Below are 57,671 nucleotides of genomic sequence, written 5' to 3'. Positions count from 1 at the left end.
TATCTACAAAACTTGAATACTCTTCAGGGTTGGCGAATTTTTCCGAATCCACAAAAGGATTTAGATCATCCGGTGAACTCTTGTTACAAGATTGAAAAGTGACCCCAAAGCCTAATAGCATCAATATGGCTAATAGCTTAGGGTTGAGACTAAAGTGTATTGTGCGCTTGTTTCCCATAGACGTGTCTTGATAGAATCTTATAAAAAACGTCTAATTATACGAAAAGCAACACTGGTCTTGTCCTTTCGGATAATCTCTAGTGAAGAATTAATTGATTATGGTTTGTGTCCTATCAGGGCCAACAGAAACGATCTTGATCGGTACACCTGTAGCTTCTTCGATATACTTGATATATGAAGAAAGTGCTACTGGCATGTCATCCATGCTTCTTACACCTGTGATGTCATCCTTCCATCCCGGAAGAGTATCATATATAGGTTCCACTTCTTCATCTAACAATTGGAATGGCATCTCTTCGGTAATTGTTCCATCGGAGAGTTTATATGCAGTACATACTTTAATCTCATCAAGAATTGAGAGCACGTCAGCCTTCATCATGAATAGCTGGGTTACACCATTAATCATAATGGCGTATTTCAATGCTGGTAAATCTAACCATCCGCACCTTCTCGCTCTACCGGTTGTTGCACCAAACTCGTTACCTTCTTTTTGAATGGCTTCACCAGTAGCATCAAACAGCTCGGTTGGGAATGGACCACCTCCAACTCTCGTGCAATAGGCCTTGAAGATGCCGAACACCTCACCAATATTTTGTGGGGCAACTCCCAAACCAGTACAAGCACCTGCCGTCATGGTATTTGAACTTGTCACATAAGGATAACTGCCAAAATCAATATCCAGTAGTGAGCCCTGAGCTCCTTCCGCTAAAACCGTGTCCTCAGAGTTTATACTCTTGTTAATCAAATATTCTGAATTGACCAGATTGAATCCTCTTACGAAATCAATGGCATCAAAGAAGGGCGCTTCGGCTTCAGCCAAGTCATATTCGAATTCATAATGCTTTAAAGTACGCTCGTGCTTGTTCACCAGATTACGATATCTCTCCTCGAACCCAGGTGCAAGAATATCTCCAACCCTCAAACCATTCCTAGCAATCTTATCCTGATAAGAAGGACCTATTCCTTTGAGAGTCGATCCAATTTTATCTTTCCCCTTTGACTTCTCATACGCTGCATCTAACAACTTGTGTGTTGGTAAGATGAGCTGAGTCTTCTTAGAGATGAAGAGGTTTGCTTTTAGGTTAATCTCAAACTTGGCTAAGCCTTCAATTTCTTTTTTGAAAACCACGGGATCAAGCACAACGCCATTACCAATAATATTCTTGATATTCTCTCTAAAAATCCCAGATGGTATTTGGTGTAACACGTGTTTGTGTCCATCAAACTCTAAAGTATGACCAGCGTTTGGTCCTCCCTGAAATCTTGCAACAACATTATATTTTGGAGCCAGGTAATCGACAACTTTTCCTTTGCCCTCATCACCCCATTGTAAACCTAAGAGTACGTCTACTTTCATCTATGATTTCTATTTACGTGCAAGCACGTGGATTATGATTTAAGTTCTTTGATTGCCTCCTCTACAGAGTCGGCTATTTTGAATATGGCTGTTAGCTTAGTGATGATCAAAAGCTTATTCACATGTTCTGAAGGTTTGACAATTACTACCTCCCCTTCATGATTTCTAAACTTGGTAAGTAGGGTAATCAAGACTCCGATTCCGCTACTGTTAATGTATTTGACATTTTCGATATCAATTAAGCACAAAACCAAGCCCTTGTTGATCGCTTCATTGGCTGTCTCCAAAATCCCGGAGCCCACTTCCTCTCCAATGAGATTCCCGTTCAAGGTGAGCACAAAAACTCCATCCTGATCTTTTGAGGTAAAATCCATGTCAGTCTATTTTGTCCTTTTTGTTAGCATTTCCTGTCCTTTTCTTTGCAAAAAGGTAAAGTGTATGGTGCATGATATCTATATCGAACATCTCTTCGAGTGTATTCTTTATATTTTGAATCCTTGGATCACAAAACTCAATTACCTCAGATGAATCAACCATTAGGATATGATCATGCTGCTTATAGCCATACGACTTCTCGTACTGAGCCATATTTTTTCCAAACTGATGTTTTGTAACCAGATCACATTCAACCAAAAGATCAAGCGTATTGTAAACCGTTGCTCTGGAGACACGATAATTCTTATTCTTCATGCTGATATAGAGTGATTCTACATCAAAATGACCATCTCTAGAATAAATCTCTTCAAGAATTGCAAAACGCTCAGGAGTCTTTCTCAGGGCTTTATTTTCTAAATAAGCCTTGAAAATCTCCTTTACTTCATCAAATACCTTTGTATTGAGCGACATGCATATTAGTTAGGCTGCAAATATAAGACTCTTTGCCATTAAAGGAATCAAGAATCGCCTTTCTCCTCGACCGATTCAAAACGAGTTACGCGCATGACACCTTGAACTTTTTCGAGCTTGGCAATGAGTTCATCTAAATGACTGGTGTTGTTGATGTAAACACGGATTTGGCCATCAAAAATACCGGTCTCTGTATCGATGATAATGGACCGCATATTTACCTTAAGTTCACTGGATATAATATCTGTAACATCACGCATTAGTCCCACTCGATCGGTCCCAATAATTCTAAGTCCAGCCAAGAAAGCATTTTGCTGCTCGGACTGCCATTTTGCCTTGACAATACGGTTTCCATGGTTGGATAAAAGTTTGGGAGCATTGGGGCAAGTCGTCCTGTGAATTTTGATTCCTTCATTCACGGTAACAAAACCAAATACATCGTCTCCAGGAATAGGGCTACAGCACTTTGCAAACTTATAATCCAAAATATCCAAGTCATCACCGATCAGCAGGATGTCAGTATCTGAAGATTTCATCTTAGAGAAATCATCAGAATACTCGAATGACTTGGTCTTGGCTCTGGTGGACTTCTGCTTTTCCGTTTTGAAATCTTTGAAATTCTTAATCCTTGATGGATCAATTATCCCCTTGCCTACCTTATAGTAAAAATCGGTCACCGTCTTTTCATCGAAATAGGCTCGTAATTGGTTAGCCACATCTCCATCAAAAGGAATCTTCATCTGCTTCAGCTTACGCTGAATGATTTCTTTTCCATCAAGGGCAGCCCGCTTTTTAGCCTCTTTTAAGGTGTCTTTTATCTTGGACTTTGCCTTGGAGGTAACGACAAAGCGGAGCCAGTCTTCATTTGGTCTTTGTTTGGAAGAAGTGAGAATTTCAATCTGATCTCCATTTCTTAACTCATAGTTGAGTGGAACCAGTCGATTATTAACCTTGGCGCCTAAACATTTGGCACCTACTTCAGTATGAATATCAAAAGCAAAGTCTAGCGATGTCGATCCACTTGGTAATATCTTCAAATCTCCTTTAGGCGTGAACACGAATACCTCTTCATTAAAAAGGTTAGCTCTGAAGTCATCGACAAACTCAATAGCATTAGTATCGTTTCCTTCTAGCATTTCACGGACTTTCTCCACCCATTGTTCTAAGCCCGATTCATGTGAGTCAGCCATACCATCCTTATACTTCCAATGGGCCGCATAGCCCTTCTCAGCAATCTCGTCCATTCGCTTGGTGCGTATCTGAACTTCTACCCATTTACCCTTGCGGCTCATGACGGTGGTATGAAGGGACTCATAGCCATTGGCTTTTGGCGTACTTACCCAATCTCTCAGTCGGTCAGGATTAGGCGTATAAAAGTCAGTTACAATGGAGTATACTTGCCAACAGGCCGCCTTCTCGTGATCATATGGTGTATCTACGATAATTCTTACTGCAAAAAGATCATACACCTCTTCAAAGGGTATGTCTTGCTTTTTCATCTTATTCCAGATGGAGTGGATGGACTTTGGCCTACCCTTGACTTCGAATTTGAGACCCGTCTTGATTACCTCATCCAAAATGGGGCTCATAAAACTTTTGATGAATCGTGTTCTTGAAGCTTTATTCTCTGCAATCTTGGAGACGATTTCCTGATAGATTTCAGGCTCCGAATATTTTAACCAAAGATCTTCCAGTTCAGACTTTATGGCATATAGACCGAGACGGTGAGCCAGTGGAGCATAAAGATATATGGTCTCAGAAATAATTTTGAGCTGCTTATGGCGGGGCATGCTACCGAGTGTGCGCATGTTATGCAAGCGATCGGCAAGTTTTACCAGAATTACTCGTACATCTTCCGACAGGGTAAGCAGCATCTTACGGAAGTTTTCGGCCTGTTGAGAACTTCCATGGTCGAAAACACCCGAGATTTTTGTAAGGCCGTCAATAATCTTGGCAACCTTTGGCCCGAAATCTTCCTCAATTTGATCAAGCTCTATATCTGTATCCTCTACTACGTCATGTAGGAGTGCCGCCACAATGGATGTGGTACCCAAACCAATTTCCTCCACACAAATTTGAGCCACAGCAAGCGGATGATAGATATAAGGTTCACCTGACTTCCTGCGCATTTCCTTATGCGCTTCAACGGAAGTATTAAATGCCTTCTTTATGAGCTTGGCATCATCATCTTTTAAGAACGGTTTGGCCTTTCTCAAAAGCCTTCGATATCTCCTAATAATCTCCTTTCTTTCTTCTTCTATATCGACCGCAATCATGTTGTAAAGTTATGGAGGAATTTGAGTGAATTTTTCAAAAATTTTTAGCGATTGTTGTGTTGATTTAAAAAGTAAATCATTTACCTTTGCAGTCCATTTTCAAAGTGCCTGCGGATGTGGCGAAATTGGTAGACGCACTAGACTTAGGATCTAGCGCCTCAGGGCATGGGGGTTCGAGTCCCTCCATCCGCACCGAAAGAACCCTCAGTCGAAAGATTTGAGGGTTTTTATTTATGTTGACATAAAACTGTAAAACATTGGATATCACGTTAGACAAAAAGGATTCGAATTTAGCCTCTATTAAAGTTAAATTAAACGAGGGTGATTATCAATCGAAAGTAGACGAAAAAATCAAAGATTACAGCAAGAAGGCTCAGATCAAAGGTTTCAGACCAGGTAAGGTGCCTCAAGGCGTAATACAGAAGATGTATGGCAAGTCTATCTTGATAGAGGAAATTAACCACATTGTTGGTCATGCCATTCAAGACTATATCAGAGACAATGAGTTGAAGATATTAGGCGAGCCTCTTCCTAACCAACAAAACATCGATTCGACTGATTGGGAAAATCAGGCTGAGTTTGAGTTTGAGTATAACATTGGCTTAGTAGATGACTTTAGCGTAGCCCTAGATAAGAAGGTAAAAGTGACTTCTTACGAGATTCAAGTGGACGACAAAGTTGTTGCAGAGACAATGGAGAATGTAAGAACTCAGTTTGGCAAAATGACCAACCCTGAAGTAAGTGAGGCTGGAGATATTCTATTTGGCACTTTTACTCAGGCTGATAGTGATTTCTCTCATGACACTACACTGGACCCTAGCGAATTGACAGCCGCAAATGCAAAGAAATTTGTAGGTAAGAAAAAGGGAGATTCAATTAAGGTTGACCTCGGAAAGCTATACAAAGACACTTCAAAACAGGCTGCTCAGTTGGGTAAGACTGCTGACGAAATTGAAGGCATGGACCTGAAATTCGACTTTGAGGTGAAAAACGTCAATAGAAAAGAGCTCGCAGATATTGATCAGGAGTTATTCGACAAGACTTTTGGACCTGACGTAGTTAAATCTGAAGATGAGTTCAAGGCAAAGATTATTGAGACTGTAAGTCAAAACTATGTAAGGGAGACTGACGCATGGTTAAATAAGACGATCCAGGATGAATTGATCAAAAAGACAAAAATCAGTCTTCCAGATGAGTTTTTGAAAGATTGGCTCAAGCTTTCAGGTGAAGGCAAGGTAACCGATGCGGATATCGCTAAGGAGTATGACATTTATGCCGATCAGCTAAGATGGAACCTTATTTCTGGTCAAGTAGCTAAGGATAATGAAATCAAGCCTGAGCATGACGATATTAAAGCAGCTACTCAGAAGATGATTGAAGCTCAATTCATGGGCTCAGGTCTTGGCCAATTTGGTGATCAAATGGACTCATTCGTTGAGAACTACCTACAAGGTGAAAACGGTCAGAATTACATGAAAATGGCTGAGCAAGTTCAACAAGAAAAAGTCTTAGATTTTGTAAAAGAAAACATCGAAATCAAGTCTAAAAAAGTAAGCCTTGACAAGTTCAAGGAAATAGTTGGGGCATAGCTCGAACTTCTATCCTATTTAATCTGTTAACAAAAAGTCCTTTCTCAAGAGGGCTTTTTTTTTAATTTTGTTGGATTAAGGTTTAAAAAACTAATGATTGACGGTAAAGAATTTAGAAAATATGCCATACACAACCAGGGGGTTAGTGGTTCGGCTATAGATGATTATACAAATCATATTGAAAACATGACGCGATCGGTGATCGAGGAAAGACCTACGCGTTTTGCGGAGATTGACGTATTTTCAAGATTGATTATGGACAGGATTATCTTCCTAGGAATGGGTGTTGACGATAATATCGCCAATATCATTACAGCGCAGCTGTTGTTCTTAGAATCAGTAGATCCTAATAGAGATATTGTAATGTACATCAACAGCCCAGGTGGGTCTGTTTACGCTGGTTTGGGTATGTATGATACCATGCAATTCGTAAAACCAGATGTGGCGACCATCTGTACTGGCATGGCTGCGTCCATGGGTGCTGTATTGCTTGCTGGAGGTGCGGCAAACAAAAGAGCTGCTTTAAAGCACTCTCGTATTATGATTCACCAACCAAGCGGTGGTATGCAGGGACAATCTCGAGATATGGAGATTACCTTAAAGCAGATGCAAGAGTTAAGGAAAGACCTTTATGAAATTCTTGCACACCATACTGGGCAGAAATATGATAAAATCGAAAATGATTCTGACCGGGATTATTGGATGAGATCTGCCGAGGCAAAGTCTTACGGTCTAATAGACGAAGTACTTGAAAGAAAATAAAACCAATATGGCCGAGGTGACTTGCTCATTTTGTGGGCGTAACAAGAAGGATGTAGATCTGATGATATCGGGTATACATGCTCATATATGCAATCACTGTATCACCCAGGCAAATCAGATTTTATCTGAAGAATTGAAGACTAAGACGTCAGAAGATTCTCCAAAATTCAACCTGATAAAGCCAATTGATATGAAAAAGTATCTTGACCAATATGTTGTTGGTCAGGATGAGGCCAAGAAAGTCATTTCGGTAGCAGTTTATAACCACTACAAGCGTCTGATTCAGAAGTCGGAGGCAGATGATATTGTGATTGAAAAGTCCAATATCATTATGGTAGGTGAAACAGGTACAGGTAAAACCTATATCGCTAAAACACTTGCCAAAATCTTGCAAATACCTTTCTGTATTGCTGATGCCACTGTACTTACAGAAGCCGGATATGTTGGTGAAGATGTAGAAAGTATTTTAACCAGATTACTCCAGGCAGCCAATTATGATGTTGAGTCAGCTGAAAGGGGAATAATCTATATCGATGAAATCGATAAGATTGCCAGAAAGTCAGACAACCCATCGATCACAAGAGACGTGAGTGGTGAGGGGGTTCAGCAGGCTTTATTGAAATTATTGGAAGGCACATCTGTGAATGTTCCGCCTCAAGGTGGAAGAAAGCATCCGGACCAGAAGATGATCTCAGTGAATACTGACAATATTCTTTTCATTTGTGGTGGTGCTTTTGACGGTATCGCTCGACACATCGCGAATAGGCTAAATACACAACCTCTTGGTTTTGCAGCCTCTAGTGATGAAGGACAAGATATCGACAGAGAAAATCTGCATCAGTATATCAACGCACAGGACTTGAAGGATTACGGTCTAATTCCAGAACTCATTGGCCGCTTGCCGATCGTTACGCACTTAAACCCTCTCAATACTGAAATCTTGAAGAGTATTCTTACTCAACCTAAGAATGCACTTACTAAACAGTATATCAAGTTATTTGAGATGGAGGAAAAGGAGTTAACCTTCAAAGATGATGCACTTGACTATATCGTTACTAAGGCGCTGGAGTTTAAGCTCGGAGCACGTGGACTTAGGTCAATTTGCGAAGCGATTATGACAGATGCTATGTTTGAGCTTCCGTCAGATGACGATACTAAGGTCTTGGAAATAGACGGGGCTTATGCCCAGGAAAAATTCGAGAAATCGAAATTCAAAAAATTAAAAGTGGCTTAAGCCACTTTTTTTATGTCTTTACTCTCCTAAATACTCAACAAAGTTTCTAGGTGTCTCATACAGTTTGAGTGAATGCAATTCACCATCATTGGCAAGCTCCTTTACTTTAGGGGCTAGGATTCTCCATATTTCCATCACCAATATCTCACAACTGGCCATTTTACCCTTCATGAAATCAACATCTAGGTTAAGGTTCTTATGGTCCAGTTTGTCGATCACTTCCTTGTTGATCAAAACTGACAATGCTTTTAAATCCACTACAAAACCTGTATCCGGATCGGGATTACCTTTCACTGTGGTGATCAGTTCAAAATTGTGACCATGCCAGTTCACATTTGCACACGGTCCAAATACTTCCTGATTCTTTTCTAAAGACCAGTTGGGATTGTACAGTTTATGTGCTGCGTTAAAATGTTCCTTTCTACTGACGTAAACCATGCCTGTTGACAATTAGGCTGCAAATATATTAAAATCTCAAACGCGTTGATCCAGAGATCGGCTAGAAATAATCATAGTTTAACTATTCAATACTACCAAGGCAGTTGAATATCTTCTTTACTAAAGGTCTTATTCCTTTTATCAAAGGCTGAACTGCTCTCGGTACTTGCTTTGAAGTTAGGGTTTGCTCCAAATAGTTTCTTCAACCAAGCAATCGGTGTAACTACAAGTATATAGACCAAGGTCAAAAGTATTGCTCCATTGATCTTCCCTAAAAGAAGCCCAAACTTCATCCAAACCAATGCTAGGTAATAAGCCACTTTTCCAAAAAGAGCAGATAGGACAGCAATACTCATTGTGGCAATTAGCAATCCGTCAGCATCCTTCTCTTTATAGACACTCAGGTAGAAATAAATGACAAGTAGGCCAGTAACTAAACCTAGGACTATGGCTTGCGATTTCTTCGTATCTAGCTTTTTAGTCATACCTCGGACGATTTAAGCATTAAATTATCTTCCATTACCAAGGCATCCATGTTAGTATTCATAAAACAATCGTATGCCTCTTGATGTGTACATACTATGGGTTGGTCCTTTACATTAAAACTGGTGTTAATAAGCAGGGAATACCCAGTTTTTGCCTTATACGTTTTTAAGAGCCTCCAAAGCCTATTGTTAGTCTTTTCATCCACTGTCTGAATGCGACAGGAATAATCAACATGGCTAATACCGGGAAAATCAGAGTTAATCCAATCACATTTTTCACGGATCGAAAGTGCTTCGAAATTTTCAGGCTTTGGTTTTTTGAGGCTTGGTATAATCTCACTGATAATGGCCATGTAAGGAGACGGCTCTTCCAGACAGAAGAACTCTTGTAAATCTTCCTCCAAAAGAATAACCGCAAAGGGTCTGAAGGATTCCCTGAACTTAATTTTCTGATTGATCACTCGCTGAATGTCAGGCTTTCTAGGGTCACCTAGAATACTGCGTGCACCCAGAGCTCGCGCCCCAAATTCCATTCTTCCCTGCATCCATCCTACCACTGCCCCATCAGTCAAGAGGTCGCATGTTTGGTAACAAAGAGCTTCAAAAGCTTCGAACGTCTGATAAGATTGGGCATTGGCATCAAGATATGCTCGAATTTGATGGTTTTGAGACTGAGGACCCAAAAAGGAAATATCGTTTTTCAGTTCCATGTTGCCCTTTTCAAAAGAATCGTTTTCAAGTGCATTTGTCAGCAAGGCCGCTCCCACCGCACTACCGGAATCTCCAACAGCCGGAGGGATATGGATATTCTTGAAGGTTGACTCCTTGATAAGCACACCATTTGCTGCACAATTGTACCCGACTCCTCCAGCTATACACAAATTGTCAAGACCAGTGACTTTCTTTGCTTCTTTTGCCAAAAGAAGAATCACATGTTCGGTAAAGTCCTGTGCGGCCAAGGCAAAATCGCAATGACTTTGGGTTAGCTCATCCCGCTCCCAACGTTGCGGCATTCCAAAAAGATCATTCCACAATTTGGAAGCTGTCATGCGCTTTCCCTCTAGGAATCTGAAATACTTAAGATTCAGACGAATCGACCCATCTTCAAATACTTTGACAAGAGTGGATTCGATCTTTTCTCTAGCATTCTTATAAATCTCTGATTCTCGATTACCGTAAGGTGCCAAACCCATCATTTTGTACTCACCATCATTGACTCTAAAGCCCAGAAATTGAGTGAAGGCCGAATATAGAAGACCTAGAGAGTGAGGATAACTCTGTTCTTGAATTGACTCGATTGATTTGCCATTGGCCCTATAAATCGCTGTTGTGGTCCACTCACCGACTCCATCAATGGTCAGAATAGCGCTTTCCTTAAATGGTGATGTAAAGTAGGCCCACGCAGCATGTGATAAATGGTGTTCGCTAAACGTGACTTTTAGATGATTGGTTTCGCCTAGGTCCAATGCCTTCAACTGATCATTAAGGTGCTTTCGAAAAAATACCTTTTCCTTGATCCAAGCTGGCATATACTTTACAAAAGCCGGAATCCCTTTCGGGGCAATGGCTAGAAAATTTTCGAGCACCCTCTCAAATTTCAGTAGTGGCTTCTCATAAAAAGCCACCTTACTGACCTGATTGAGATCTATCTGTGCATAATCAAGGCAGTACTGAATGGCCTTTGTGGGAAAAGAAGAATCATGCTTCTTCCGGCTAAACCTCTCTTCTTGAGCGGCTGCGATAATCTCACCATTCAAAAGAATGCAAGCTGCCGAATCATGGTAGAATGCTGAAATCCCAAGAATATACTGATTACTCATGAGCAGCCTAGAACATGCTATAGATAAATGGTGCAATTGCCGAACCCTCAACAAAAACGATTAGCACTCCTAATAACAGAAGGATGATAATGATTGGGGCCAGCCAGAGACGTTTTCTAGCGGCCATAAATCTTAATAGTTCTCTAAGGTTATTCATGCCTTCAAAGTGCAAAGTTCTTGTTGATAGCCTTAAGTTGCTCATTTTGAGGGATTAACTCAAGTAAAACTGTGTTTAGCTTTTTAGCTGACTCTAAGTTTCTGATGTATAGAAACGCTCCCAACGCACTGATGTACTTATCCGGCTCCGACTGGATGTCTTGACGGTCCAAATTATCTAAGTCGACCTTTGATATATCCGTAAGCGCTCTGACTGTAAACTCATTTTGGGGAAGCCTTTCTTGAGCAAAGATCTCTTGAGCCAATTGAATTCCAAGCTCATAATCACCCCAACTGATCAAATTACTCAGTCTCTTCTTTTTTAAATCTATAGTGACTTTTTCTTTTGGTAGCGATGATAAAAAAGCCTCCGTCTCAGCCCGATTTCCCAGTCTTAGATAGGCGTCAGCAACCATCACTATTGGTTGATCTTGATGAGGATATTCTTGGGCAAGGACTTTGGCAGTCTTAAGCGCCTCAGCTGGGTCTGTATTAAGCTGTCTAACGTAAGCCTGATTCATGGCTTGTACCCATGGAATCTGCCCATTGACAAGAAAATCAATCTCTGTTGGGTTTTCAACCTGCTCTGCAGTAACAACTTGATCCGTAAATGGCCAATTGTTCATTAATTTTTTGACAAGTTTGGTTCCAAAAAGGCTATCTACCTCGGAGATGACATAATCAAATTCTTCATCCGAATTTGGAGACGAAACCCATCCCTTCTGATCTAAATATACTTTTAGGGCCTCATAGAAAGTATCAGCAAATAGTCGAGCCCCCGAAAGGTTCACATGGACATGCTCAAGCAATAAGTCATTTCCAATAATCCCAAATTTACTCTCTGATTCAAATTTCTTTCGAGAATCGACTAGTACTGCACCATGTTCTTGGGCTAACTGACCGATTAGGTCCTCAACTCCAGATGGGGCTCTAAACTTAAGTAAGTCATTGTCTCTGGCTTCTATAAGCTTCGCTTTTGCTTCCGAAATATCTCCAGCTTCCAAGGCTTTTCTTCCTGCTTTAAATAGCCCAGAAGCATACTCGCTCTCGAATGGTTCAAAGTCCTTTAGATTACTCACCAGACTACTAATGAATACCGGGATACCTGCCTCCTTATACTTGGCAAGAACGCGAGATATATTAAACTCGTACTGGTCTAAGCCTGCCTGGTAGGCCTCAGAACCAAGTTCTATACTTGTATTCTGTACCATTTTAGCCATGAGTGATTGCTTATTGGGATCTTCAGAAGGAATATATGCTTTCCTAACCCAGTTTCTTATTAACTGAACTAGCCTCACATTTTTGAGCTTCAAGTAGGTGTTTGTGACTGCTGCCGTCTTGCCAATTGACTGACTAGATCCTACTCCAAGAGCTCCATAATATTCATTGTGTCCACTATATATAATAATGACGTCAGGTTTCTGCTCGATAATCTCATCTACAAAATCCAATATCGTGAAGCTATTGGTGGCTGCTAAGCTGGTATTTATTATCTCAATATGATAATCCGGATAGCTGTATTGAAGACGTTGTTCAAGGAGCCTAGGGAAAGAGCCACCGTGCTGATAAGGAAAGCCAGCAGATGTAGAAGCCCCTTGTACCACTACCCTTAGTGTTTTCTCAGGTTTCTCTTTCAAGAAGAGGTCATATTGACCTTTGGTGGCAAATTCTTCTACCGGAAAATATCTTTTTGATACTTCTGGGTTTAGTATTAGGTAGTTGCTATCAACTGTATCATCAATGAAGAGAGGGTATTCTTCCCCATAGTTCGCCAACCTCAGTACCAACTCTAATAGAACAAAGAAGAGTATTGGTACAAGAAGGGAGATAAATGTAAATACTCTCTTCTTTGATTTGCTCATTAATTCGACTTGGTGGCTTTGCTGATTTGAGCTTTATAATTTGAGCTGGTAGAAACTCTGATTGGCTTTCCATCCGTCCTTACAATTCTCATTTTACCCTGTGCCATCTGATAAAGATTAGTCTCATTCTTGTATGGCAATTGGAGAGAAGCTCCATCGATTTTGGCAAAATCATTCATCGCTGATAACAAATTCTGCGTCAGATCTCCTGGGCTGATTTGTGTCTCAGTAAACTGACCTTCGTCTACACAAACGTAATACCTAGTGCTAGGTAGAAAAAAGTGATCGTCAGAAGTATTTGCTTCGTTAACGGCTACATAATCATGAAAATATTCTAAGTCACACTCCCCATTAGTGGTGTCATTCTTTGCGTGAACAAGTCTCAGCCCGTCAATTTCTATCCATTCTCCTGGGTCAATATCTCCCCAAACTTGAATCTCAATTACATCTGACTCGATATACTTGGTTCTTTGACCACAGGCAGTAATCAAAAATAGTGAAGCAAAAAATGCAATTAATAAGTTCTTATTCATATCGTGTTTCCTTTTTTAAGGCTTTTTCACCACCTGGTTTGGTGAATATAAAATTCAGAAGGTTATATACATTACCCTTATTTTGAGAGAGAAACTTATCTAAATCAGACTTTAGCTGTCTCAAATCTCCATTAGCCTCTAATATATTTGTTCTATTGTTAATCTTTGCACTAAGTGTGGGATCACCCAATTCTTTCTGAGCAAATTTCACAAACCTGAGTCTGTTGCTTGCATTGAGTTTAAAGAGCTCTTGTTTAATGCCCTTTTTTGGTAGAGATACTGAATCAATTGGTGAAACTACATTAAGTCCGCCTCTCATCTTTAAGCTAGCATAAAAAAAGACCACACTATCTGCCTCTGCCTCTTTATTACTTTGTGCCTGAACAAGTGTCATTGAACATAGCAACAAAAGTGTCAATAATACTCTCATCTCTTAATACTTTAAATTTTCCTGTAGGTAGTTTCCAACATAATCCTCAATACCCTCTTCGAGGGATGTAAACTCACGATTATAACCAATCGATTTTAGTTTACTCATGTCTGCCTCTGTAAAGTATTGATACTTCTCTCTAATGTCTTCCGGTGTATCAATAAAGTCGATATCCTCTTTCACATCCAAGGCTTTAAATACGGCCTTGGTCAAATCTAAGAATGTTCTCGCCTTCCCGCTCCCTAGATTATAAATACCTGAATTCCTTCTGTTATGCATCAAAAAACAACAGACTTCAACGACATCTTTAACGTAAACAAAATCACGCATTTGTTCACCATTCTTGAAATCTGGATTATGAGATCTAAACAATCTCATGCCATTTGTCTTTTTTATCTGATTGTAAGCATGAAACACCACAGAAGCCATTCTTCCCTTATGATATTCATTTGGACCATAGACATTAAAGAACTTTAATCCTGCCCAGAATAAGGGTTGGGTTTCCTGTTTCAAGGCCCATTTATCAAACTCATTTTTTGAAACACCATATGGGTTTAGTGGTTCTAGCTGAAATGGCTGATCATGTGAATCATTATAACCATGGGCTCCATCACCATAAGTAGCTGCTGACGATGCATAAACCAATGGTATTTGGTGTGTAATACACTTCTTCCAAACGTTCTTGGTATAGTCAGTATTAAGGCGGTCTAAAAGCTCAGTATCGAACTCAGCAGTGTCAGTTCTAGCTCCTAGGTGGAAAATGAACTCAACTTTGGAACCATTCTCATCCAACCAATCAATGAAAGACTCACGACTGATATTATGAAGAAGTTTCTTCCCAGTTAAATTCTTGTTTTTTTCCTGATTCTCGAATAGATCAACAGCAACAATATCATTGAAGCCCTCAGCATTCAGCTTCTCGATAAGGCAACTTCCAATAAAGCCAACAGCACCAGTTACAACAATCATTTCTTTAATGGATTAGACAGCAAATATAATCTATTGAATCAAAAAGGTCTGTTTTAAGAGTCAAAAGGTCTGCAGCTATTATTTCGTTTCAGGCAAAGTTCCTTGTGCATTTAAGGCAAATGAAAGTGCCTTATCATTATTCCTAAACACGAACAAATGAGGGACACCTCTATAGTCAAAAGCCTCAAGGGATGTCACATCACCCTGAAAGAGTAAACCGGACTCTACTTCATCAACTACTTCAAAATCGGCATTCCCCTTTCCTAAAAGTAAAACGGATGCCTGGGCGTCCTGATTACCCGAAAAAACTTCTGGAGCCGATGAATTGCCACCTAAAATAATGTCTAGAATACCATCTTCATTCACATCTAAAACCTGAATAGCGTGCACTGATGAGAATTGGGCTTGATAAGGCAGTTCTTTCAATTGAAAGTTCCCATTTCCATCATTTAAAAAGAGTGAAGTCTCAAAGTGTTTAGCTCGTAGGGTATAGGCCTGATCATAAGCTGACTGATCAAAAACATCCTTTTTCTCCGCCTCGGCATAACTGATATTAGAAGTAAACTTCTTCCTTATCAGGCTGACTTGTTGTGCCAGGGTGGTCAAATCATGAATGAGATATTCCTTACCATTGACAAAGTAGCCTATTACCGGGTCTAACCTTCCGTTCTGATCATAATCATAAGCATAGACTGTTAACGGCTCGTCAGCACTCGCCTTGTAGCGACTGTTTAAGCCCAAGTTTCCAGCAATGATATCCAGATCGCCATCATCATCAACATCTGCAACTTCCACACTATTCCACCAACCTGAATAATCTGCTAATCCATTCAGGCCATTCATAGACTTTAACTCACCCTGTTTCCATTCAAAAACTTCAATAGAAAGGTACTCTCCTGTTACAATTAGCTCTTTTTGACCATCACCATTTAAGTCAGCCCAAGTAGCGTCTTTAAGCATGCCTAGTTTCTGAAGTTCCGGGGCTTTCTCACCAATAACGTCTTTGAATTGCCCATTCTCATTTTCAAGTAATTGACCAGTACCTGGCATGGGGTAACGACTAGGTGTGAGCCTGCCGGCTATGAAAAGGTCAATATCTCCATCGTTATCGTAATCATTGGCGGCAACTTTCGCAGTGCTGAAACGTGCTTCAGGTAACCTGCTTAAGTCTAACTTAAAGTTGCCGTTTCCTGAGTTAATGTAAAGTCGGTCTTGATAGCGCGAATCACCATCGGGAAATTCGTTGCTTCCACTGGCAATGTAAAGGTCTTGATCTCCGTCATTGTCGATATCAAAGAATAAGGCATCAGTGTCCTCTGGTACAGTGCTGCCTTCTAGTTCAACCTGTTCAAAGCCTCCCGTTCGAGTTTGAATAAACATTAATGAAGGTGAACCGGCTGATCCAGTTATTAGCAGGTCTGTTCTCCCATCATTATTGACATCGCTTGACGCAGTAGCAGGTCCTTCTGTAGAAAGTTTGTGTGGAAGTAAAGCCTCCCTTTTGAAGTCAACAAAGCCGGACTCGACATGTTTATACTGAATTTCTCGCTGTTCAAAAAGTGCCGTATTACTCTTAGGGGTTGAATTCAATACTAAGCTTTCGGCTTTATCGATATCGAGCGTTTGATTCACCTCAATGTTAGTGAATGATTCGGTAGTATTATCAGGCCATATGACTTTGAGTGTATCCACTAATGAAACTTTCCCCAGACCAAAGTGAGCAACTGGCTCTATAGATGACTGAAAGCCTCGGGTTACACTAATCTCTGAAGCAAAAGATTGATCAGCTACTTTGAGCTCTACTCTGGCCCCAACAGCCCTCGTAGTATTCCCATCAACCGTAAGTCTTACCCTCAAGAAAGAAGTACTATCCATCTGAATAGTCCTGTTCTCATAAAGGAACGACTCTTGATTGAGGTTACTCGTAATAATGTCTAAGTCTCCGTCATTATCAAGATCCGCATAAGCGGCACCCGTAGAGAAACTCGGTTGGCTTAGCCCCCAATCCGAAGTAATGTTCTCAAATTTCAGCTCACCTCTATTCAGAAAAGCGTAGTTTGGAGTCATCTCACCTTCTAGCTTCTCCAAGGCAGTCGCCACTATCTCTGACTGAGACTTTCCTTGTCCTTTTTGTGTCTCGCTGACTATATAGTCTCTAAAGTCAATGTCTGTTACATCTTTGACGTAACCGTTGGTGATGAAGACGTCTTTCAAACCATCATTATCAAAGTCTGCCGCCAGAGGGCTCCAGCTCCAATCAGTTGTATGAATACCGGCATAGGTGCCAATTTCTTTGAACCTTCCTGACTGGCTATTCAATTGAAGTGAGTTCCTCATGTATTGAGAAGTATAACCTCTCTCAATAAGAATTTGCTGCCTATCATAGTTTAAGCCACTGAGTAATTTCTTTTGCCTTCGATTGTCCTCGGGCAACATATCTACCTGTACGATGTCAGGAAGTGCGTCATTGTTAAGGTCTGCCATGTCGATACCCATACCAAAATTACTGGTATGTGCAAAGTAAGCTGAGAGTTGGTCCGTAAAAGTACCGTCTTGGTTGTTGATGTAAAGGTTATCATCGAAGACAAAGTCGTTGCTCACGTATACATCTAACCAACCATCTTCATTAAAGTCAGCAATGTTAATACCCAAGCCATAACCCTCATAAACTATCCCTGCTTCATTAGTGACGTCAATAAACTTACCATTCTCATTTTTGTATAGCCTGTCATTGCTCTTCGATTTACCACCAGAAGTTTTCGGACGAATTACATTTGGATCCTTATCAGGATTATTCTCATAATTGATCATGAAAACATCCAGGTCTCCGTCATTATCGTAATCAAAGAAGCTACTATGTGTTGTTAAACTTGGGTCGTCCAGACCATACTCAACTGAAGACTCGGTAAAACTGAGATCCCCATTGTTTATATAAAGCTTATTCCTTGTATCTCTGTCTTTCTCCAAGCCACCAATACTCAAGTAGATATCCTCGAAACCATCGTCATTTATATCCACTATGGTCACGCCATGTATCCAAGCTTTGGTATCTATACCTGATTTATACGTGATATCGGTAAAGTCAAAACTTCCCTGATTCAGAAAGAGCTTACTTGGCACCATGTTGCCAGCCATAAAGATATCCTGAAGCCCATCACCATTAAAATCACCTATACCGACTCCTGATCCATTGTAGATATATAAGAAGTGATATGCATTTAACTCATTGCTTTCTGATATAATGTTTTCAAAAGAGAAGCCAGAGTTTCTATTAACTAATTGAAAACGTGTATCGATTGATGATTTTTCTTCGCACGTAGTGCAGAAAAGTAGTAATAGAAGAAAAATTGGGAGATGTAGTCTATTCATAATTCAACTTGAATTCCAAAATTGACCAAATAGTCTAAAAAAAGAAAACCGTCCCTTTCGGGACGGTTTTAAAACTATATTATATGATTTCTATTGTTCTGGCTGGTTACCACCGAACGTATAGAAAGGTAATCCGAAGATTGAAAGCTCATCTGCAGGCACTGGCATGTGTCTAGCAGTTGCTGGCTCTAGGTAGTAAAGGTTAGTCGCATCAGTGTTACCTGCTGGAGTTACCATTCTTCTAAAGAACCATACGTTACATGATCCATGCCAAGTAAACTCAACAATTCTCTCGTACGTAATCGCATTCAATAAATCAGCATCACTTTCCGCACCAGTAAGTGGAGCGAGTCCACCTCTAGTTACACGAGTATTATTGATAATATTCGCTGCATCAGTCTTGCTGCCACCTGTTCTGATAAGAGCCTCAGCACGCATCAAGTCGTTCTCAGAAGTAGTCAAGAAATCCATAGGATCAGTGAAACCAGCTCTGAAAGACTCATATCTACTGTAATCATAGTTTGAGAAGAAGTAATAACCTCTAGCTGCTGAGAAATCAACACTCGCACTATAAGTAAAGTCAGAAGTTACACGGTTGTCATCTGGTGTGGTAATTTCAGGGAAAGTGTTCACACCATCAGGCCATGGGTAAGGTACTTCAGCTTCAGGCTTAGTAGGGTTCATCAATTTGATAACCTTCTGGCTTACTCTCATCCATCCACCATCTTGGCCTTGGATAAGCATTCTGTGCCACCAGTTGTTACCAGCGTCACCGATTGGAGATAACCCAACATCTGCAGCAGTAGCATTAGTCAAAACTCTGTTCCAATCAACAGAAGCAGCCTCACCAGAGTTTCTAGCTTGAGCCATTTCGAACTTAGCAATAAAACCTCTTAAGATATCAGCAGCATCGTCACCAGTAAAGCTCAAACCGAACCATCCGTCCATTACAAAGCTAGATCCAGAGAACAATGCAACAGCCTCTTCTAGCTTAGCGATAGCCGCATCATTAACATCTCCATAAGCGCTAAATGTTAGAGCAGATGGATCTGAGTTCTCATCTACGATATACGCCTGGTCAAACAATAGAGATAAATAACCTAACGCTAAACCTTGAACAGCCTTAGCATTCGCTATTGTCTGTTGCGTAACGTCATTACCAGTTCCATCAGGAACCACAATAGTAGGATCATCCGCAAGGATAGACAAAATACTATTGACAGGACCCAAAGTTGCATAAAGGTTGTTCCAAGGATTTCTCCAAGTACCTCTGTTACCATAAGTCAAGTTGTTCTGTAGAGCAGCTCTTGGGATAGTACCCATATCTCTAGCTCCCCAGTTACCCCAAGACATTGAAGGTCCCTGTGCCATTACACTTATTGGCATGTTTGGCTGACTCAGCTGAATTGCACGCCAGAACGATGTATAAGCACCGTTAATACTCGCAGGATACTCAGCAGGGTTCGCCAAAAGAGTCGCCCTATCAGGAGCATTGAGGTTTTGCACCTCCAAGTCTTCACAACCCATGATAAAGGTTGTGAAAGCTGCTGCTAGAATAAATAATTTATATTTTTTCATGTTTCTATTTTTTCTGTTTTGTAGTAAAACTTAGAAAGTCAAATCGATAGATCCAGTAAATGATCTCACTAGTGGATAACTGAAGTTATCAACTGGAGCCTGCAAGTTACCTACTTCAGGATCGAAGCCAGTGTAATCACTGAACAGTAATAAGTTTCTACCAATCACAGACAGTTTAGCTGACTTGAAGATATTACCTAAGCCCATTCTATCTAAAGCATTCTTATTGATAGTATAGTTAATAGCAAGCTCAGCAAGTCTTGTATTAGTAGCATCTTCTAAATAGAAGTCGTTAGATCTGTTAACGTTGTAGATAGACAAGTAGTATGCTGTAGTCTTCTTAGAACCATCAGCTACACCAGCCTGATCAAACATTGGGTGTAACAAATCACGAGATAACCACTGGTTACTTTGGTTGTAGATCAAACCACCGCTTTGGTGCGTCCACAACATATAAACACTAAGATCTTTGTATCTGAAAGTAGTGTTTAGACCTAAGTTGAAATCAGGAGTAGCGTTTCCTAACAAGATGTCATTCAACACAACGCCATTTTCATCAGTCTTTCTTAAAACAGACTCTTGAGCCGTTCCGATAGAAGCTGTGTGTACAACAAAGCCATCTGAATTAACAGAGTAATCAGCCAATACACCATCTTGTCTGAAAGGATCGTTCAGTACGAATCCGCTAGCATCAGTAGTGAGCTCTCCTAAAGTACGAGCATACTGCTCACCATAGATGTCACCAATTTTAGATCCCTCTCTCCAGATGTTCAAACCAACAACTTGGTCTCTTCTGTCGAACTCAGTGATCTCACCTTGGAATCTGTCAAATACTAACCCGAAAGTCAATCCTACTTTATCAGTCTTAATTGCCTCGTAATCCAAAGTCAACTCAATAGAGTTACCTTCAACAGTACCAGCATTTGCAATTTGGCTACTGAAGCCACCAGAAGCGGCACCAGAGATAGGCACAGTAAGGATTTGCTTTTCTGTTACCTGATTAGAGTAAGACAATAAAGCCGAGAATTTATCTAAGAAATCAGCTCTCAATGAGATTTCATACTCAGTAGTAATTGAGTTCTGCAAGTTTGAGTTACCCAAAGTACCATTTGCACTAATTGCACCAGCAGTTACATTGAAACGCTCATATTGGTCTGCAAAGTTAGGTCTGTTACCTGAAGTACCGTAAGAACCTCTTATAGAAAGCTCTTGGAAACCAGGAATATCTACATCTTCAGAAATTCTATAGTTGAAAGAACCTCTGAAGAATGTCTGCCATCTTTGGTCTGCACCAAATAGAGACACGCCTTCATATCTAACGATAAGGTCAGCAATGTACTTGTTTTGGTAATCACCTGAGATTGCACCTGCAAAGTTATGAGCAGTAATTTGAGACTCACTAGAAGTAAGCGGGTTAGTAGTCAAGAAGTTGTTATAAGTCCTGATACCACTAGCTTGCTGATCCTGAGCAGAAAGACCCCATCCTTCAGTTTGGTTGTCCTCATACTGATAGAACACTCTAGACCTTAAGTTCCAATCGCCAAAAGCTTTGACATACGAAAGTGTAGTTGTAGAGATAATAGCAGTTTGCTCGTTGAAAGAGTCAGATCTCTGACCCAAGCCTGGGTTGTTACCAGCAGAAATGTCTAAGTGACCCTTAGGAAGGTAAGTGAAAGTATGGTTATCACTTCTATCCATAGAGATCGCATACTCAGCATTTAAGCCATCCGCAATTTCATAATTCAATCTAATGTTAGCCAAGAATCTGTTTTGTCTGAAATCGTCAGTCAACCTACTTAAAGTATAAAGTGGGTTAGATTCTGAGTTAGAGAACTTGTTAACATTCCATCTGTAAGGAGTACCATCAAAGTTATCTTCAGTCAAGTCAGCAGAAGGATCCATCATGAAAAGGTTTCTTAAAGTACCTCTAGTACCTAATCCACCAGTGTAATTCAAATCTCTCTTTCTGATACCATATAATGTACTTACAGAAAGTTTTAATTTATCAGTAATGTTCTGATCAAGGTTAACTCTAATATTCTGACGCTGAGCACCATCATTCATTGGTACAACCCCACCAGTCAATGTGTTTTCAAAAGATACAGCAATGTTACCAGAACCGTAATTTGAAGTTAATTGAAGGTAAGAAGTCCAGAAACTAGTTCCTGTAAAGAATTGATCTAAGTGATCAACAGTACCGTTAGGGAAAGGGTTATCCTGAAGCAAATCTGGATCATCTTGTCCTAATGCAAAACCGTTAGGGTCACTTGCAGTAACAATAGAACCATCAGGGTTCATTTCGAAATGATGAGAACCTGTTTTCTCAGGAGCTCTTGAGTTATACAGTGACTCAGCACCAAACTCATTTCTGAACCTGAAGTTCATACCATTTACTTTATCACCTCTACGTGTTCTAATCGCAACTACACCATTTGCAGCACGTGAACCGTAAAGTGAAGCAGCAGAAGCACCTTTCAATACCTCGATACTCTCAACATCTTGCATATTGATATCAGAAAGAGCACCTTCAATTAAGATACCATCAACAACAATCAAAGGATTGTTTGAAGTTCTCAACTGGTTGGCACCTCTAATTTGGAAAGTAGGGTTAGAAAGTGGGGCACCACCTTGTCTTACCTTAACACCAGCAACCTTACCTCTTACGGCAGAACCAGCATTAGCTTGAGGAACCTGTTGGATAAGATCCTCTTTCACTTTACTCACAGAGAATGCAAGCTTTTTCTCTGGCGTTGCAGCAGCAACACCCGTTACAACCACCTCACCAAGTGAAGTAGCATCTGGTACTAGCGTTATATTAATCACAGATTGATTGCCAATTGCAACCTCTTGAGTAACATAACCTAGGAAACGGTACACTAGAGTACCACCACTGGAAGGAACACTTATAGAGTAAGTTCCGTCAGCATTTGTAGGTACACCTTGCGTAGTACCCTTCAAAAAGATAGATACCTGAGGAAGTGGCAGTCCATCATCTGAACCAGTCACTTTACCAGATACTGTCCTGTTCTGGGCTAGTGCTGAGGTTGTTAAAACCGCAAACACGAGCATGACAAGAGTCAGTAAAATTCTCTTCATTTTGCTTTCGTTTTAGTTTAATTGATGAATAATTAATTTGTTTAGAAAGTCAAACATAAAATAAAATGTCATCATTTAATAACAATTGCCAAATAAATTTGATGACATCAGAACACCTCTGAATGTCCTTTTTTATGTGTTTAAACGGTTTTTCTGCGTATTTAAGAATTTTGTTTGGTTGAGTAAGGGTAAACCAATTTTGAGGAAATCCGTAGTGTGAAATGCACGTCAAATACAAGCCTAACCCCAAACTTTTTTCGTACAAGCTCGTAAAAGGCCTATGTTACGTTAATATTAAGTCAGATGGTTGCATTATTTTTAGAATCTGATGACCTTAAATTCGATCCTTCTATTCTTTTGACTATCGATTGCGCCATTTTCATTCTTTAACGGACGTTCTTCTCCATATCCTTTAAAAACCAAATTTTCTTTGGCAACACCTTTTTTAAGTAAATAGAGATAAACCGCCTTAGCCCTTTCCACTGAAAGCGTCATATTGTCAATTCCTTCTCCAATTTTATCAGTATGTCCACCGATCTCAATGATTAACTGAGGGTTATTGAAAATAGTAGTTACAACGGCATCTAGAACCGCATGACTGGAAGTTTTGATTTGAGAACTTCCGAAGTCAAAATTGATCATTCCAAACTCTATCAATTCACCTTCATCTATCGGCTCCAGGGTTATCTTCCTGGCTGATGAATTCTTTAACTCTTTAAGATCAGTAATCTTAGTCAGGAAACCTTCTGCCCGGGTATTCAAGAAGACGGAGTCTTTTGAATCAAGAAACCTGAATACTCCATTGCCTACTTTTGAGATCAGAAACTCTTTTGCCCTTCCATCACTCAGGTTTCTATCCATAAAAACATTTGCATCAGGGATTGACTGACCAGTGACCTTATTAACCACCATAATTTCGATAATCTCCACCTGGTGGGAAGCTAGAACTTCTTCAGGGACTCGAAACCTATTTAATCTAATCTTACCACTCTGGTCTGATGAACTGTAATAGGCCCAGCCTTGTGGACTAATACTGTAACCCACCTGATCAAAAGCATCATTGATCGGGTAGCCTAAATTCTCTGGTTCACTCCAAGAGTTACCGTCATGATTGGAAACAAAGAGGTCCAAGCCACCCATACCAACTCTTCCCTTAGAGGCAAAAAACAAAGAACTATTATCCGCATATATATATGGGGATACATCATCGTAAACCGTATTGATTTTGGGCCCTAGATTCTCTGCCCTAGTCCAATCCTGGTCGATACGCTGGCTCATCCAAATATCAGACCCACCAATTCCACCCGCTCGTTTACTTACGAAATAGAGGGTAGTCCCATCTCTACTCAACGAAGGCTGCGAGTCCCAATCTCGACTATTTACTTCAGACCCGAGTATTTCTGGCGCTGCCCACTCCCCCTCCTCGAGGTAACTAATATATAAATCACAACTGCCTATATTACCCGGGACATTACATGCTGTAAAGACCAAGGTATTTCCATCCAATGAAATTGACGCTGCACCTTCGTTTCTATCTGTATTGATTCTTGAAGAAATTGACTTTGGTTTGGTCCACTTGCCATTAATAAAGGTGCTCGAGTAAAGATTCTCCCCTCCATTCCCTCTGTCTTCCCTAACTGTAAATACAAGTTGCTCGGCAAGTGTAATGGAGGGAAAGTATTGACGATCAAATTGATTCAGTGGTTGAGGCAACTCTTGAAAATCAATTGACATTGGGTCACTCACTTGACTCAACGAAAACTGGACAGACTCCTTCAATTTTGATATGACTGCAATCGGCAATCCATATACTTGTCCTTCAATGGACTCAATTAATGTTCGAGCCTTCTCATAATTCCCCAACTCATACTGGTAATTGGATTGATCGGAAAATATTCTATTAATGAATTCTTGATCTAGTTCAGACTGATATTTCTGCAATACTTCCTCTGACTTTGCAATTTTATCACGCCTTAGATATACCTGATGGAGTAACAATACAGCCTCATCAAAACTCTTATCCCTTTTTAGAGCGGAAAGCAACAATTGCTCGGACTCATACAGATTACCTATCGTACTAAGTTCCCTAGCGCGATTAAAGCTCTCAATGGCCTTCTTTTTTTTAGAATGTAGAGATTGAGCCGATAGGCTTTGAATAAAAAGAACTAAAACAAGGGCTATAACCGATCGCAACACTATGGAATATTCATAAACTTATGTGTTTGTAGCGAAATTTTCCACTGCGGGTTGTCTTTTACATAGTCTATTATCTGAGGGAGTATAACTTCCTGCTTATCCCACTCGGGTTGAAGGTAGAGTAAACAATCAGGGTTAACTCTTGCTGCGTGCTCCTCCGCCCATTCAAAATCACTCTTGTTGTATACCACTACCTTGAGCTCATCAGCCATTCGATAAAACTCATCCCGCGGTTTCATGAATTTCTTGGGAGAAAAACATATCCAATTCCAGTCACCACTTAAAGGGTGGGCGCCTGAAGTTTCAATATTAGTCTGTAGTCCTTGTACTTTTAGTTCATGGGTCAACTTGGCGAGGTCGTACATCAAGGGTTCACCACCTGTCACCACTGCCAACCTAGTTGGATATTCTTTGGCATTACTTACAATCTCATCAACAGATTGCTTCGGCCATTGAGAAGCGTCCCAAGAATCCTTAACATCGCACCAGACACATCCGACATCACAGCCTCCAAGTCTAATAAAGTAAGCGGAATTCCCTGAGAAGTGTCCTTCTCCCTGAATGGTATAGAATGCCTCCATCACCGGAAGGCCATTGGTTTCTTTTGTCATAGTCAATTTTTTAAAGCAGGTGTTGAAACTGCTATCGGTTTAAACCAACTTTTGATTGGCCAAGTATGTATTCCAAAGTAAAGAAGCTATGGTCATTGGACCAACTCCCCCGGGCACCGGAGTTATATGACTACACTTGGGTGCAACCTCATCAAATCTGACATCCCCTTTTAACTTAAAACCAGATTTAGTCTTATCAGAAGGAACTCTATGAATTCCCACATCAATTACGATTGCTCCTTCTTTCACCATATCTGCAGTGACAAATCCTTCGCGACCAATGGCCACAATAAGAATATCGGCAGACGCACAAATTTCTTTTAAGTTTTGAGTTCTACTGTGACAAAGGGTTACCGTTGCATTACCCGGATTGGAATTTCTCGACATCAAAACGCTGATAGGTGTTCCAACCGTGTGGCTTCTCCCTATCACAACACAATGCTTACCTGAAGTCTCAATTCCATTTCGCTCCATCAAGAGCATCATACCTTTTGGAGTAGCAGGCAAAAGCGTTGGTAAGTCCAGTAGCATCTTTCCGAGATTTGACGGATGAAAACCATCCACATCTTTCTCTGGTAAAATGGCTTCGACCACTTTATGCTCATCAATCTGCTTTGGCAATGGTACTTGCACGATGAAACCATCAATTTCAGGATCGTTATTCAACCGATCAACGGTCGCTAGTACCTCTTCCTCTGAAGTCTCTTCAGGTAAATGGATTAATGTAGAACCGAACCCTATTCTCTCACAAGCTTTAACCTTGGCATTTACATAGGTTCTACTAGCCCCGTCTTCGCCCACTAAAACTGCAGCAAGGTGAGGCACTCTACCACCTTGAGATTTGATTTCTTCAACCTTATCAGAAAGCTCATCCTTTATAGACTGAGCAGTAGCTTTTCCATCGAGTAATTGATATGCCATATTAGTCCAATTTTAACACTGCCATGAAGGCCTCCTGTGGTATCTCCACATTACCCACCTGGCGCATTCTTTTCTTACCTTTTTTCTGCTTTTCAAGCAACTTTCGCTTACGCGTGATATCACCTCCATAGCACTTGGCCAAAACATTCTTTCTGAGTGCTTTTACCGTCTCACGTGCTATGATTTTTGTGCCAATAGAGGCCTGAATAGCAATTTCGAACATCTGTCTAGGTAGAAGCTCTCTTAGTTTTTCACACAGTCTTTTACCCCAGTCATAGGCCTTATCACGGTGTACGATAGCCGATAATGCATCAACTTTTTCACCATTCAATTGGATGTCTAATTTGACCAAGTTTGACTGCCTAAATCCAATCAGTTCATAGTCTAAAGAAGCGTAACCTCTGGAGATAGTTTTTAGCTTATCAAAGAAATCAAAAACGATCTCGGCCAAAGGCATTTCGAAGGTCAATTCCACGCGATCAGATGTCAAGTAAACTTGATTAGAAATCTGACCTCTTTTATCAATACAAAGGCTGATTATTGGCCCCACATATTCGGCTTTAGAAATGATCTGGGCCCGTATAAATGGTTCCTCTAAATGCTGTGTAATATTGGCTTCCGGAAGCTCCGAAGGAGCATTCACCAATTGCAATGAACCATCAGTCATAATCGCATGAAACTGCACCGAAGGGACAGTTGTAATCACAGTCATATCGAACTCACGTTCTAGCCTCTCTTGCACAATTTCCAGGTGTAGCATTCCTAAGAACCCACATCTAAAACCAAAACCTAAAGCCGCTGAAGTTTCAGGTTCCCAAACGAGTGAAGCATCATTAAGCTGAAGCTTTTCCATGGAGGCCCGAAGTTCTTCAAATTCAGAGGTCTCAACAGGATAGATACCCGCAAAAACCATCGGTTTTACATCCTCAAAACCCTTGATTAATTCCTGAGTCGGGTTTTCTACATGGGTAATAGTATCACCCACTTTCACTTCTTTGGCTACCTTGATTCCAGAGATCAAGTAGCCTACATTACCAGCGCTAATCTCTTCTTGTGGGTCTTGGTTTAGCCTTAGAATGCCGATCTCATCGGCATTATATGTCTTGCCAGTATTAACAAACTTAATTCGGTCACCTTTTTTGATACTGCCATTAAAAACACGGAAAATAACCTCAATGCCACGATATGAATTAAATACTGAATCGAAAATCATGGCCTGCAATGGCTCATTTGGATCACCTTTAGGGGCTGGCACTTTCTCTATGATGGCTTCCAGAATGTCTTCTATACCAATCCCCTCTTTTCCACTGGCGTGAATCACGTCCTCTGGATCACAACCCAAAAGCTCAACCACTTGGTCAGTCATTTCTTCGGGCATAGCCCCAGGCAAGTCAATCTTGTTGAGCACTGGTATAATTTCCAAGTCATGCTCCAGTGCTAAATAAAGGTTCGAAATTGTCTGAGCTTCAACACCTTGAGAAGCATCAACAATCAGCAGGGCTCCTTCACAGGCTGCTATCGATCGGGATACTTCATAGGAAAAATCCACATGACCTGGAGTATCAATCAAGTTAAGTGTATACTCCTCTCCTTTGTATTTATAGTTCATCTGGATCGCGTGCGATTTGATCGTAATTCCACGCTCTCGCTCCAGGTCCATATCATCTAATAGCTGATTTTGCATATCGCGATCACTCACAGCACCAGTCTGTTGTAACAGCCTGTCTGCCAAGGTACTCTTGCCATGATCAATGTGTGCGATAATGCAGAAATTCCGTATTCTCTCCATGCTTTCTTAAAGAACTGCAAAAATAGAAAAAAGTGGATCATTTGCTTTGAAGGGATAACCTTTAATTTTGCGGCTATGTTATTGGCAGACAAGAAAAAGAAGGCAAACATTTCGGAGTACATCATCTACATGTATCAGACCGAACTCTTGGTTAGGAACTTTGAATTTGACATCGAAAAAATCAAGGTGCATGTTTTTGGCAATATCCCAGATGCGAAAATGAGCCAGGAAACAAAAATGGAGATTCTAGATTGGTACAGTCAGGTGATTGATGAAATGAGAGTAGAGGGACTTGAAAAAGAAGGCCACCTCTCTTATGTTCAAGATGAAGTTCAAAGACTGAGTGATTTAAGTCTTAAACTACTTGCCAATGATCATGACTACCAGGCACTTTTTAATGCCGCCAGACCTGCCATAAGAGAAAATATTCTCGCTTCTGAAGGACTCGTTTCAAGCCCTATTCAATCCTGTTTGAATGGTGTCTTTGGGCTTTTATTAGCACGAATGAAAGGTAGTCAGGTTGAGAAAGAACAGCTAGAATCGATAGAACATTTCGGTAATGTTTTATCGTATCTTAGTTATCAGTATGGAAATAAACAGTAGTTATTTCAGTTACCTATTTGCTTTTGGTTTTGGGCAGTCGCTCTTATTAACAGCTGCTCTTTTAAAGAGCAGTCAGCGAAGGTCTATAACTCGTATCTTCTTCCTGATGGTTCTGATCATCATGGCAGTAGAGATTCTATATGGGCTGCTTTATCAGACTCAAAGTATCTTTGACTTTCCGCACCTGTTAAGGATTAACACCTTTCTTGTAATGTCATTTGGGCCAGCTCTATACCTTGCCCTTTACTATTATTATAAGAGCGAGATTAATTTCGGCAGGCGAGACTTACTTCATTTTATACCTGCGTTAATCACTTTACTCTACTTCATTCCTCTCTTTTCAGCCAACAGTTCTACCAAAATTGACTACCTGAATATGATGTACGAAGGAGTTCATACAGATTCGCTAATATTTGGAGGCGCCAGACGTCTTCAACAAGGGGTCTATCTGTTCTTTGTGATTCGTTTACTCTGGATCAACAAGCAGGATTTTCAGGACAACCTTAAAAACAACTATTTCCGTCCCTTATTGGCCATGATACTCCTATTCGGGTTTATGTGGTTAGGTGATATCTATCGCTACTTTTTCAGGTTCGACTTGTACACGGGTATTATCAATACGATCTTGATGAGTGCCGTATTAGTTTATCTCACCATAAAGTTCATCTCTAGAGAATCTTTCTTTGATGGCAATAGCGATAGAAAATATGCCTCCTCTGGGCTCTCCAAAAGTCAGGAAAAGGAAATTCTGACTAAGGTTAAGCAAATCTTTCTTGATGAAAGTCTCTTCACAGACTCATCGCTTTCACTACAGTCTCTTTCTACAGCGCTACAGATTCCGGCTAATTATATTTCTCAATCCATCAACAATCAATTGGGTTTGAGCTACAGTGACTTCATTGGTCAATGGAGGGTAAATAAGGCAAAGGACCTTCTCCAAGACCAGAGCAACCATCGATTAACGTTAGAGTTCATCGGGAAACAAGCTGGGTTTAAATCCACTTCTGCCTTTAATGCTTCATTCCGAAAAAATACAGGAACAACTCCAAGCCAATACCGCAAACAATTCGAATAAGTTTTGCCCAAATTGTAATTCCGGTAAAACAGAAGCCAAAAAATCCATCTAGTTGTATTTCGACATAGTAAAATTGTGAAAGCGTTATTATGAAAACCTATTTGATCGGTATCTGTGGGTTCTTCCTAGTCTTTCAATCATTTGGACAAAGGTTTGAGCCAGATACCGCTAGCATGCCTGACTTTATTGATTCACTCTTTGAACAGGGAATTGCCGATCGACTCGTGCCTGGCGGAATTGTGGGCATTATTCAAGGCGGAAAGTTGGTACATGGTCGGGCCTATGGACTTGCCGATATCAGCACCACAAAACCTGTGGATTTTGAAAATACACGCTTCCAACTAGGCTCAGTCGGAAAACTCCTCACAACAATTGCAGTACTTAAAGAAGTCGAGGCCAAAAGATTGGATCTGCACCGAAGTGTCAATGATTATCTGAGTGAATTTCAACTAACAGGCCCAGGCAATGACAATGTGACTCTTCATCATTTACTTACCCATACGGCAGGATTTAATGAGCGCATCATTGGTTATGGGACATCGAGCATCGAGACGATAGAACCACTCACTGAACATCTTAAACGTAGAATTCCATCGCTTTACACGGCTCCGGGGAGTGAAATCAGTTATTCAAATTACGGCTTCGGTTTAGCAGGCCACTTGGTGGAACTCAGCAGCGGACAGGAATTCAAACATTATATTCAGAAGGAGGTACTGGATGTACTAAACCTCAATTCTGCGACATACGAAATAGCCGAGTCAACTGACGGAAGTTTTGCCGCTGGTCATCAAACAGGTAATATCCATAAGAAAGTGAGATCATTTCCCAGGCATGTTGTGCCTGCTGGAAGTATTTCGGCAACTGGCAAAGACCTGGTCAAATTAGTCCGCTCACTGCTAGCCGAAGACGAAAGATTACTCAATAAAGAAAGCTATCAACTCCTTAAGCAGGAACAGTTCTCCGCAAACCCTTTGCTCAAAGGTCATGGATATGGTACTGAAATACAAAGTTTTAATGGCCATTTTGGAGTAGGCAAGGCGGGCAATATTCCAGGGTTTCTAGCCTATCTAGTGCTGTTCCCTCAGTACGACTTTGGAATCTTCGTTGCCGTGAATACAGAAACAGACAACTTCCTTGAATCCTTCACTAAAGCTTTCAAAGACCGATTCTTTCCAGCACTTAGTAAGGATTTCGAACCAACCATAACATTGCCAGACCTTTCTCCTTTTGCTGGGGACTTTCGAGCCAATAGATACAACCGGAATACTATTGAAGATCTATTTGGCTTGATATTGGGCAGTATTACTGTTTACAATGATTCAGATAGCTTACTGCGATTATTTCAAAATGGTCGATGGCAATACTATCAGCCCATAGACAAATTCACCTTTCAAAACACCACTCAACCAGACCTCTATCTGGTCTATGAAGAGGTCAATGGGTCGATTCAGAAACTTCACCGAAATATTGAAGTCGGTGGATTCAGAATTCCGTTGACCTTAGAAAAAGTACCATGGTATCGGACCGTTCATTTTATCAATGAATATGCCGCGATATTCCCATTGTTCAACTTGAGCTTCCTTTTGTTTCCCTTTGGTTGGCTAGTCGTCTGGTTGGTCAGAAGATCAAAACCGCAATTCATGAGGGGTAAATTGCTAAACCTCTCAACAAGGCTCACCTTTCTAACATTTACATTGCTGACACTCATAAATGCTATAATGTTTATTAAACTACTGAGAATAGGTGAAGACTTAATTTTTGGTGTCCCTAATCAGATTCTCACTTTACAGCTCGGAAGCTTTCTATTCCCTGTAATTCTGTTGATCATGACGTACAGACTTTTCAAATGTTGGAAAGCGTACGAAGGAACGATCGGCTCAAGAATCTATCTTAGTATATATCTATTCTCTGCTGGCGTCTATGTGACCATTCTACATCAGTGGCACTTTATCGGGATTAACTTCTAGTGAATTGCGTGAAACAACCTTGTATTTTTAGATCGAAGATGATGTTTTAATTAATAGTATAATTTTGACAATATTTTTCCTTTAAAGAGGTTCATAGATTAGATCTCACAACTTCGACCATTGAGCCTCAAAATTATATTGCCCCCCTATAGAACAAGCTTTTTCTGGTTTGCTCTTGTTTTACGCTTGTTTCTCCCACAGGACATCGAAGCTCAGGTGATAGAAAAAAGTTACCTCTCCACGGACAAGAACATTTATGCACCCAATGACACTATCTGGTTTAAATCTTATGTTTTTGATGAAACCAATAAACTGTCTGATCAGAGTATCTCATTTAAACTAGGGCTTGGCACCAATCAAGGAGAAAAACTACATGAATCTTCATGGCAAATCATTGAAGGTACTGCTGAGGGCTGGTTGCTAGCTCCGAGGGAGGAAGGACAGTATGTATTGCTTGCCTTCAGCGGGCAAATGATCGGAGCTTCAGCCGACACGGCATTCACAAAGCGGTTTTATGTGCGCTCAGAACTTGTGGATGAAGTACTAGTAACTGCAAATCAAATTGAGCCAATAACAATTGCTGAAAGGGTACTGAAGCTCGACATCACATCGATGATCAACCGGAACAAGCCCTCAGCTAAGCTTCGTTTAAAGTATGAATTGGTTTCTTCAAATGGCCTTGAAAAAACCGGTAGAATGAGAACTGATGAGGAAGGAAAGTTAGCATTCGAATTGGATAAGTTCCCACTCGGCCTATCTGACCCTAGGATTCTCATAAGCAGTGAAGATAAATCTCTGACTCGAGCGATTAACCTCACCCTGCCTATTGAAGTTGAACAGCAACCGATAGACCTTCAATTCTTTCCAGAGGGTGGCCACCTCATACAAGGGGTCGCCAATAATCTCGCTTTTAAAGCGATGTCTGGCCCTCAAGAAACGATCGACATTACCATGGTCATCAAAACAATGCAAGGAGAAATCGTTGATACTGTCTCTAGCTATTATAAGGGTATGGGCCAGTTTTCGTTGATACCAGGATCGCAAGAACTTCAAGCTCAGATTATTTCCCCTTTTCAGCTAGAAGGGCTTTACAAGTTACCGATTGCCAAAGAACAAGGTGTAGCCATAAGCTTAGTCAAGCAGCCAGAAACAAAAGAACTCATCAGACTTATACCTTCTTCCGGTGCTAGGGGAACTGACTTTGTGTTGGAACTAAATCAGTTTAGCAATCCGCTAATCAGGCTCAATGTAAAGCTGGACCATAGGCAATTCCTGGAATTACCTACCGAACTCCTCGCCTCAGGTTTAGCCCGTGCTACTCTGTATACCAAAGAGGGTGAACCCTTGGCCGAAAGACTATTTTTTCATCATGGCGATAAAGAGATAGACTTCAAACTCACTTTTGATAAGGCTAGTTACGGGCCGCGAGAAGAAGTAAAAGTGAAAATCGAGGCTAGTGATCGAAATGGAAACCCGGTCAAATCAAACTTCTCCTTTTCGGCTATTGATTTTGATCGAACCAGAGGGCCAGCAGACGATACACCCAACCTGATGACGCATATGCTACTCACTTCTGAACTGGTAGGTCACATTCCCACCCCTAATTTCTATTTCTCTGACGCGCCAAAGGCCATGGAGGCCTTAAACCTAGTAACCCTTACTAACGGCTGGCGCAAACTTGTTCCAAGCAGGTTTGATGACCCTGAGGCTATTTCCGGGTCCATTCTATTTAACAACAACAAGCGAAAGAAAATTGGCGACAAGCCCATCAACGTTATGGACCTGCAAACCTTTAATATCGAAAGCTTCGCCTTTGATAAGGACAAAACCTTCGAAATTCCCTCCTCGTTTCTAAAGTACAAAGGAGACTCTATATTGATCAGTAGTGTAACCAAAAACAAAAAGGACAGATTCAGTATTCAGTTAAATGACAGTTCAAGGATCGCATCAATTGATCTATTCAAGACTTTAACTTCCAAATTCAAGGACAAGCTCATCAAAGACAAGTTATACTACCCTCAGTACAAACTGGCGGAAGATCGATTTAACAACGTACTCTTGCTCAATAGTGTGACAGTGGAATCTAACAGCCTTGATTTTGGAACTTGCAAAATCGCGGACTTTCAATTTGAAAAACCATGGAAAACCAAGCTTGTCGATGAACTGGACCTAAGCAACAATAGCATTAGAAATCAAATCTTGATGTTTGATAGGACGATTAACAGAATAGGCGATCTGAGAGCAATGAGCAGAATAGGTAGTGGAATTGCAGCCGAAGACGTTCTAATTTCATCAAATACAAGAAGAGCCGGCTCAGGGAGTCTAGGTTTTAAATTTGAGGTTCCGATTGAAGTTTTTATCAATTGTGAAAAAATCCCTTTTATAAAATATACTACTCCTCCATATGACTTTCAAGTAGGTAAAACATTAGATGCTATTGACTTTTCAAACTTGAAGGCAATCTCTTACAAACGAAGTGACTCTGATTTCGAATTATCTCAACTAATGATTTACACTGAAAAAGAAGAAATCATTTACAAACCCACCTTTAGAAAGCATAGGGTTATCAAACCCTTTGAAGACTATACCAGAGAATTCTACGCTCCAAAATACATCACTAAAAAACAAAGAAACGATCCTGTTCCTGACCTGAGAACGACTTTATTCTGGCAAGCTAATGTCGTAACTGATGAAAAGGGTGAAGCAGAAATCTCTTTTTACAATGCCGATCGACCTAACAGAATTCAAGTCACTGTGGAAGGAGTTGATACTCAAAGCAGAATTGGTTTCTCCCAGATCATCTATCAGGTAAATGAGAAGCAAGACAACTAATTATCACTTTTGAGGTACAATGGACAGAAAATACACCTTCAATAGGTTAGCATACAAAGTGAACGGACTTAATTAGTCCTTGTAAACCACCCCACCCTTCATTACGAATTTAACCTTCGTCATATTTGATATATCTGTTAGTGGGTTACCCTCTACGGCAATAATATCAGCCACTTTACCAATTTCAATGCTTCCGTATTGATCGTCAATTCTTAAAAGTTGTGAGGCCGTCATTGTAGCGGACTTTATCGCTTCCATTGGAGCCATACCTGCTTCTACCATATACATGAACTCTTTACCGTTTTCTCCATGCGGAAATACTCCAGCATCTGTACCAAACGCTATTTTCACACCTCTTTTGTAAGCTTCTCCAAAAGTACCTTGAATCTTAGGCCCTACTTCTAAGGCTTTGGGTACTACTACCGCTGGAAAATATCCCGGAATCTGAGCTTTTTCGACCACAAACTTACCTGCAGAAATAGTCGGGACATAGTAGGTCCCTTTTTCAATCATAAGATCCATCGTACGTTGAGACATGAATGTTCCATGCTCAATGGAGTTAATCCCTGCCAAAACAGCTCTATACATACCCTCATCTCCGTGGGCATGAGCAGCAGTAACAAAGCCATACTCTTCGGCAGTTTCAACAATCCCCTTCAACTCGTCCATTTTAAACTGTGGACCCTGCCCATCCTTAGCCACTGAAAGCACACCGCCAGTGGCTGTAATTTTAATTACATCCGCCCCATTCTTATAGCGCTGTCTGATTGCCTTTCTAGCATCTGCTTCACTGTTAATGACACCTTCTTTAGGTCCCGGGTCTCCCAAAAGAGCTATTTTTCCACCATTTGTAGGGTCTCCATGTCCACCAGTGGTGGCAATAGTTTTCTCAGCAGTATAAATCCTAGGACCTTTTACTTTACCTGCATTAATCGCCTTTTTCAAAGCCACGTTAACACCACTTCCTCCTAAATCTCTTACTGTAGTAAAGCCAGCCATCAAGGTCCTTTCGGCATAGACTTGCGCATTATAGGCCACATCTGCCGGATTTAACGTATACGACTCAACCTGTCTCGCAGGACTGTTCTGATGTTCTATATGCACATGCATATCCATGAGGCCAGGCATCACTGTTTGCTGCTTAAGATTTATGACTTTGTCATTTGACCCCCCTCGTGTGAAACCACTTTCTATGGCCACTATCTTATTTCCTTCAATAATTACTGAGACTTGGGAACGGATATCATCTGTTTTACCATCGATCAGGTTACCACAATGAAGTATGGTCCGCTGGGCAAAGGAAGTTGCGCAAGAAAAAAAGACTAGAGAAAATGAGATTAAAAAATGCTTTAACATGACATTGATTTTTGATCAATGTAAAAAAACATTTTCAGACATGAGTCAATTAACAGGCACGTAGTCTGTCGGCAAGAGGTCGTAAATTCCTCTTTTAGACCAAAAACCCATTAAAGCAATCGCTCCAGGATTCTTAACCACACCATTCTGGTAAACAAACAGTGGCTCTTTCAATTTGATTTGACTTTTTTGAGATGTCTTAGAATCTTGTTTCCCCAAGAAGGAAACCTCAAGAATATCTTCAAAATCGATCTCATATAGACCCTCTGAAACAAGATAAATGATGTAATTTTCTTTTGAATCTTTTTCTATATCTCGCTTATCCACAGATTCCACCGGACGATTTCGAGGAGCCAATGCGATTGAGTTCTTAGTCTGACGCAGCCAATTATCATTTGATTCAAAATCCGCATTGTATACTGTCATACTAGCCTCATAACCCTCTTGTTGTATCCTATCTTCAATCAAGGATTTAAAAAAATGTCGCATTGAACCTAGATAAGCTCTACTCCTATTTTTGAGCCATTCCTCTTTTTGAGTTTCGCTTTTAGACTCCATCTCAATGAATTGAGAATAACCGTGATAGAGGTAATTTTTGCCATATTCAAATTCAGTTAACTGAAAATAAATCTTGTAACCCAAATGGCTGTTAATTATGTCCAAAACCGGCTCGCCCTCAACTACAAATTTTTTACCGCCCCTGCCTTTGAAATCAAGCATATACTCATTCTCAATTTCAATCAGACTGGGTTCGTAATTTTCACCATATAGGAATTCCCTAAAACCTTGAAGATACCTCTCCCTTCTCCGATTCTTCTTTGCATTGACCTCAACTGACCCCAAAAAACGAGCACTTTCCTTCAGCGCAGCATCAACCGTAATTAGTCCTTTGAAATTCTCTATGTCAAACGCTTTTGATTCATAGCCAACAAAGGAAAATATCAGACGGAACTCAGTTAGTCTAATTCCATCAATCTTGTAAAAACCATTTATATCAGTGAGCGCGCCTAATTGTGTGCCGTTGACAAAAACATGAACTCCTTGAATAGGCTGACCTGTTTTTTCATCTTTGACCCTACCCTTTATACTACTTTGGCCTAATAGCGTAGTAGCAATAGACATGAATAAAAGGAAGGAAAAGCAGAACTTCATAAAAGCTAGGTTTTGACATTCGACATATTTGTTTCAACTAATTAAATAGTAGAATGTTTCAATTTAAAATTGAAACAACTCAATGTTAACCTAGCTTCGAGATACTTATATCGACTAATGCTTAAACCCTAATTAGACGGGCAAGGTACTGACCATTCTCATCAGAGTGTAGGAAGTAAACATACCAACCCAGTTCGTATGCTTTTGTGGCTAATGTATCTTTATCAAAATATACCCAATCAAACCATTCTCCTTTGCTCCCTTTGTACTCATATTGAAAGCTGACCTCTCCATAATATCGATCCTTAGGTACGACTTCATTTTCATAGAGATACTTGACATCACTGCTGTCCAACACTATTTGACCATCGGGCTTTAAAAGTTTATCCGCTTGTTTTAAGAAAGCCTCCAACCGATCGATTTTACCAATAAAACCAATGCCGTTCATCAAACAGATCAATGTGTCGTATTGACCATCCTCGATATCAAAGAAGTCCACTCGCCTAGCTTCTTTGACCTTTGATTCTTGCATAATATCGACTGCCTGCTGATTAATATCAATTGCCGTGACTTCGTATCCCAACTGTTGTAAACAAATAGCATGGCTACCGGTACCTGCTCCAATATCTAAGACATGTCCCTCACAAATTGAAAGAGCCATCTTTTCCAGCTCTGGCATTTCGTCATATTCCCGAAAAAAGTACCATAACGGCATTTCTTCGGGTTCTCCATAAGAATTATGAAGTATTAATGGAGGGACTTCGTCCTTCTTAATAAAGTCGATTAAGGCAGTTCCATAGGGATCCATGCCTCAAAAAAGAGGAGATCATTTGTCATATCAAAATCATACCTCTAATCATACACAAAACAATGTTCCGCCCTCCAATTTATCCGCAAAATGAAACACTGATTTTCATCAAAAAAACAAAGAATAATTGCCCTTCTGTTAACAAGCCATTACAGAACATAAATCTCTTATTTACAATCACTTATCGTTCTCCTACCGCTCACACCAAAAAACGGTCTTTTAGGATAATTTTCTTTCCTGTCTCGAAGAACAAATGACACCTTTGTCTGTTGATACATTGGTATGGTAAAAAGGTCGGTTCGAAATAGTATCCTCATGCTAGCAGTGTTTTGCTGCTCTTTAAATGTCTTTGGTCAAGACACTCAGCTTCAAAAGAAATCATTCGAAGCTGTACGGGCTGTTGACAAAATAAAGGTTGACGGCATATTTGATGAAGCTTCGTGGGGATGTGCTCCCGTACTTACCGACTTTGTTCAAAGACGCCCTTCACCAGGTATTGCCTCGGGCAGAAAATCAGAAGTGCGTTTTGTGTACGATGATGAGGCCATTTATATCTCAGCAAAACTTTACGAGAAAAAAGATCAGGTTTTTAACCTTCTGACGAATAGGGACAACATCGGTGACTCCGACTATTTCGGTGTAGTTATAGATCCTTTTAAGGCAGGCCTCAATGGCGTAGGCTTGTTCGTGACGGTGGCTGGTGTGCAATACGATGCCCTTTACTCAAATGGCGGTAATGAAAGAATTTGGAGAAATGATAACGACTGGAATGCAGTATGGCTTTCAAGCACGAAAGTTTTTGAGGACCACTGGACGGTAGAGTATAAAATTCCATTTGCCGTGCTTCGCTTCAAATCGAGTGACATTCAAGACTGGGGCATCAATTTCTTCCGAAAGTCTACCTTTTTGAATGAAGACTCATTTTGGAATCCAATTGACCCAGAAATTAATGGTTTCTTAAATCAAGCGGGTGAGGTAACCAATCTCGAGAATATCGAGACACCGACAAGGCTTTTCTTTTACCCCTATGTGTCGACAGTAATCAGTCGATCTACCGAATCCGGTTTTGCCACGCCTCAATTAAATGGTGGTATGGATATCAAATACGGCATCAATGACGCCTTTACACTGGACATGACCCTTATCCCAGATTTCAGTGGGGTTCGGTCTGATAATCAAGTCCTAAATCTTTCTCCATTTGAGGTACGATTCGATGAACAAAGGCAATTCTTCACAGAGGGCGTAGAGTTATTTAACAAAGCAGGATTATTTTACTCTCGCAGGATCGGAGAATCGTTTGGGAATGTGACAGAAACCCTTGGTGAAAGCGAAAGCATTATCTCCAGACCTGCTGCAGCCCAATTGATCAACGCGAGCAAAATCACAGGAAGAACAAATAGCGGGCTTGGCATTGGCTTCTTCAATGCGGTTACTGACAGAACCTTTGTCGAAGTAGAAGACTCCGAAACAGGAACAGTTCGACAGGTAGAGGCCGATCCGCTCACCAACTTCAACTTATTGGTGTTAGACCAAAACTTAAAAAACAACTCGAGTGTAACCCTTACTAACTCCAATGTTTGGCGAGGAAAAAATGCTGATGATGCCAATGTGACGGGTTTAAACTTGAACCTAAGAGACAAGACATTGTCTTGGCAAGTTGGTGGCTTTTATGGGTACAGCCAGGTAATTTCTCATAATGAGGAAACAGCTACGAGTTCAAACAAAACAGGCTACAAATACAACTTAAGTGTTGCCAAAACGAGGGGCAACTTTCAATTTAATGTGAGGAGAAATGTTGAGACGGATGATTACGACATTAACGACTTAGGATTTTTAAGACGTGCCAACCGAATTGAACATGGCGGCCAAGTGTCTTACAATCAATTTAGTCCAAAAGGTATTTTCAATAACTGGTCAATAAGGCTCAACGGAAACTTCAATCAGCTCTATGAGCCCAATACATTTACAAACATGTTTGTAAACCTGAACCTCAATGGGCGTTTCAAGAATTTCTGGTCAGCGTCAGCTGAGGTAGGCGGTAGTCCAAGAGCGAGTCATGACTTCTTTGAAGCAAGAACCAGTGGTTATGTCTTCACCCGCCCTAACAACCAGCGATACTCCGTCTCGTTAAGAACTGATGGTAGAAAGCTCTTGAGCGGCAATGGGCGCTACAGAGTAAACATTCGTCCTGAATGGGATTTTGTAGAGCAAAATTTCAATGTATCAGGGACTATTAGAATTGGACAAAGGGCGGAAATTAGTCATCGCGTTGAAGTGTTGAATAGAAAGAATAATCGTGGCTATGCTACTCGCTTGTACAATGACTCCGGAGAACTGACCGATGTAATCTTTGGTGTAAGAGATAGGAAAACATTGACCAACATTACTGATGCTCGTTACATCTTCAGTAATCGAATGGGGGTTACCTTTAGGTTAAGACACAATTGGGATAGAGTGGAATATAGTCGTTTTCTGGAGCTGACTGAAGACGGTGAACTCTTAGAATCTGATTATACAGGCTTAGACGCTGACACTAACGATCCACTTCATGACAGGAATTTCAACAGATTTAATATCGACATGGAGTATAACTGGCAATTTCTACCCGGTAGTGAAATCAGGGCCATCTGGAAAAGATCTATTGGTACTAATGACTTTAATACACAACTCAATTTTTTCGAGAATTTCGACAATACTTTATCTGCACCTAACTTCGATACCATCACCATCAGACTGGTATACTTCATCGACTACCTAAACGTGAAGAATTTCTTTAGGAAGTAAGCATTGTTAATGGTTACAGACCTTAATACCTTTAGTCAAAACCATTGACATCAATTACTTAGCCCACTTATATCTTTCTGGTAACCATGAGCAATTAAAGGTTGGCAACTTTATTGGTGACTTTGTAAAAGGCAAACAGCACGAAGAACTAGCCCCAATGATAGCAAAGGGAGTGCTGCTACATCGCGAAATCGACCTTTATACAGATGCTCATCCCATTGTTGGCCTGAGTAAGGATAAATTGAGAGGTAAATACCGACATTATTCTGGAGTGATTGTCGATATGTACTATGACCACTTTCTGGCGAAGAATTTCCATTTGTACTCAGATGTATCACTAGAAGACTTTGTGCAAGCAAGTTATGACACCATGCAAGCACATTGGGATGTGATTCCTCCAAGAGGTCAGCATATGCTTCCCTATATGATCAAAGGGAATTGGTTGGTTAACTACGCCAAACCTGAGGGTATTCATCGGGCCCTTCAAGGGTTATCAAGGCGCACAAAGTTTGAATCGAAGCTAGAATTGGCCATTCAGGATTTATATGAACATCATGATAGCTTTGAAAATGAGTTCAAGGACTTTTTCAAAGAGATTGAACTACACATTTCTCAATTCCGAGAAGATTTAATTAATTCGTCTCAATGATAGTTTCTAAGCCAAAAAGGACCACCATCTTTTCCCTTGTCGTTTTTACTTTGGTTTGTGGTTTTGGATCGCTTTACTTCTTACGTCAAATATTAAGTGATCCTGAAGGGACATGGCGATACATTGTGTTCGGCATTTTGGTTTTGACTACTACTATACTCCTTTCAAAACTTCTTTTTGGCTATAAGGTCATCAAGATCAGTCGTGATCAAGTCCATATTTACTACCCCTTCAGGTTTTTCAAAACAGTTCAAGATATTGGCAACCTAGGTGCTTGGCAAGAGACCATCGTCAATACAAATAAGACCGAGTTCAAACAACTAAAACTGGTTTTCCTGAATAAAGGCTACGTCAAATTGAGCAATCAGGAAAACAGCGATTACGATAAAGTTTATAAATATATTAAGCGAAAAGCACCCAAGAAGGAGGTAAAAGAATAATGCTTAAAAACCTCGTTATAGTGGCCATTGGAGGCGGTATAGGAAGTGCACTGCGCTATCTACTTCAGGAAACACTACATAGGCAAATTGACAACTTTGAGCCTTATGGCACCTTTGTAGTGAATATTTTAGGATGCTTATTATTGGGTTTACTCGCAGGCTATGCAGAACAGGAAAGACTAATCAACACCTCCGTTAACCTGCTACTCATTTCTGGCTTCTGTGGTGGTTTTACCACATTCTCAACTTTCGCCCATCAGGGCCATACACTTTTCATTTCGAATAAGCCCTTCCAAGCAATCCTCTATATAGGGCTTAGTGTAATTATTGGATTGCTAGCCGCATACTTTGGTTACAGGCTTACGAAAGCCTAGTGAGACCAATCGTGCTGGTCAAGGTTCTCCAGACTCGCCACCAAAAGATCAATCGCGCCCTGAATGTCTTCTTTATGTGCCATTTCAATTACCTGATGCAGGTGTCTTGTTGGAATGGAAACAGCCCCTGAAATGGCACCGTCCTTACCCATTCTTTGAACGCCTGCAGTATCAGTACCACCAGCAGTGAGAATTTCTGGCTGCCATTTAATGTTCTTCTTGTCAGCAATTTTCTTCATGTAAGCCACCATGCGGTAATCACAAATGGTTGAAGCGTCCATAATCTTGATTGCTGCTCCTTTACCAAGCTCAGTAACCATCTCATGAGGCTGTGCGCCTGGCAAATCAAAAGCTATGGTTGTGTCTAACCCAAAACCAAAGTCCGGATTGATAGTATGGGCGGAAACATTCGCTCCGCGAAGACCAACTTCTTCCTGAACAGTGAAAACACCATAGACATCATAAGGTTGGTTTTTTAAGGCTCTCATCGCTTCTATTAATATGAAAACGGAAACTCGATTATCTATGGACTTACAATTGACACAATCCCCCATTTCAATAAGCTCACGCTCACGAGTAATTGGGTCGCCAATTGAAACCACTTTTTCCACCTCCTCTTTTGACATACCCAGATCTATAAAGTAGTCGGCAGTCTTAGCAACTTTTGTTCTCTCTTCTGCCGTCATGACATGAATTGGCTTGCTACCCATAACGCCAATAACATCCTCTTTTCCATGGATGATCACTCTTTGAGCTGTTAACGTCTTTGGATCAAAACCTCCTAACGTATGGAAGCGTACAAAACCGTTTTCATCGATGTGTGTGACGATGAAGCCAATTTCATCCATGTGAGCGGCTACCATCACCTTTTTGCCCTCTGGGTTGTTAGTGCCTTTCTTTACCGTAACAACATTACCCATATTGTCCACAGAGACTTCATCAACCAAGGGACTTACTTCCTGAATGACCAAGTCACGAACACGTTTTTCAAAACCAGGGGCACCGGCTATTTCACAAATAGATTTAAGTAGGGACACATTAATACTCATAGCAAAAAGGTTATGCCACGAATATATAAGGATTGTAATTGAACAGGAAGGGAGTACTATAAATCTTCGGCAACTGTAAAAACTACGGTAAGACTATAAATACCTGGAGCATAGTTAATACCTGGAGTAAGTTTATAACTCACACGAAATTTATGAGTAAAAGGATCGGCTATTGGATCACCTGGATCGTTAGTACCAACTCCGGTACCAATAGAAATGTCATTTGCAGTGGAGCCTATCAGGTAAGTAGGAGTAGAAATATCTTGAAGAGCAAAAAAGGAGGATTGCTGGGAAGTACGCCCAGGGCTATCAGCACGTATTTCAAGAATACTGACTGGAATAGAGGTAGTACCGGAACTAGAGTAGGTCTCTATTAAGTCCCACTCACCCGCACTAAATGTTTCAGTACCTACATATAAGTCCCAGTCAACAGTTGTGTCTATGGTGAATTCTGTCGCATTACCCAGAACTACACCACTTGTGTATTGGCGAATGGTGTTAAAGGTGAAGGACAGATCAGTTCCTTTTGTTATCTCCAGATTTAATGTCTGCGCAGAGATGCCAAAAGAGACTGTTATATGCAGAACCATTAATAATATTATCGGTCGCAGCATGACTAAAGTTATGAAAATAAAAAGAGGTAACAATAATGTTACCCCTTTTACCAATCAACATAAATCGAACTAACTTATTTACTACGTATTAGTAAAGGTTATTTTATTAAATATTCTATTCTTCTTCTTAAAGATCTTCTGCCAAAGTATAGATAAGATTCATTCCGTAGTATCCGGCCTGATAAGTATCTAATCCTGGAGAAAGTCTGTAGTCTACTCTGAATTGGTGAGTGTTAGGAGAAGTCAGGTAAGTACCTGCAGCACCTGGAGTATCACCAGCATCAACGATACCACCGTCACCAATAATAGCAAGGTTGTCAGTACCAGTTAATGAAGTAAAACCACTTCCAATTAGAGAGTTACCAGCAGCATCAATAGCTCTGATTCCAATAATACTTGAAGGAACAGAAGGGCTACCAGCTAAAGAGTAAGTAGTGAATTGTTCCCAAGTCGCAGTCTCAGCATTTACGTGTAAATCCCAAGGTACAGTAGACTCAACTCTCAATTCAGTTACGTTAGTCTTAGTAATACCATCCACATACTGAGGAATAGTACTGAAGATGAAATCCACGTTAGGATCCGTCAATAAAGTCAAATCAAGAACACCTTGCAGCTCCAAAGAAACGTAAACGTTCTCGTTGTCTGTAGGAAGCTGAGCAAATGCGCTTGAGCTTAATGTGAAGGAAGCAACAGCAACTACTGCTAACATCCTAAGTTTAAATACATTTTTCATAATAATAATGTTTAGGTTAAAAGTTTCGACATGTGAATATATGGACTTATTTTCATATATAAAAACATTCAGCAAAAAAAACTGATCTTTTTTTCTCTGACTGCCTTATAATCAAGTAAATAAGCTTCATTCGATCAACTGCCATTTATGTTATTAATGTTGATTTCCTTTTTGTGGTATTAAAATTTCCATTTCTGCTGCCTCTACTTCTTCCCTATTTCCATAGTCCATCACAGCCAGTACGGAGTAGCGCCCTGGTTTAATTCGATCAGGTGGAATAGAAAAGACAGTATTGCGGACTCCCGCTGGTAGCATTGTAAATCCTTTAGTAGTTATTCGTTCAGTCTGACCTGTGGTTAGACTCGTTAATTCTATATATGAGTTGCAACGCAAGAAGGTCTCCCCTGCATTCTTCATCTCAATAGTAAATAGATCATCAGAGTAATCTAGAGATAGAATCTCTCCTTTGGATTCAGTCACCATAGGAGGTGTTTGAAAAACATATACTCCGAACCTATAAGACTGATTCACTCTAACCGTTAATGTTTCTCCATCCTTCCCTTCTATTTCAGGAGGTGCTAGCCTTACATAGGCAACTGCCCACCTAGCCAGTAGTGCTGATGAGTCCGCAGGAACATCCATTAGTATTCTGACATCTTGAGATTCACCTGGACCTAATTGAAATACTGAGGGAGTTGCACTCAACCAATCGGCACAGCTTCTGCTCACCTCTCCTTTACCCATGAATTCACTCTTACCCTGAAGTGTTGCCTTGAAATCACCAAAGTTTACTTGAAACCCCTGCATCTCATTCGAGCTATTAGTCACAGTGATCCTTCCGCTGGCAGATGCTCCGGGAGCAACTTTGAAGTTAATTCGTGTTGGCGATGTAGAAATCTTTTGCCCGAAAGCATCCAGACCTGTACTTAACATTATAAGTAGCACGAACCCTAAACTTCTTACTACATTCAATAAAACATTAGACCTTGACATATTTGAATTAATTATTATCAAACTTTTTAATATTTATCCTGCGATTCTTTTCTATTAAATAGAATGTCAATTGATAATTGGCATTCGAGTTATTAATCTCTAACGAGTAGTTGTCTTGAGCAAACTGTAATCTCTTATCAATCCCAGCTCCACTGGCTCTGATTGTATACTTACCAAATGGAACAAATATTCTAAACCCTCCTGACCCATCAGTAAGACCTGAGTATACTCTTTCGTCCTCACCGACTGCAGAAATCCTTATCTCGTCCAAATCGACTTCTTCGACCAAAGCAGAGTAAGTAGCTTTCTGTACAATTACTCTACCATTTATTTGTACCCCTCGGGTCAATGGTATGAATACCGTCTCATCCTTAGCGAGTACCAAAGGTGTGTCATCAGGATTAAACCATCCTTCGGAATCCCCTAGTACCTGAGACTCTATACTGTAGCTTCCCATGTTTAGGTTCTCAAAAAGGGCCGAACCAGTTGCTCCTGTTATGGCTGACTTACCATTTATTTTGATCAATACATTTTGTACAAAGTCCTCACCACTGTCTCTGACACCATTGCCATCCAGGTCTTTGAAAACCGCAACTTTGATTTTATAGCTCTTTACCCCAGGTCTTCTAAAAGCAAAATCTTTCTTTACTCCTATTCTTAAAAAGAAGTTAGACTGTTTAAAAGTACTCAAGACTCCATCTACTCCTTGTTGAGCGTTAAGAGATGTCAACGGACTCTCCCCTTGGTTGATCATAAGAAGTTCAGTGCCTAATGTAAACGTGTATCCACTCTTGGCATAATAAGACAAGTCTTGGGATGCGGTTACCCTCCACCTGGCAAGAACTGACTCATAAGAAGAATTGAATCTTGGCCGGATTGAAAGACCAATCTTTCTGAAATACATTGTGGCAAATGCTGAAATAAAAACAGATTGTGGGTTTAATCCGTCATTTACTATTCTAAAGTTGTCCGTTATCGATGCAGGTCCATAATTATATCGCACAACGGCATTGAGGTTTTTATATTTCAGACGATTCTCCCACTGAGCCACCAAGTAAGGATCTATATCTTCATAACCAGGAACTTTCGAGAAGCCTGCGAAGAACTTGGAAAACAATCTAAAATCTCTACGTTTCCCTCCAGAAGAATAACTCAAGCCAGCTCCAGAATTTTGAATTTGTAAGCCTAGTAGCTCTTCATCTGTATATCTAGGGAATAGTCTAACCGTGCCGAATTCTGTTCTCCATTCATACCGTAATTCATAGATATTCCTTCTCCTTAGATCATTGTCGAATGTAAAACCCCTGATGATAGATACAGGTCTGGATTCATTAATGGCAGCTCTTAGGCTAACAGATCTATTATCCTTCAAGGTATACCTCAAATTGACATTACCGGATTTAGAGCCTCTCTGTAGTGCCAGGAATGAGGGCGAACTGTAATTACCTGTCAAAGCTATGTTCAGTTTTCCAACACGACCACCATACCGAAGTTCCGCACCATAACCTGACACTTCAAAAACACTATCTGGATCGAAAGTATCTGTCTCATTACTGATACCAGCGGCTAAACCAATATTATGATACTTAGAAATTCTGTGATCAACCTTCAATCGATATAGATCACCATCTTTGAAATTGAACTCATCTTTACGGTTCACCATTTGAACCTCTATATTGGAATTTCTCTTCAATCTGTACCCCAGTCTAGCACCATAAAACTTTAGGTTGTTAGCGGCTAGCCTACCGTTTCTATTGGAATTTCCAACGTAAATACCACCAATCTCAAATTTTCCAAGCCTAGCCTGGGCTTTAACACCCTCGCCATTTAATAAGAGTCCCATATTCTCTCCTATATTACCAGCAGCCACCAAAAGCTTGGGTGATGCATATTGAAGGAACCTATTAGACGGTAAAAAGTCCGTACCTGAAACTACATTACTGGTAACGATCGCCTGATAGTTATATCTAACGTGACGTTGTCTACCCAAATCAGCTTCTCCCTTAAAGTCTAAAGTGAAGTTTGTGAAGTTGGATAATAGGTTATAAGAATTAAGCTCTACGGAAAGTGGGATAATCGAGCTTCCTTTATCATTCTCAAACTTTACCTTCTCACTTAGCTTCACAAAGTCAACTCTTCTACCCTTGACCTGTTTTTTATTTTCTGGATTCGCGGCCTGAATTTGAAGTCTAAACAAGCGCTTTTCATCGAGATTGGTATTTTCATCATCTGGCCGATCGGTAAAGAAGTATCCCTTTTCTTTTCGGTCCAAGACTTTAACCTTTACCATAAAGGAAGTATCAATACCCACAGGCAGCTTCAATAGTGTAGTGTTATCCCTAAAAGCCTTACCATTTTCATCCATGACCTGAAGCTTCACGTCCGGGGTAAACGTAACACGAATGTCTTCTACAGCATTACCATTATTTTGTAATCTGACTCTTACCTGAGAACTATCCGAATCGTTAGGAAACACTACCTGACGGTCGCTAACGGAGAGTTTCCATGCTGAAATCTTTTTAATCTCTAGTGTCCAAGGAGTTGATGCCAGTGCATTACCAAATTCAGAATAGGCTGTGGCACTTATAAAATAGTTCACATTACCCGCTGTTTCCCTTGATGGGACAAGCCTAATGGGTATAAACATGGAGTCTTTGGAAGCTACAGTGTGAATCTTATTAACATCATTGATGACTTTCCATCCTTGAGGGGATGCCAAATCGACACTGAAACGAATAGGTTTAGAAGTATTATTGACAGCTTTCACTACGTTGCTGACCACTTCATCATCGACAGACGCAGTCTCTCTCGACTTCAAGAAGTCGAGTCTAAAGCCAGTGTTGAGCACATTAGATTGGGCGTTCACCTGTGAAATGGTGAGAATTCCAATTAATGCACCAATCACAGTCACGGAGAGAAATCTCCAGAGGCTGGGAAGACGCGTAGTCAAAATAAGTTAGTCCTTTGATGTTAGGTATTTCAAATATATGTAATAACTAACGATTTCTCACAATTTACAATCACCTAATTCCGTTGCTGAGAGCAGTTTTTTTGGACTTTTGGACCAAAACCCCATGCAAATGGCAAACTTTTGCATGTATAAAAAGATGATTTTTGATACAATAATCCTTTTGCAAACAACTCAAAGGACAAAATTATTGTCTGGGATAGCCGGTTTTGACGAATTATTAATCTCCATGAAAAACTCTGTTAGAACCATTGAGCCTAAATAGAAAGAGCTCCTGAACAGGAGCTCTTGTGCGCACGAGAGGAGTCGAACCTCCACGCAAGTTAATGCACCACCCCCTCAAGGTGGCGTGTCTACCAATTCCACCACGTGCGCATGTGGTTAAGGGATGCCAAAAGTAAATAAGAATTGACCGAATTCAAATAAGAAAGACAGACCTTTAATCAATTGATCTTTGCTTGGGGCTTTCTAGTTTTCTAGATTTAAATTTTACATTGCTCAAATGAATAAACTCAATAAGACAACTCTTCTAGGAATCATCTTTATTACCATCGGATTGGTCTTCGCGATGAATAATTTTGATATCATCCCATGGCATGTCAGACGTTACATTTATCAATGGGAAAACATCTTAATGCTCGTTGGTATTTTTCTGATACTCACAGACGAAAACAAACGTGTTGGGGGAATACTCTTTGCTATAGGGCTCATATTCGTAATTGATGACTGGTTCTATATTGATGTGTCGATTTGGGATCTTTGGCCTATAGTATTCATTATAATAGGAGTTACAATTATTAGAAGAAAAACGTCAACGGCAGAAGGTATGGATGATGGGAACGTGCAAGACAGAGATTTGATTGATGATACTGCCATTTTTAGTGGAGGCGATAAGGTCATCAACAGTCAAAATTTTAAAGGAGGGAATCTAACTGCCATTTTTGGTGGTTCCAATATAGACCTCACTACATCAAAACTCTCCCCAAGTTCTGCCAACATAGAAATCTTCTACCTTTTTGGTGGAAGCAAAATTAGAGTCCCCCAGGACTGGAATGTAGAATTAAGGGTCACCAGCATCTTCGGAGCCATGACTGACAAACGAGTCATTCAAGACAATTCAGAGAACCCGGAAAAACTATATATCAAAGGACTGGTTGTTTTCGGAGGAGCAGAAATTACCAACTAATTAAATCTCAGATGAAGAAGTTCATAGTCGCCTTACTATTGGCATCAACCATCGGTGCAACAGCACAAGACAGAATAACTGGCCACAAATTCGCCACAAGGTCTGAAGTTATAGCTCAGCACGGAATGGCCGCAACCAGTCAACCTCTGGCTACTCAGGTCGCTTTGGACATATTAAAGAAAGGCGGTAATGCGATTGATGCGGCCATTGCGGCCAATGCAGTCCTAGGCCTAGTCGAGCCTACTGGCAATGGGATTGGCGGTGATCTTTTTGCCATTGTTTGGGATAGTAAAACACAAAAGCTCCACGGGCTAAATGCATCCGGCAGGTCGCCTTATGATCTCACTCTTGAGTATTTCAAGAATAACGGCTACAAAAGTATTCCAGCTTATGGCCCGCTACCTGTTTCGGTACCTGGTGCTGTAGACGGTTGGTTCGAGTTACACGAGAAATTCGGTTCTCTCGGTATGCAAGAAATCCTTCAGCCAGCGATTGACTATGCTAACAACGGCTTCCCGGTAAGTGAGCTGATCGCCTGGTATATGGAAAGAGGTGCAGCAAACCTTCAAAGGTTTCCCGGTTTTAAAGAAGTCTACATGCCAAATGGCAGCACGCCTAAAAAAGGTGAGGTTTTCAAAAACCCTGCACTTGGGAGTACATTAGATAAAATTGCCAAAGGAGGTCGTGATGCCTTTTATAAAGGCCCTGTGGCCAAGACCATTGCTGACTATATGGAAACACTGGGAGGTTTCTTGTCTGAAAAAGACCTTGCAGATCATACATCCGAATGGGTTGAACCTGTCTCTGTGAATTACCGAGGTTACGATGTTTGGGAGCTCCCTCCTAATGGCCAAGGAATTGCCGCCTTGCAACAATTGAAAATACTAGAAGGCTATGACCTAAAATCTATGGGTTTCGGTAGTGCCGAATACATTCACACTTTTACGGAGGCTAAAAAACTGGCATTTGAAGACAGAGCAAAATTCTATGCCGATATGGATTTCTACAAAACGCCTGTCGATTGGTTAATCTCTGATGAATATGCAGCAGAGCGTAGAGAACTCATTAACCCAAACCGGGCAGCTCGTTCTGTTCCCGCGGGTAGGCTTAAAGATGGCGACACTATTTATATGACTGTAGCAGATAAGGATGGCAATATGGTCTCACTTATCCAAAGTAACTATAGAGGTATGGGATCTGGAATGACCCCTCCTGGCCTAGGTTTCATCCTACAAGATCGAGGAGAACTATTCTCTCTGGAAGAAGGACACGCCAATGTCTATGCACCTCATAAAAGACCTTTTCATACCATCATCCCTGCCTTTATTACCAAAGACGGTAAACCTTGGGTGAGCTTTGGCCTAATGGGCGGTGCAACACAACCACAGGGTCATGCCCAGATTGTAATTAACCTCATCGACTTTGGAATGAACTTGCAAGAAGCAGGCGATGCACCGCGTATTCTGCATACAGGGTCATCTCAGCCAACTGGTGAAGTCATGACTAATGGTGGCACCTTGCAATTGGAAAGCGGGATCGACTACGAGGTAATCCGAAAACTGGTGCTCATGGGACATAGAATGTCTTGGAATGTAGGTAGCTATGGTGGCTACCAGGCCATTATGTGGGACGACAAGAACAAAGTCTACTATGGAGCCTCAGAATCTAGAAAGGATGGTCAGGCAGCTGGGTATTGATGAAAACTATAGGCTACTCATTATTACATGAATTTAAAATTCAAAGAAGATCATAGCCATTTCGTAACCAAATTAGACAGCCTTATCCAGTATGGTCAGTTGATAGTTACGGACTGTCAAATAAAAAACAGCTACTCTTTCCTAAAAGATAAAACAACTTGGAAAACGCAGGTAATCAGTTTCTTACGAAAAGAACTATTGCCTGATGGAGAAGAATTCATTAAGATTTTTCAAAGGAAGAACACTGACCCTCTATCAGAATTCATTTATGACCAAGAAGAGTTGTCCTTTGAAGACCTTGAGATTAAAGTAAGTAACCTGAGTTATATAAAAAATCTCGTTCCAATGATAGGTGGCCTCTTATCAAAAAGCACTAAATCAAAGCCTAAGTCTATTCAAGACAAACTTGATTTCATCCTTTATCAGATTAATAGAGATTTTAATAACCTCTATTACTCAATAGAAGACATCCTCTACTTTAATTCAATTCCTTATCGAGATGACGAACCGGAGGAATTAGCAAATCACCTCACAAAAAAGAAGTACGTTTCTCAGAAGGAGTTTCATAACACCTGGGTAAAAATCACTGTAACTGGTGCGGCCTATATAGAAAGGAAAACAAGAACTCAAGAGACCAAGAGAAAAAGTACCTCACAGAAACATATTGATCAAAGAATTGATGAGATCATCATTAGGCTCAAGAGTCTTGGACATGGCCAAGAAATCATTTTTGAGGAATTAGAAGAACTAAAAAGCCTGAACAAAAAGCTATCCAAGAAAAACTGGCGTCAAATACTTCAAGGGAAACTAGTTGATATGGGCATCAAAGAGCTTTTAGATAAGGAAACAATCGGATCAGTCTTTGAAGCTCTCACTGATGAAAAACTAAGACTACCTTAGTCTCAATCAGAGTCTCCTATAAGGGACTCTGATAAAGGATTAATCAAAACTCCTCTCTTAATTGAGAGTCCTCTGCTAGAGACTATGATAGCGGTTGATTGAATCATCAGCATTTATGATTCAACCCCAATCAAATAAAACACATCCCAAATACAGCCTAAGTTTACTATCTTGATTAGACCAGAATCTAATCATCATGAGAAAGCTTTACTTTTTAATCTCCATATGCTTGGTGGTTTCTTATACCCAAGCGCAAGAAGCTGACTTCGCCTTTACCCATGTGAACCTGATCACTATGGAGTCGGAGACAGTTTTAACCAATCAAACAGTCTTAATCAAACAAGGAAAAATTTTCGCCATAGGCAGTTCTGAAGACATCTCCGCAGACCTTGCGGGCACAGTAGTAGATGGTACGGGTAAGTACCTAATGCCTGGCCTAGCCGAAATGCACGCCCATATTCCTGGTAATCGAGATATGGATTTACTTCAAGAGACCCTATTTCTCTATCTATCCAATGGTATCACCACCATTAGAGGAATGCTAGGTCAGCCTTATCATATCGAATTGAGGGACAAAGTAATATCAGGAGAAATCTTAGGTCCACGAATCTATACTTCCGGACCTTCAATCAATGGCAATTCCGTGAGGAGTGTTGAAGAAGCGCAAACAAAAGTACGCGCTCAGAAAGAAGCGGGTTATGACTTCTTGAAAATGCACCCTGGATTGACACGAGTGAATTTCGATGCCGTGGTCACCACTGCAAACGAAGTTGGGATTCCCTTTGCAGGCCATGTCAGTACAGGAGTTGGGGTCAGAAGAGCCCTCGAAGCTAAGTACGCTTCGATCGACCATGTAGATGGCTATATCGAAGGGATGGTTCCTTCCTCTATTCGTGTGAACCCCAATGCTAATGGTTTTTTCGGAGTCAATTTTACAGACATTGTAGACACCGATATCAGCGAGGAGCTTGTAAAACTCACATTAGAAAATGATGTCTGGATAGTTCCTACCCAAGCCATGATGGAGAGATGGATTGGTCCAGAAGACCCTGAGGTTATCGCTAAGAACCCAGAAATGAAATACATGAACCCAAGGACACTCAATAACTGGGTTCGCACCAAGAAGGGAATTATTGGGGCTCCTAATTATAAAGGAGATCAGGCACTGAAGTTCAACCAAATCAGAAGGGATATTATTAAGCAAATGCATGAGGCAGGCGTCAAAATACTATTAGGTTCTGATGCTCCACAAGTTTTTAATGTACCAGGGTTTTCCATTCAACGTGAACTCGATGCCATGGTCAGAAGCGGACTGACTCCTTACGAAGCATTGTATGCAGGAACTGCCAATCCAGCTGTCTTCTTTGGTGACCCGGGAAAATACGGTACGATTGTCATCGGAGCTGACGCAGATCTAATCCTGGTAGACCAAAACCCTCTTGAAAACATTGCCAATATGCGTCAACAATCTGGTGTAATGGTTAGAGGAAAATGGCTACCTAGTCGAGAAATCGAGCTTAGTCTTGAGCAAATCGCTAACAAATATTCCAAATAGCCATGAAGTTCAAAAATCATCTCATTGTATTGATCGTTTGTGCCATACTTTCAGCATGCGGGAGTAACACAGAATCCGTAGAAGCCTCCTCTGAATCTCTGCTCCTATTTAATGGAAAGGTTTGGACGGGCAATGATGCTCAGCCATGGGCAGATTGGGTATTGCTTGAAGGAGATAAAATCAGCAAAGTTGGTAACGGCAACAGATACCCTTCGGCAGACCGGCAAATTGATTTAAAAGGAAGACTTACACTTCCTGGCTTCAATGACTCTCACGTACATTTTTCACAAGCCGGAGCCTTACTCTTGGGTATTAACCTGCTGGATGTGAATGACGATGAAGCCTTTATTGCCCGAGTAAAAGAAACAACAGATAGATTACCCGATGGAAGTTGGATCACACGAGGTGATTGGGGAGCCTATGAGGCATGGAACATGGGCTCCGAAGGAAGTAATAGAAACCAACAAGACTGGCAGCCACGAAGAACGCTCATCGATGAATTGACACCAGACCATCCAGTACTAGTGACCAAGTATGACCGGACAGAAGGCATGGCCAATGCCATAGCACTCGACTACCTCGGGATTGAATCCAAGGACGGTATTCTTAAAGGGGATATTCTCACTAGTGCGCTAAGACAAATTCCCGAGAGCTCCTTTGAAAGAAAGCTTGCCGAGTCAAAGCGAGCCCTGGAAGAGTGTGCTAAATGGGGTGTTACCACAGTCCAAGACATGTCGCCACTGGATCGGGTTGATATTTATAAGTACTTACAGGAAAGGGATTCACTTATTACAAGAATCAATTTTAGCCCTTCACGTTTGAGCGAAATCTACAATATGATGGAGCAAGGCTGGGTAATAGACTGGGGTGAAAACCCTGCGCCAGCTGGAGATGACTACATCACCTTCGGTACAGTAAAAAGTCATATTGACGGTATCATGGGAGGTCGAACCGCTCGTTTCTTTGAACCATATGCTGATAATACAATCGAAAACTACATGTGGCGAGGAGGATGGCGAGAGTTCTCTAAAAACCTTCCCGAATTTAAAAGAATGCTGATCCAAGCCGATAGCGGTGGTATTCAGTTAAGGGTACATGCCATTGGAGATGAAGCCAATTCAATCTTACTCGATGTGCTAGATACTCTCGATCAGGTAAATGGCGCCAAAGACAGAAGGTTTCGTTTAGTCCATGCTCAGGTGATTGCCGAGCAGGACTTTGAACGTTTTGCAGGAAGAAATATCATTGCAGAAGTTCAACCTTATCATGTCACAGATGATATGCGTTGGATGGAAGAACGGATAGGACATGAAAGATGTAAAGGTGCCTATGCGTTCAAAACGCTTGAAGATGCCGGATGCCAACTGGCTTTCGGTTCTGATTGGCCAGGAACTAACGCCAGTTACTATCCTATTAATCCACTCTACGGATTATACGCTGCCGTCACCCGACAAACGGTGAATGGTCTACCTGAGGAAGGCTGGTTTCCTGAGCAAAGAATTGGGCTTGAATCAGCCATCAAAGCCTACACTCAGGGATCGGCATTCGCTACTTTCGAAGAAGATGTAAAGGGCCAAATCAAGGAAGGGATGCTTGCGGACATTACAGTCATAGACACCGATCTGTTTGAAACTGAGCCTTCGGCATGGCTGAAAGCTCAGTTTGATTACACCATTGTGGGTGGAAAAGTGGTGTACAAAAGATAAACCGCTTTTCCTTAATACTCCTCAATAAATACTTTGGGCTTTTTACCACCAGCTGTTGTCCTATACTTCCAAGATCCTAAACGCTGGTGGTCTTTTATTTGTCCCTCCATTCTAAGACTGGAAGTATCAGCAGCAAATGGCCAAACCCATTTACCATTAAAGGATAAGCCGTCCTTATCGTAAAACTTCCAATCACCTATCATTTTGCCTTTGTGATAACTCCCTTTTGCCGCAATTGTGCCATTCCGGTAATAAAAAATAGCAGGACCATCTTCAAGGTGATTAAGAAAGGTTATTTCTTCTGCCAATTGGCCACTCTCATACCAAATCTTATAGAGACCTTGAAGTTCATCTCTGATAATCGTGGCCTCAAAATAAGGGTTCCCATTTTCATGATACCATTTCCAGTATTCCACATCAGCAGTATCATATTTGGCAGTCATCCATTCTCTACCATTCTCCCAATAAATTAGGTCTTGAGACTTTTTAGCCCCATTGAAAACCTTCTTCCATACTTTTTCAGAACCAGGGTAATTAGTTCTGACAGTATCTTGTCCTTTGAGCGAAAAGGTGACAATCAGCAATAATAGGATCAATAGTTTTCTACTCATCTCTCAAAGCACTCACTGGGTTCCCATTGGCTGCACTAAACGATTTGAAGCTTACCGTAATAAACGCAATCACCGAAATCATCAGGCCACCCAAAACGAAAATCTCTACGCCAATGCGAGTTTGATAGGCAAAGCTTTTGAGCCATTCCTGCATTAGATAATAACCCAAAGGAAACGCAAGCATTATCGAAATCAGAATAAGCTTTGCGTAGTCCTTAGCCAGAAGTAGCACCAGTTTTTGAGAAGATGCCCCTAGGACCTTACGAATACCAATTTCTTTTCTTGATTGCTCGGTAGTAAATGAAACCAGCCCAAAAAGCCCCAGACAAGCCACAAAAATGGCAAGGCCTGCAAAGCCAATGAATACCGTATTGAATTGCTGGTCAGCTTTATACTGCCGATCGAAACGTTCATCCAAAAAGAAGAAGTCAAAAGGGTTATCAGGGTAAATTTCGTCCCAGGCGTTCTCCACTTTTGAAAGTACACCAGCGTAGTCGTTAGTGCTGATTTTGGCTGCATAATAAGCTGCCTGTCTTCTTCTGTTATAACTGAATATAACGGGGTCCAGGCCTTGCTTGATAGTCGCTTGATGATAGTTGCCCACCACCCCGATTATTGTCGATTCATTCGGCCTATTTGGATTAATTTTCTCACCGATGGCTTCCTCAGGGCTTGAAAAACCCATATGCTTAACAGCGACCTCATTCAGTACCACAGCTGCTGTATCGGTAAGCATATCTTTTAAAAAGGATCTTCCTGCTATAAGCTCTACGTCAAACAGTTGAATAAAGTCATCGTCAATACCCACTCTATAGCAATCTCTAAGCTCTTCAGGATAATACTTGGAGTTAAATCCACTGATACTAAAGTTTTCAATGCCTGGTACACTGCTCGACATAGTGAAGCCTTCTAATTCAGGCATCCCTTCAAGCATGTTCCTAAAAACCTGGATTCTATTCTGAAGGTCATCATCACTGGTTCCGGAAGAAGGTGCTTGTAAGACCAGTGTTTGTTCAAGATCGATTCCCAGATCATAGCTCCGCATATAATTCAGCTGCTTGATTACCAAAAAGGTCCCAAGTATTAGTGTTATAGAAGCTGTGAATTGAAAGACAACCAGTA

At 40.8% G+C, this 57,671-nt stretch carries 46 protein-coding genes and 2 tRNA genes (2 of these 48 cut by a window edge); 17 read left to right on the top strand and 31 right to left on the bottom strand.

What is annotated here, in order from left to right; genetic code table 11:
* The 5 genes from BFP97_RS18635 to BFP97_RS18615 all read right to left on the bottom strand — a co-directional run.
* On the bottom strand, positions 1–178 hold the 5' portion of the coding sequence (locus BFP97_RS18635; protein WP_083262662.1) for a RagB/SusD family nutrient uptake outer membrane protein. 1,340 nt of this gene lie to the left of the window's left edge; 178 of the gene's 1,518 nt are visible here — the first part of the coding sequence; the start codon lies at positions 176–178; the stop codon falls past the left edge of the window.
* Positions 179–268: 90 nt separating this feature from the next.
* Positions 269–1,537, bottom strand: a complete 1,269-nt coding sequence (locus BFP97_RS18630) for an adenylosuccinate synthase (protein ID WP_069843866.1) — start codon at positions 1,535–1,537, stop codon at positions 269–271.
* 32 nt (positions 1,538–1,569) lie between these two features.
* Entirely contained in the window at positions 1,570–1,911 is a 342-nt protein-coding gene (locus BFP97_RS18625; RefSeq protein ID WP_069843865.1) for an STAS domain-containing protein, read from the bottom strand.
* A gap of 1 nt (position 1,912) precedes the next feature.
* Positions 1,913–2,383 carry a Fur family transcriptional regulator gene (locus BFP97_RS18620; protein ID WP_069843864.1) on the bottom strand — a complete coding sequence of 157 codons (471 nt, stop codon included), beginning with the start codon at positions 2,381–2,383 and terminating at the stop codon, positions 1,913–1,915.
* A 47-nt stretch (positions 2,384–2,430) separates the two neighbouring features.
* Positions 2,431–4,659, bottom strand: coding sequence for a RelA/SpoT family protein (locus tag BFP97_RS18615; protein WP_069843863.1), 2,229 nt, complete (start codon positions 4,657–4,659; stop codon positions 2,431–2,433).
* Positions 4,660–4,769: 110 nt separating this feature from the next.
* Here BFP97_RS18615 and BFP97_RS18610 point away from each other — a divergent pair.
* From BFP97_RS18610 to clpX, 4 genes are all read left to right on the top strand, one after another.
* Positions 4,770–4,851, top strand: a tRNA-Leu gene (locus BFP97_RS18610).
* A 65-nt stretch (positions 4,852–4,916) separates the two neighbouring features.
* On the top strand, positions 4,917–6,248 hold the full coding sequence (tig, locus tag BFP97_RS18605) for a trigger factor (protein WP_069843862.1): 1,332 nt from the start codon (positions 4,917–4,919) through the stop codon (positions 6,246–6,248).
* A 93-nt stretch (positions 6,249–6,341) separates the two neighbouring features.
* Positions 6,342–7,010 carry a ClpP family protease gene (locus BFP97_RS18600; protein ID WP_069843861.1) on the top strand — a complete coding sequence of 223 codons (669 nt, stop codon included), beginning with the start codon at positions 6,342–6,344 and terminating at the stop codon, positions 7,008–7,010.
* A gap of 7 nt (positions 7,011–7,017) precedes the next feature.
* Positions 7,018–8,244, top strand: a complete 1,227-nt coding sequence (gene clpX / locus BFP97_RS18595; RefSeq protein ID WP_069844392.1) for an ATP-dependent Clp protease ATP-binding subunit ClpX — start codon at positions 7,018–7,020, stop codon at positions 8,242–8,244.
* Positions 8,245–8,262: 18 nt separating this feature from the next.
* Here the strand turns inward: clpX and BFP97_RS18590 are convergent, their stop codons facing one another.
* The 15 genes from BFP97_RS18590 to lepA all read right to left on the bottom strand — a co-directional run bounded on the left by BFP97_RS18590 (position 8,263) and on the right by lepA (position 28,497).
* A complete protein-coding gene (locus BFP97_RS18590) occupies positions 8,263–8,682 on the bottom strand; it encodes a 6-pyruvoyl trahydropterin synthase family protein (protein ID WP_069843860.1) in 420 nt (139 codons plus the stop codon).
* A 92-nt stretch (positions 8,683–8,774) separates the two neighbouring features.
* Entirely contained in the window at positions 8,775–9,167 is a 393-nt protein-coding gene (locus BFP97_RS18585; protein WP_139135375.1) for an SxtJ family membrane protein, read from the bottom strand.
* Positions 9,164–10,987 (bottom strand): carbamoyltransferase, encoded by a 1,824-nt coding sequence (locus BFP97_RS18580; RefSeq protein WP_069843859.1) that lies wholly within the window; start codon positions 10,985–10,987, stop codon positions 9,164–9,166. Before BFP97_RS18580 ends, BFP97_RS18585 begins: the two co-directional genes overlap by 4 nt.
* A 7-nt stretch (positions 10,988–10,994) precedes the next feature.
* Positions 10,995–11,144, bottom strand: coding sequence for a DUF5989 family protein (locus BFP97_RS20790; protein ID WP_170827510.1), 150 nt, complete (start codon positions 11,142–11,144; stop codon positions 10,995–10,997).
* Between the two features lie 4 nt (positions 11,145–11,148).
* Complete coding sequence (locus BFP97_RS18575) at positions 11,149–13,005, bottom strand: hypothetical protein (RefSeq protein ID WP_069843858.1); 1,857 nt, start codon at positions 13,003–13,005, stop codon at positions 11,149–11,151.
* A complete protein-coding gene (locus tag BFP97_RS18570; protein ID WP_069843857.1) occupies positions 13,005–13,538 on the bottom strand; it encodes a hypothetical protein in 534 nt (177 codons plus the stop codon). The genes BFP97_RS18575 and BFP97_RS18570 overlap by 1 nt, the downstream gene beginning before the upstream one ends.
* Positions 13,531–13,968, bottom strand: a complete 438-nt coding sequence (locus tag BFP97_RS18565) for a hypothetical protein (RefSeq protein ID WP_139135374.1) — start codon at positions 13,966–13,968, stop codon at positions 13,531–13,533. Before BFP97_RS18565 ends, BFP97_RS18570 begins: the two co-directional genes overlap by 8 nt.
* A gap of 3 nt (positions 13,969–13,971) precedes the next feature.
* Positions 13,972–14,937 carry an ADP-glyceromanno-heptose 6-epimerase gene (gene rfaD / locus BFP97_RS18560; RefSeq protein ID WP_069843855.1) on the bottom strand — a complete coding sequence of 322 codons (966 nt, stop codon included), beginning with the start codon at positions 14,935–14,937 and terminating at the stop codon, positions 13,972–13,974.
* A 78-nt stretch (positions 14,938–15,015) separates the two neighbouring features.
* On the bottom strand, positions 15,016–18,306 hold the full coding sequence (locus BFP97_RS18555) for a VCBS repeat-containing protein (protein WP_069843854.1): 3,291 nt from the start codon (positions 18,304–18,306) through the stop codon (positions 15,016–15,018).
* Between the two features lie 90 nt (positions 18,307–18,396).
* The gene (locus BFP97_RS18550) at positions 18,397–19,884 is read right to left on the bottom strand and encodes a RagB/SusD family nutrient uptake outer membrane protein (RefSeq protein WP_069843853.1); all 1,488 of its coding nucleotides are present in this window, start codon (positions 19,882–19,884) and stop codon (positions 18,397–18,399) included.
* Between the two features lie 30 nt (positions 19,885–19,914).
* A complete protein-coding gene (locus BFP97_RS18545) occupies positions 19,915–22,980 on the bottom strand; it encodes a SusC/RagA family TonB-linked outer membrane protein (protein WP_069843852.1) in 3,066 nt (1,021 codons plus the stop codon).
* Between the two features lie 318 nt (positions 22,981–23,298).
* Entirely contained in the window at positions 23,299–25,173 is a 1,875-nt protein-coding gene (locus tag BFP97_RS18540) for an OmpA family protein (protein WP_069843851.1), read from the bottom strand.
* Positions 25,174–25,175: 2 nt separating this feature from the next.
* Entirely contained in the window at positions 25,176–25,787 is a 612-nt protein-coding gene (locus tag BFP97_RS18535) for a 7-carboxy-7-deazaguanine synthase QueE (RefSeq protein WP_069843850.1), read from the bottom strand.
* 39 nt (positions 25,788–25,826) lie between these two features.
* Entirely contained in the window at positions 25,827–26,708 is an 882-nt protein-coding gene (gene folD, locus BFP97_RS18530) for a bifunctional methylenetetrahydrofolate dehydrogenase/methenyltetrahydrofolate cyclohydrolase FolD (protein ID WP_069843849.1), read from the bottom strand.
* Between the two features lies 1 nt (position 26,709).
* Positions 26,710–28,497 (bottom strand): translation elongation factor 4, encoded by a 1,788-nt coding sequence (gene lepA / locus BFP97_RS18525; protein ID WP_069843848.1) that lies wholly within the window; start codon positions 28,495–28,497, stop codon positions 26,710–26,712.
* A gap of 75 nt (positions 28,498–28,572) precedes the next feature.
* Between lepA and BFP97_RS18520 the strand changes: the two genes are divergently transcribed.
* The 4 genes from BFP97_RS18520 to BFP97_RS18505 all read left to right on the top strand — a co-directional run bounded on the left by BFP97_RS18520 (position 28,573) and on the right by BFP97_RS18505 (position 34,974).
* Complete coding sequence (locus tag BFP97_RS18520; protein WP_069843847.1) at positions 28,573–29,100, top strand: DUF4924 family protein; 528 nt, start codon at positions 28,573–28,575, stop codon at positions 29,098–29,100.
* A complete protein-coding gene (locus BFP97_RS18515) occupies positions 29,084–30,175 on the top strand; it encodes an AraC family transcriptional regulator (protein ID WP_069843846.1) in 1,092 nt (363 codons plus the stop codon). The genes BFP97_RS18520 and BFP97_RS18515 overlap by 17 nt, the downstream gene beginning before the upstream one ends.
* Positions 30,176–30,264: 89 nt before the next feature.
* Positions 30,265–32,142: a serine hydrolase domain-containing protein gene (locus BFP97_RS18510; protein ID WP_069843845.1), complete on the top strand. Its 1,878-nt coding sequence runs from the start codon at positions 30,265–30,267 to the stop codon at positions 32,140–32,142.
* Positions 32,143–32,358: 216 nt separating this feature from the next.
* Positions 32,359–34,974, top strand: coding sequence for a hypothetical protein (locus BFP97_RS18505; RefSeq protein ID WP_221406618.1), 2,616 nt, complete (start codon positions 32,359–32,361; stop codon positions 34,972–34,974).
* Positions 34,975–35,046: 72 nt separating this feature from the next.
* On the opposite strand, the gene BFP97_RS18500 is transcribed toward BFP97_RS18505, so the two are convergent.
* The 3 genes from BFP97_RS18500 to BFP97_RS18490 all read right to left on the bottom strand — a co-directional run bounded on the left by BFP97_RS18500 (position 35,047) and on the right by BFP97_RS18490 (position 38,290).
* The gene (locus BFP97_RS18500) at positions 35,047–36,330 is read right to left on the bottom strand and encodes a metal-dependent hydrolase family protein (protein ID WP_069843843.1); all 1,284 of its coding nucleotides are present in this window, start codon (positions 36,328–36,330) and stop codon (positions 35,047–35,049) included.
* A 45-nt stretch (positions 36,331–36,375) separates the two neighbouring features.
* Positions 36,376–37,482, bottom strand: a complete 1,107-nt coding sequence (locus BFP97_RS18495; protein ID WP_083262659.1) for a carboxypeptidase-like regulatory domain-containing protein — start codon at positions 37,480–37,482, stop codon at positions 36,376–36,378.
* 121 nt (positions 37,483–37,603) lie between these two features.
* Complete coding sequence (locus BFP97_RS18490; RefSeq protein WP_069843841.1) at positions 37,604–38,290, bottom strand: class I SAM-dependent methyltransferase; 687 nt, start codon at positions 38,288–38,290, stop codon at positions 37,604–37,606.
* 315 nt (positions 38,291–38,605) lie between these two features.
* Between BFP97_RS18490 and BFP97_RS18485 the strand changes: the two genes are divergently transcribed.
* The 4 genes from BFP97_RS18485 to crcB all read left to right on the top strand — a co-directional run bounded on the left by BFP97_RS18485 (position 38,606) and on the right by crcB (position 42,537).
* Positions 38,606–41,074, top strand: a complete 2,469-nt coding sequence (locus BFP97_RS18485) for a DUF5916 domain-containing protein (RefSeq protein WP_139135372.1) — start codon at positions 38,606–38,608, stop codon at positions 41,072–41,074.
* Positions 41,075–41,231: 157 nt separating this feature from the next.
* Positions 41,232–41,723 (top strand): ACP phosphodiesterase, encoded by a 492-nt coding sequence (locus BFP97_RS18480; RefSeq protein ID WP_255399511.1) that lies wholly within the window; start codon positions 41,232–41,234, stop codon positions 41,721–41,723.
* Complete coding sequence (locus tag BFP97_RS18475) at positions 41,720–42,163, top strand: hypothetical protein (RefSeq protein ID WP_069843839.1); 444 nt, start codon at positions 41,720–41,722, stop codon at positions 42,161–42,163. The genes BFP97_RS18480 and BFP97_RS18475 overlap by 4 nt, the downstream gene beginning before the upstream one ends.
* A complete protein-coding gene (gene crcB / locus BFP97_RS18470) occupies positions 42,163–42,537 on the top strand; it encodes a fluoride efflux transporter CrcB (protein WP_069843838.1) in 375 nt (124 codons plus the stop codon). The genes BFP97_RS18475 and crcB overlap by 1 nt, the downstream gene beginning before the upstream one ends.
* Here the strand turns inward: crcB and BFP97_RS18465 are convergent.
* The 6 genes from BFP97_RS18465 to BFP97_RS18440 form a co-directional block, all read right to left on the bottom strand.
* Positions 42,534–43,586, bottom strand: coding sequence for a M42 family metallopeptidase (locus BFP97_RS18465; RefSeq protein WP_069843837.1), 1,053 nt, complete (start codon positions 43,584–43,586; stop codon positions 42,534–42,536). The two genes, crcB and BFP97_RS18465, sit on opposite strands and share 4 nt — an antisense overlap.
* Before the next feature lie 56 nt (positions 43,587–43,642).
* Positions 43,643–44,176, bottom strand: a complete 534-nt coding sequence (locus BFP97_RS18460; RefSeq protein ID WP_069843836.1) for a hypothetical protein — start codon at positions 44,174–44,176, stop codon at positions 43,643–43,645.
* A gap of 151 nt (positions 44,177–44,327) precedes the next feature.
* Complete coding sequence (locus tag BFP97_RS18455) at positions 44,328–44,933, bottom strand: hypothetical protein (RefSeq protein WP_069843835.1); 606 nt, start codon at positions 44,931–44,933, stop codon at positions 44,328–44,330.
* Between the two features lie 153 nt (positions 44,934–45,086).
* On the bottom strand, positions 45,087–45,926 hold the full coding sequence (locus BFP97_RS18450; RefSeq protein ID WP_139135371.1) for a molecular chaperone: 840 nt from the start codon (positions 45,924–45,926) through the stop codon (positions 45,087–45,089).
* A 7-nt stretch (positions 45,927–45,933) separates the two neighbouring features.
* Positions 45,934–48,876 (bottom strand): hypothetical protein, encoded by a 2,943-nt coding sequence (locus tag BFP97_RS18445; protein ID WP_139135370.1) that lies wholly within the window; start codon positions 48,874–48,876, stop codon positions 45,934–45,936.
* Positions 48,877–49,185: 309 nt separating this feature from the next.
* Positions 49,186–49,269, bottom strand: a tRNA-Leu gene (locus BFP97_RS18440).
* Positions 49,270–49,396: 127 nt separating this feature from the next.
* On the opposite strand from BFP97_RS18440, the gene BFP97_RS18435 reads away from it, so the two are divergent.
* The 5 genes from BFP97_RS18435 (at position 49,397) to BFP97_RS18415 (ending at position 55,938) form a co-directional block, all read left to right on the top strand.
* Positions 49,397–50,080 (top strand): LiaF transmembrane domain-containing protein, encoded by a 684-nt coding sequence (locus tag BFP97_RS18435; RefSeq protein WP_069843832.1) that lies wholly within the window; start codon positions 49,397–49,399, stop codon positions 50,078–50,080.
* Between the two features lie 11 nt (positions 50,081–50,091).
* Positions 50,092–51,777: a gamma-glutamyltransferase gene (gene ggt, locus BFP97_RS18430; protein ID WP_069843831.1), complete on the top strand. Its 1,686-nt coding sequence runs from the start codon at positions 50,092–50,094 to the stop codon at positions 51,775–51,777.
* A gap of 27 nt (positions 51,778–51,804) precedes the next feature.
* Positions 51,805–52,677, top strand: coding sequence for a hypothetical protein (locus tag BFP97_RS18425; RefSeq protein WP_069843830.1), 873 nt, complete (start codon positions 51,805–51,807; stop codon positions 52,675–52,677).
* A gap of 196 nt (positions 52,678–52,873) precedes the next feature.
* Positions 52,874–54,232: an amidohydrolase family protein gene (locus tag BFP97_RS18420; protein WP_069843829.1), complete on the top strand. Its 1,359-nt coding sequence runs from the start codon at positions 52,874–52,876 to the stop codon at positions 54,230–54,232.
* Between the two features lie 2 nt (positions 54,233–54,234).
* Positions 54,235–55,938 carry an amidohydrolase gene (locus tag BFP97_RS18415; protein ID WP_069843828.1) on the top strand — a complete coding sequence of 568 codons (1,704 nt, stop codon included), beginning with the start codon at positions 54,235–54,237 and terminating at the stop codon, positions 55,936–55,938.
* Between the two features lie 11 nt (positions 55,939–55,949).
* Here BFP97_RS18415 and BFP97_RS18410 read toward each other — a convergent pair whose 3' ends face one another.
* The gene (locus tag BFP97_RS18410; protein ID WP_069843827.1) at positions 55,950–56,549 is read right to left on the bottom strand and encodes a toxin-antitoxin system YwqK family antitoxin; all 600 of its coding nucleotides are present in this window, start codon (positions 56,547–56,549) and stop codon (positions 55,950–55,952) included.
* Positions 56,542–57,671, bottom strand: the 3' portion of a protein-coding gene (locus BFP97_RS18405; protein WP_083262657.1) for an ABC transporter permease. Its footprint extends 1,531 nt past the window's final position; only the last 1,130 of its 2,661 coding nucleotides appear in the window; its start codon lies beyond the right edge, outside the window; it ends in the stop codon at positions 56,542–56,544. Before BFP97_RS18405 ends, BFP97_RS18410 begins: the two co-directional genes overlap by 8 nt.

Source organism: Roseivirga sp. 4D4, from assembly GCF_001747095.1.
Taxonomy (GTDB): Bacteria; Bacteroidota; Bacteroidia; order Cytophagales; family Cyclobacteriaceae; genus Roseivirga.
Note: the sequence above shows the minus strand (reverse complement) of the source record. Positions and strands in the feature narration are given on the sequence as shown.

Excerpts from the sequence above, each read along its gene's own strand:
- BFP97_RS18630 (WP_069843866.1), bottom strand. The coding sequence starts at position 1,537 with ATGAAAGTAGACGTACTCTTAGGTTTACAATGGGGTGATGAGGGCAAA.
- BFP97_RS18625 (WP_069843865.1), bottom strand. The coding sequence starts at position 1,911 with ATGGATTTTACCTCAAAAGATCAGGATGGAGTTTTTGTGCTCACCTTG.
- BFP97_RS18620 (WP_069843864.1), bottom strand. The coding sequence starts at position 2,383 with ATGTCGCTCAATACAAAGGTATTTGATGAAGTAAAGGAGATTTTCAAG.
- BFP97_RS18615 (WP_069843863.1), bottom strand. The coding sequence starts at position 4,659 with ATGATTGCGGTCGATATAGAAGAAGAAAGAAAGGAGATTATTAGGAGA.
- BFP97_RS18600 (WP_069843861.1), top strand. The coding sequence starts at position 6,342 with ATGATTGACGGTAAAGAATTTAGAAAATATGCCATACACAACCAGGGG.
- clpX (WP_069844392.1), top strand. The coding sequence starts at position 7,018 with ATGGCCGAGGTGACTTGCTCATTTTGTGGGCGTAACAAGAAGGATGTA.
- BFP97_RS18590 (WP_069843860.1), bottom strand. The coding sequence starts at position 8,682 with ATGGTTTACGTCAGTAGAAAGGAACATTTTAACGCAGCACATAAACTG.
- BFP97_RS18585 (WP_139135375.1), bottom strand. The coding sequence starts at position 9,167 with ATGACTAAAAAGCTAGATACGAAGAAATCGCAAGCCATAGTCCTAGGT.
- BFP97_RS18580 (WP_069843859.1), bottom strand. The coding sequence starts at position 10,987 with ATGAGTAATCAGTATATTCTTGGGATTTCAGCATTCTACCATGATTCG.
- BFP97_RS20790 (WP_170827510.1), bottom strand. The coding sequence starts at position 11,144 with ATGAATAACCTTAGAGAACTATTAAGATTTATGGCCGCTAGAAAACGT.
- BFP97_RS18575 (WP_069843858.1), bottom strand. The coding sequence starts at position 13,005 with ATGAGCAAATCAAAGAAGAGAGTATTTACATTTATCTCCCTTCTTGTA.
- BFP97_RS18570 (WP_069843857.1), bottom strand. The coding sequence starts at position 13,538 with ATGAATAAGAACTTATTAATTGCATTTTTTGCTTCACTATTTTTGATT.
- BFP97_RS18565 (WP_139135374.1), bottom strand. The coding sequence starts at position 13,968 with ATGAGAGTATTATTGACACTTTTGTTGCTATGTTCAATGACACTTGTT.
- rfaD (WP_069843855.1), bottom strand. The coding sequence starts at position 14,937 with ATGATTGTTGTAACTGGTGCTGTTGGCTTTATTGGAAGTTGCCTTATC.
- BFP97_RS18555 (WP_069843854.1), bottom strand. The coding sequence starts at position 18,306 with ATGAATAGACTACATCTCCCAATTTTTCTTCTATTACTACTTTTCTGC.
- BFP97_RS18550 (WP_069843853.1), bottom strand. The coding sequence starts at position 19,884 with ATGAAAAAATATAAATTATTTATTCTAGCAGCAGCTTTCACAACCTTT.
- BFP97_RS18545 (WP_069843852.1), bottom strand. The coding sequence starts at position 22,980 with ATGAAGAGAATTTTACTGACTCTTGTCATGCTCGTGTTTGCGGTTTTA.
- BFP97_RS18535 (WP_069843850.1), bottom strand. The coding sequence starts at position 25,787 with ATGACAAAAGAAACCAATGGCCTTCCGGTGATGGAGGCATTCTATACC.
- folD (WP_069843849.1), bottom strand. The coding sequence starts at position 26,708 with ATGGCATATCAATTACTCGATGGAAAAGCTACTGCTCAGTCTATAAAG.
- lepA (WP_069843848.1), bottom strand. The coding sequence starts at position 28,497 with ATGGAGAGAATACGGAATTTCTGCATTATCGCACACATTGATCATGGC.
- BFP97_RS18520 (WP_069843847.1), top strand. The coding sequence starts at position 28,573 with ATGTTATTGGCAGACAAGAAAAAGAAGGCAAACATTTCGGAGTACATC.
- BFP97_RS18515 (WP_069843846.1), top strand. The coding sequence starts at position 29,084 with ATGGAAATAAACAGTAGTTATTTCAGTTACCTATTTGCTTTTGGTTTT.
- BFP97_RS18510 (WP_069843845.1), top strand. The coding sequence starts at position 30,265 with ATGAAAACCTATTTGATCGGTATCTGTGGGTTCTTCCTAGTCTTTCAA.
- BFP97_RS18500 (WP_069843843.1), bottom strand. The coding sequence starts at position 36,330 with ATGTTAAAGCATTTTTTAATCTCATTTTCTCTAGTCTTTTTTTCTTGC.
- BFP97_RS18495 (WP_083262659.1), bottom strand. The coding sequence starts at position 37,482 with ATGAAGTTCTGCTTTTCCTTCCTTTTATTCATGTCTATTGCTACTACG.
- BFP97_RS18490 (WP_069843841.1), bottom strand. The coding sequence starts at position 38,290 with ATGGATCCCTATGGAACTGCCTTAATCGACTTTATTAAGAAGGACGAA.
- BFP97_RS18485 (WP_139135372.1), top strand. The coding sequence starts at position 38,606 with ATGCTAGCAGTGTTTTGCTGCTCTTTAAATGTCTTTGGTCAAGACACT.
- BFP97_RS18480 (WP_255399511.1), top strand. The coding sequence starts at position 41,232 with ATGATAGCAAAGGGAGTGCTGCTACATCGCGAAATCGACCTTTATACA.
- BFP97_RS18475 (WP_069843839.1), top strand. The coding sequence starts at position 41,720 with ATGATAGTTTCTAAGCCAAAAAGGACCACCATCTTTTCCCTTGTCGTT.
- crcB (WP_069843838.1), top strand. The coding sequence starts at position 42,163 with ATGCTTAAAAACCTCGTTATAGTGGCCATTGGAGGCGGTATAGGAAGT.
- BFP97_RS18465 (WP_069843837.1), bottom strand. The coding sequence starts at position 43,586 with ATGAGTATTAATGTGTCCCTACTTAAATCTATTTGTGAAATAGCCGGT.
- BFP97_RS18460 (WP_069843836.1), bottom strand. The coding sequence starts at position 44,176 with ATGGTTCTGCATATAACAGTCTCTTTTGGCATCTCTGCGCAGACATTA.
- BFP97_RS18455 (WP_069843835.1), bottom strand. The coding sequence starts at position 44,933 with ATGAAAAATGTATTTAAACTTAGGATGTTAGCAGTAGTTGCTGTTGCT.
- BFP97_RS18450 (WP_139135371.1), bottom strand. The coding sequence starts at position 45,926 with ATGTCAAGGTCTAATGTTTTATTGAATGTAGTAAGAAGTTTAGGGTTC.
- BFP97_RS18435 (WP_069843832.1), top strand. The coding sequence starts at position 49,397 with ATGAATAAACTCAATAAGACAACTCTTCTAGGAATCATCTTTATTACC.
- ggt (WP_069843831.1), top strand. The coding sequence starts at position 50,092 with ATGAAGAAGTTCATAGTCGCCTTACTATTGGCATCAACCATCGGTGCA.
- BFP97_RS18425 (WP_069843830.1), top strand. The coding sequence starts at position 51,805 with ATGAATTTAAAATTCAAAGAAGATCATAGCCATTTCGTAACCAAATTA.
- BFP97_RS18420 (WP_069843829.1), top strand. The coding sequence starts at position 52,874 with ATGAGAAAGCTTTACTTTTTAATCTCCATATGCTTGGTGGTTTCTTAT.
- BFP97_RS18415 (WP_069843828.1), top strand. The coding sequence starts at position 54,235 with ATGAAGTTCAAAAATCATCTCATTGTATTGATCGTTTGTGCCATACTT.
- BFP97_RS18410 (WP_069843827.1), bottom strand. The coding sequence starts at position 56,549 with ATGAGTAGAAAACTATTGATCCTATTATTGCTGATTGTCACCTTTTCG.